Origin of the sequence: Pseudoalteromonas phenolica, from assembly GCF_005876835.1 — a bacterium.
GTDB lineage: Bacteria > Pseudomonadota > Gammaproteobacteria > Enterobacterales > Alteromonadaceae > Pseudoalteromonas > Pseudoalteromonas phenolica_B.
In genome coordinates, this window is record NZ_PPSW01000014.1 from 1 (window position 1) to 57,671 (window position 57,671).

Here is a 57,671-nt window from a genome sequence, read left to right on the forward strand (position 1 = left end):
TTTAGCTTTGCCGCCACATTTACCTTCGCCGCACTTGCCTTCTTTTTTAGCTTTGCCGCCACATTTACCTTCGCCGCACTTGCCTTCTTTTTTAGCTTTTCCGCCACATTTACCTTCGCCGCATTTGCCTTCTTTTTCAGCTTTACCACCACATTTACCTTCGCCGCACTTACCTTCTGCAGCATCTAATTGATAACCAGAAGACATAGTAGTAAATGCAAATGGGTTAGCGTTTACTTCTGCGGAAGCAGTTAAACTCGCAGTACCAACAACGACAGCACCTAACGTAGCAGCGATTGATTTAGTTTTTAAATTTTTCATACTCGACCCTTTGGGATATTTCGTTCAATTCACTTAGTAGACCCTACTACAAAAAAGAATATTTCATTAAATCTAAAAAAATTCAATTTTAACTTAGCAACACCCTTCCTCTCGTTTAAAATAAGCGCCCTTTAAGTAGTATAGAGCAAGTTATGAAATTGATTTTGGCACCAATGGAAGGCGTTGTAGATTTTAAAATGCGCCAACTTTTAACAAACCTTGGTGGCTTTGATTTATGTGTAACAGAGTTTATTCGCGTTGTCGATCTCACTTTTCCACGAAGAGTGTTTATCAAAACTTGCCCTGAACTATTAAATAATGGCTATACCGAGTCTGGTACTCCTGTTCGCATTCAGCTTCTGGGTCAAGTTCCTCATGCGCTTGCTGCAAATGCACGTAAAGCCGTCATGCTTGGCTCACATGGTATCGACCTTAACTTTGGCTGCCCGGCTAAAACGGTTAATAAAAGTAAAGGTGGAGCAGTTCTGTTAAAAGAACCTGAGCTCATGTACCAAATTATAAAAGCAGTAAGAGAAGCTGTTCCAGCCGAACATGAAGTCAGCGCTAAGATACGCTTAGGCTTTGATGATGACAGTAATACTGCTGAAATTGTCGATGCAGTTCAAAGTGCAGGGGCTTCGAGCTTAGCTATTCATGCAAGAACAAAGCGAGATGGCTATAAACCGCCTGCATACTGGGAAAAAATAAAACCTCTTCTTGATAGAGTTACCATGCCAATTGTCGCAAACGGCGAGATTTGGCAAATTGAAGATGCGTATCGCTGTCAAGAGCGCAGTGGTTGCTCAGATCTAATGCTTGGACGTGGTGCATTGGCAACACCAGACTTAGCTGCGAAAATTAAAGCTCACAGAAATAGTGACTCTTACACACCTTTATCTTGGGAAAATGTTATTTACCATATTTTGCATTCATCTATGCATCAAGATCCTTCTTTAAGTGAAAAATATTTTTCATCAAGAACCAAACAATGGCTCGGCTATCTCAAACTGCAGTATCCACAAGCCAATGATCTTTTTGACGAAATTAGAAAGCTTAAAAATAAAGACGAGGTTGTCTCTGTGTTAGAGAAATATGCAAAGTGTCCTAGCATTGATTCAAATCATAACGGATTCGCTTAGAAGTACCATAATGATTGCTCATAGGAGAGCGATCATGAATGCAAATCAAACTAAAGACTTTCAAAGCAAGCTAAAAATTGAATTAGACTCTGTTCGATGTGAGTTTTTAAATGAGCTTAAAGACGCACAACATGAGTTTACTGGCGAATTGGCTTCAATGTTAGAAAACTCAACACCAGGAGAGTGGATTGACTTAGCGGTCACTAAAATTAACCCAAACCAGTTTCCCCGTTTTCAGCGGCTTATGGAACTAGAAGCTGCTTTATGCCAAATAGATATTGGCCAATTTGGTTACTGCTGTGATTGTGAGACAAAACTTGAACTTCTGGAGCTTTCAAAAGATCCGGCTAAACAACGTTGCCCGGTTTGTGAAGAGAAAAAGCGAAAAAAAGCACATAACTGATTGAAAAGGCCTTAGTAAGAAAAGGCCTTTTTATTATCTATCACTTACAGCTGCACTCTAAAAATAAACCCTAGCTAAGGATAAAACAGCCGCGGGTTTCATGATGATATAATCTAAGAAATCCATTGCTTGCTCTGGCTGCAGCGATAATTTTTGATTTAATACCACCATGGCTTGTTCTTCTGACCAAGCCTGAAAGTGAATACCCAAGTCTATCTCAGCCAATACTAATATTACCTGTTTATAGGCTACTAGCTTCTGTTTTTCACACTGTTCGAAAGTCTCATGTAAGTTAACAAACTCATGTTCCCAGTTTAAACCTCCGATGATAGAACAATGCTTTTTTGCAATCTTAACTAAGCTTAGTGCTTCTAAATCGTTTTCTTGATTATCATACTCATTTGTTAAAGCTTGAAGATTGGCCAAAACAACCTGAGGATTTTCTACATTGCCTAAATAGTGATTCACTTTGCTTTGATACCACTCTTTACCATTAGGTAGCTGGTAAATGCCTAAACGGCTTCTTGGCTTATATGTTTTAAAATAGTCAGTTAGATCAGTTAATGATTCAGATTCAGAATACGTTTTTAACCGTTTCAATTCATATCTGTTATAAAGTATTTTGCTTTGCTTAGCATCTTCTAACCTAGCCTTAACTAGACTCTGCCACGCCGGTTTCTGTCCTTCACTAAGATTTGATGCAACATTTATCGCTGCTGGCCAGGGTAAATATCTTTCAGGGTAACGTTCTTGAATTATCAAATATTGTAACTCATTAACTTGATGCTCAGTGAATGACTGAAGATCAGCAGAGTTTAAAACAATGTGCCTTTGCTTTAAATAAGCCTCACTGAAAGGTAATTCTTCTGACAGTTCATGCTTGCTCTTGGTCAACAAAACAGCATTGATATTTTTTAACTGTGCTTGCACTTCTTTAAAAGAACTAAGTTTCTGCTGTTCAGTACATGCGGATAACAAAAGCAGAATGGGGAGTATTATTAAAAGAAATTTATTATTCACCTTCACTTCCAACTATAAAAAAAGCCCCTTTCGGGGCTTTTTATTTATAAGCTTATGCCTTTACGTTGTGCTTTGTCCTTAATGAACGTTGCCCAACCTCTAGCAAACTTACGAGTACGTGGATCTTCTTGTGCTTTGACAATCGCTCTATAGGCTTGCTTATATTTCTCTTGGTATAAGTAAGCTTCAGCTAAGTCAGAGTAAGTCGACCCCTTCTTGTCAGTACCTAATTCAAGCGCTTTATTTAAACGCTCAACTGCAGCACTGTACTTTTGCTCAGTAAGTAATAAGTTACCTGCTTTTCTAAAAAGATCTGCGTCGTCATCAAACTTAGCGGCTTCTTCATAGTATTTCGCGGCAGTTACAAGGTGCTTCGATTGGTGGAAGTAACTTGCAACAGCAGTAACGTTTTGCTTAGTACGCTTAACTTTGTCTTCCTTCAAAGCCTTTTCCATAACAATGGCGGCTTTGTAAGGAATATCATTTAGCGAGTAATAGCTGCTTAATATTTTGTAGTGGTTCTCTTTCTCGAAATAGCCTTTTCTATAAGCTATTTCCATAACTGTCTGACCTTTTTTAAACTCTTCGGTAGACATATAGAAAGAACCTAGACGAGTCCAGTTTTGTTTATCATCAGGGAACAACTTAACTAGAGTCTCACCAACTTCTACAACTTTATTAAACTGCTTAAGTTCAAAGTATGAACCGACCTTCAACATAAAGTAATTTTTATTTGGCTCTTTTGCCAATTTAATTGCTTTGTCTGCTGGTTCGATAACTTTACTAAATTGCTTTAACTCAAAGTAACCTTGCGCCATTTTGGCATATACTTTGTCGTCTTCGTCACCAGTAAAGTCCATCCAAGCATTATACGCTTTAATACCCTCAACATACATTTGCTGACCAAAATAAAGGTCTGCAACAAATTTAAGGGTATCTGCTTGGTCTTTGAAGTTTAAAACATCAGGTTCCACAGCGCGCTTAACGAAATCAAGTGCCTTAGTGTAATCTTCTTTCTGAGCATAGAAGTTACCTAGGTATCTATCTACAGTCGCTTTGTCGAAATCATTAGACGGGTCTAACTCTTCCATCAAAGCAATAGCTTCGTCAAGCTGGTCGTTGTTGTAAAGTTCAAATGCTTTAACAACTTTCTTACCAGTACGCTCACCCATGATCTTTGTCTTAGCTTTTTTACGCGCTTCGATTTTAGCTGGGTCAGGTGCAGCAACAGCGTTGCTGCATACACCTGTAAGCGTCATAAGTAGCGCAAGAGCTGTTGCTTTATGTAATTGCTTCATTTCTTCGCTCCTTATTAATCTTGGTTAAGTTTAAAGTCTAACTGTACAGTAAGACCAGGTTGCTTTTGTGGCTTGCCATCGATGATTTTCGGGCGGTATTTCCATTTACGTAAGGCTCTTATTGCTTCACGGTTGAAAATACGCCTAGGTTCAGCATCGATAACTTTTACATCTTCAACACCACCAAGCTCGTTAATAGTGAATGAAAGTTGTACCCAACCTTCTTTACCGTCACGTGCCGCTTGAGTCGGATACTTCGGCTCAATACGTACGATAGGTGTTGCATCACCATCACGGCCAAATTCACCAGGCCCACTTAGGCCACCTGCAGTGCCACCAATGTCGATGCTAGGCATGTTAAAGCCAATAGCACCCGCGTTAGGGTTAGCATTGTCAGGCTGCGGCGGCTGCGGTTTAGGCGGCTGCTGCGGCGGCGGCGGAGGTGGAGGCGGAACACGTCTGCGCTCTTGAACCTCAGATTCAGGTGGATTCGTCAAAATTTCGACTACAATTTCTTCTTTTTCATTTTCAGCTCTATCTGCTCCGCCAGAGATCAGAAATGCCATAAAATAAAATAAGCCGAAAGTAACTGCCCCACCTGTTACAAGTGAAAACAGAAAACGAATCATTACTTAGCTCCAGCGATTGAGATTTTTAATTGATCGTCAGTCGCCTTGATTTGGTCCATAACTTTAACAACCACACCGTGCTTCGCGCCTTTATCAGCTTGAATGATTACGGTTTCAGTAGGTTGCTCAGCTAGGATGCTTTCAAGGTTTGCACTAACACGCTCAACATCAACTGCGCGCTTATCCATCCAGATTTCACCGTTTTCACGGATCGCGATGAATACGTTCGCATTTTTCTTAGTTTGAGCTTGTGCAGCCTTTGGCTTTTGTACTTCAATACCAGCTTCTTTCACGAAAGAAGTTGTTACGATGAAGAAGATAAGCATGATGAATACGATGTCTAGCATCGGTGTCATGTCTACTGCTGCTTCTTCTTCCTCACGAAAACGTTGTTTACGTGCCATATTAATATCTCTCTTTAGTGATGAGGCAAACTATCTACTAGCTTTTCTTTAGCCATTTTCGCTCTAGCTTCTAGGCGAGTGCTGAAGAATACACCAGATAGTGCCGCAACCATTCCTGCCATTGTTGGTATCGTTGCCATTGAAATACCCGATGCCATTAGACGAGCGTTACCAGTACCTTGAGTAGCCATCGTTTCGAAAACGCTGATCATACCCGTTACAGTACCTAGTAGGCCGATTAATGGACACATGGCTACCAATGTTTTGATAATCAACATGCGCGCTTCTAATTTTTCAGACGCTTCAGAAATCCATGCATCGCGGATTCTGTGTGCGTACCAAGACGTAGTGTCTTGGCGGGCGTCCCACTTCGCTACGATATCCGCTTTCATTTTCGGATACTCGGCGAGTAGGAACCAATAGCGCTCAATCATTAATACCCACATTAGAAAGAGTGCTATCGCGACCACGTATAATACCTGGCCGCCTGTGCCAACAAAATCCCTGATAGATTCCCAAATCTCCATCAGGACTAGCATTAGGCTTTCTCCTTCTCCGCATGCGCAGCAACAATACCTGCACTCTGCTCGTCTAGGATATGTAGAACTGCTTTACTACGACCTGAAACGATTGCGTGTAATAGGATTAGTGGTAGAGCAGCAATCAGACCTAGAGCTGTTGTTACAAGCGCTAGAGAGATGTTACCTGCCATGATCTTCGGATCACCAGTACCGAATAATGTGATTGATTCGAACGTTAAGATCATACCAACAACTGTACCAAGTAGACCTAGTAGCGGTGCGATAGCAGCTAAGATCTTGATGATGTTGATACCAGCTTCGATACGAGGCGTTTCACGTAGAATTGCTTCGTCTAACTTAAGCTCAAGGTTTTCAACGTCTTGGTTTTTGTTGTCATGGTAAACTTTAAGAATACGACCAAGTGGGTTGTTTTCGTTAGGCGTGTTGATGTTCTTAACCTGTGCTTTGATTTTAGCACTAACCATAAGTAGGTCTAGGAAACGAACTAACGCTAGTAACGCACCAATTGCAAGTAATGCAGTGATGATGTAACCAACTGTGTCACCCTGGTGCCAACGTTCTTCAACAGTTGCACGCTGAGTGTTTAGACGTAAGATACCGCCACGCGCAGGGTCAACATAGAACTTAGTGTATGAACCAGCTTGTGTATTTAGAAGGTCAGCAACAGTGTTGAAGATGTGACCATCTGGCTGCTTACCTAGTGGAACGATAGCTTTGTTAGCTGCATCGTATACTACGTAGCCGTCTTTTGTGATTAGGTTGAAGTTACCAACACGAGTAACCTGCTTAGTATTGATTTCACCACTTAGCTCAGCAACTTGCGCTTCGAAAGTAGATACTTTTGCAGATTCAGTCATTTCAGTTTGGAAAGCAATCCAAAGCTCTTCTAGTTCGCGAGTAGTTGGTAGTTCTTTAGCTGCTGCTAATGAACGAAGAACTTCTGCACGTCCTGGCTTTTCAGCACTTACTAGTGATGCTTCGATTGAACCGATCGCTTCAGAAGCTGAACGACGAACAACACCGAACATCTCACCTAAAGTACCAGTTGCGTTTTGAAGCTCAACTTCTTTTTCAGCAAGTGTGATTTCGTTTTGTTTAAACTGGTTGTTTAAACGCTCACCACGAGCCTTCTCGTTTGCTAAATCACGCTTAGCTTTATTAAGAAGTGCTTGCTTGTCAGCTCGAGCAGAAAGGAATTCTTGCTCACGTTGCTTGTTGATTTTACCTTCAGAAATACGGTTTTGTTTAACTTCTTGAAGGATTTTGTCTAGAGTTTCAGTGTTTGCGTGCGCGTTTAGAGCTGCACCAGCTGAAACAGATAGAGCAGCCGCTACTGCAAAACCTTTAAATAATTTCTTCATTATTTATTACTCCGCGCCAAAGATTGGAAGTGCTAGTAGTTCAGGTGCAGCCTGACCACGTGCGATACGGATGAAAGTTTTAACTGGCTTGATGTACTCTTCGCCTAGCTCATCCCACTGTTTTGCGCTGTTGTTCCAAACCCAAGCGTGCTTAAGGTCGAATGATTGAGCAACAAATGCAACACGGCCAATACGTGCGAAGTCAACGTTGATGTTTTTACCGTTGATTTCTAGTGAGCCTTGAGATGCAACCATTGTTGAGCTGTAATCAGTCTCAATTGTGTATGCTTCAAGAACCTGACGGAACTTCTCTGAAGTCGTTACTTTAGAGTTAGAAAGAAGATCACGTAATTTTTCAACACGACCTAAACGAGTTTCAGTGTCAAACGGAACGTCCGCTTTGATGAATTGCTCAAGCGTATCGATCATGCGATACATCAGAGGCACAACGTCCTGTTTAGTTTTCTCAATCGTACCAATCTGACGATTAAGTGACTCGATGCTAGCATTTTGGTCAGCTACCAAACGTGCTACGTGGTCGTTATAAACTTTTAATAATTCTGTTTCATCAACAACACTGCGGTACTCACCGATCATCTCTTGAGTTTGACCATAAATGTTATCAATTTTTTCTTGTGATTTTTTTGCAGCCGTTTGAGTTTGCTGACCTACTTTTTGTATGTCATTCAAAGGATCTGCAATCACGTTGCTGCTTGCGAAAGCTGTTGCACCTAGAAGTGCTGTAGCTACAAGACTCTTTCTGATTTTAACAGACATAGTTCCCAACCAATTAAGTAATGTTACTTTTATAATTTTTTGCTCTTTATAGTAGAGCTACCCTGATATCTTTCTACAGATATCAACTTTCCAATAATGCTAAATGCAAGGCCATGTGTCAACTTCATAGGCAAAACTAATTTTTTGAAAATGGATTAATATTTTTTATATAAAACATAATATTAACATCACAAATCATTCACCAAAGCATTCTGCCTATGAAAAACGGACAAAGCACACATTGTTTTTACATTTTGTTACAGGGTAAAAACATCCTGTAACTGAAGTTTTAAAATACCGAAATTTAATTTTAAGAAGTTGTTTTAAAAGCACTTTTATTGAGCCTTGTTTTTTTGTGTTTTTTTTACTTGTGATAGCAAAACTACACTTAAATGGCTCAGTTTTATGTACAAATTTCTGCGACGACTTGATTAAAAGCATCGATGAACTGCGATATATGTAATCCATCCATTAATGCATGATGTACTTCAATTGAGACGGGTATTATTCCTTGCTCTTTTTGATATTGTCCAAATACAATTTTCGGAATGCCCGAAGCAACAGGCGTATGCTCAGCGTGTTTAAAACCTGAGAATTTAAACCATGGCAAGATTGAAATATACATTTGTGTAATTTTATCGGCACCTTCAATAAAAGAAGGATTTAACAATGGTTTATCTAAAAAAGTATGTTTTTGCTGTGTGTAATGTTCACAAAATGCTAATAATGAATTTTGTGTTTCTAATGGAACGAATCTAAAACTCTCATCTGAGCGCAAAAATACAGTACTCAAGGTAATATCTGTTACTTCAACTGGTTCATTGTCAACTATTCGATACCTTATTGGTGCATAACGCGCTACCGCTTCTTGCAAGCAATATAAGTAGCAAGCTGTGAAACTCAATTGCTGTGATTTTGCAAACTTAAACAGCGCTTTCATTTCAAGGTCAATAACTACATTAAAGTAGGGTTGTGAGAAAGGTAAGAAGAACTTGAAGTGCTCGGCTCTCGGCCAAGTGTCGAGATCAATTTTTTTCATAAAAAAAGGGATGTTTGATTACATCCCTCTATTAGAACAATTACATTATTTAAAGCAAAGGAATTATAGACCGTTCGCGATAATTTCTTGTGCTAGTTCATCAGCAATTATATGTGTCGACTTTTGTTCTTCTTCTGAACGCTTGAAGATTTCAGCTAGTGTGTCATAAATGCCTTCCACATGCTTAGTGGCATCTGCTTCATTATAACCAGCCGGCTTAGTTTCGTAGTAAACGTTAATAATACCACCAGCATTAATCACATAATCTGGTGCGTATAAAACGCCTTTTTCTCGTAAAATTTCACCATGGCGAGACTCTGCTAGCTGATTATTCGCACAACCAGCAATGATTTGTGCTTTCAAACGAGGAATTGTTTCGTCATTTACCGTTGCACCAAGTGCACACGGCGCATATACATCAACGTCTAGGTCGTAAATCTCGTCGATATTCACTGCTGTAGCGCCAAAATCGTTTACCACTCTTTCAACAGATTCTTGATTAATATCAGTAACGAATAACTGTGCGCCCGCTTCATGTAAATATTTACATAATGTATAAGCTACAGCTCCTAAACCTTGAACTGATACTTTAACGCCATTTAAATCTTCATGTCCGTGCTTATGTTTAAATGCAGCTTTAATACCTAGGAAAGTACCAAGCGCTGTAAACGGAGAAGGGTTACCACTTTTACCTTCTAAGCCCATTACGTAATTAGTTTCTTTGTGCATCGTCATTACATCACCTGTTGTGATGTTCACGTCTTCTGCTGAATAATAAGTGCCACCTAAACGCTCAAGTTGCTTACCAAATGCTCTGAATAAAGCTTCTGATTTAATTGTTTTCGCATCACCAATGATCACAGACTTGCCACCACCAAATGGTAAACGAGCAACCGCATTTTTATAAGTCATACCTTTAGATAGGCGCAATACGTCATAAACAGCATCTTCGTCTTTTGCATAATCCCACATACGACAGCCACCCACTGCAGGACCTAATTTTGTGCTATGAACAGCAATAATTGCTTTTAAGCCAGACTCTTTATCAGAGCAAAAAACCACTTGTTCATGGTTATCAAATTCAACTTGGTTAAATACAGCCACTTTATAGTTCTCCGAAATTTTTACCCAATAATCGGGCATAGCGCTGAAACTGCATCGACTCTATCACTATATTTTTAAATTCTCTATAAATTGAGACAATCCTCCCCTACAATTCTCTTAATTGACAATTTTAATTCAACAAATACAAATTTAACGAAAATTATAGTCAAATTAAAACCTGTAAATATTTTCTTAAGTTAAAAATAGTTACTCAAGCGGCATAAAGAGCTTACGTTAACGTAAAGGTTATGTTGAGTGTAAAATTTTTAATACAAAAAACCGCCATTTGGCGGTTTTTAATTTGATAGTGCTATATTTTGATAAAGGCTCAGATTTATAAAACAGGCCCTTCATCACGAAGGATATGTAAAAAGTGCATATGTTTTTGATATTGATTTATCACATCATTGATCACTGCAGTTTCTGACCAGCCCATAATGTCATAATCTTGCCCGCCTTCAAGTAAATGGACCTCCGCACGATAATAACTTTCATAGCCTTCTTCTTGGTCATGACTAAAGCTTGGTTGCACGTGTTCTTTTTTATATACACCATAAATAAAGTCATGTTCGTCACCGTGATTTACAATAAACGAAATACTCTTCTCTGAGGATTGAATTTCTGCTTCAATATCATTCAGCTCAAACTGCGCTTTTAATGCTTTAAATGCTCGCTTCACTTCTTTATTTAAAAACTGATTGATGTCTTTTTTATCAGGCGTTGACACTATGTTATTCAGCTTTTCTTTCCAGTCGGAGGTTTCTTCACTGCTCATATTTATCACAGCATGATGCTGTAAACTTTCGCGTTTAGCACTTTCAACTTCTAATGCTTTCACTAACCCAAAACATGAAAACAGTAGCACGAGTGAGAAAGGTAAAGCACTAGCAATCGTCATGGTTTGTAAGGCTTCTAAACCGCCAACTAGACTAAGTACAGCTGCAACCACGCCAACACTAATCGCCCAGAATAAACGCTGCCAAACTGGGGTGTCATTCTCACCATTTGAACACAGCATATCAATTACCATAGCGCCCGAATCGCATGATGTGACAAAGAAAATAACAATCATAGCAACAGATAATACAGTCAATATTGTTGACCAAGGGAACTGCTCTAAAAACACAAATAAAGCCACAGAAGAGTTTTCGCTCACCATATTAGCTACTTGCTGAGCGCCCTGCTCAACTACCATGTAAATCGCACTATTTCCGAAAACAGTCATCCAAAGCAATGTAAATGCAGTAGGCACCACCATGACACCTAATACGAACTCTCGAATAGTTCTACCTTTTGATATACGTGCAATGAATAAACCAACAAATGGTGCCCATGCTAACCACCAGCCCCAATAAAAAATGGTCCAGCCGCCAATCCAACTTTTCTTCTCATAAGCAAATAAGTTGAATGTATTCGAGACAATTTCTGAGAGATACGCGCCAACGTTTTGCACATAGGCTTGCAGTAAAAAGACACTGGGCCCTAGAATGAAAATACATACAAGTAAAGCGATTGCAAGCAACATGTTGGTTTCTGACAGTATTTTAATTCCCTTATCTAACCCTGTTGCAACCGACACTGAAGCGAGTGCTGTGATGACCACCATGATAATGACTTGATTTGTTTGGTTTACATCTAATTCAAATAAATAGTTTAACCCGGCATTTACTTGGCTTGCCCCTAAACCTAAAGAAGTCGCGACACCAAAAACCGTACTCACAACCGCAAAAATGTCGACTAAGTGCCCTTGCCAGCCATATATTTTATCGCCAATGATCGGATGTAAAGCTGAACGAAGTGTTAAGGGGAGCTTATGTCGATAGCAAAAATAAGCCAATACCAAAGCGACAATGGCGTAAATTGCCCATGCATGAAACCCCCAATGAAAAAAGGTAATTTTCATGGCTTCTTTAATCGCTTCTAGTGAACCCGGCTCAGCCGTTGGCGGTGACAAATAGTGCATAATGGGTTCTGCAACGCCAAAAAACATCAAACCTATTCCCATGCCTGCTGCAAAGAGCATGGAGATCCAAGTACCTAAAGAATAATCTGGGGTTGCATGATCAGGCCCGAGCTTAACAGAACCAAATCTCGACAAGCTCAAATATAAAACAAAACCTAAAATAATGGCGACGGTAAGGACATAAAACCAACTGCCGTTTACCGTGATTGCACTTTGAATATATGCAAACAATGACTTTGCCATATTTGGCGCAGTCACAGTGATGATCATCAATAGGAGGATCACTAAAGAGGCTGGGAAAAATACCGCCTTGTTAAATTTTGCTTGTTGTCCGAGCATGGAACACCTTTTTTTCGCTAAGAAAAGCTTTTATCTATAAATAAAAATATCAATCTAATTCACTTGAACTTGATTGAAAAAATAAAGAAATAGATAAAAGCACCATGAATATTTAATTTCACATCTAACTAATTATATGAAGTTTTCTTACAAAAGTAATCTTGGCGTTTCATTAAAGCTCAATTGAGCTGAGCTCAGTTACATAAATCATCTGGCATAAAAAAGCACTTAACTAAGTAAGTGCTTTCTAGAGTGATGTGATTTCAGGTTGAGCGCCTATTCAGGCTCATAACCAAGATTTGGTGACAACCATCGCTCTGCCTCTTCAAGGCTCATGTTGGTTCGTTTGGCGTAGTCTTCAACCTGATCTTTTTGGATTTGTGCTACCGCATAATATTTAGAATCAGGATGAGAGAAATACCAACCCGATACAGCAGCTCCTGGCCACATTGCATATGAGCTAGTAAGCTGCATACCGATACGAACTTCAGTTTGCAGTAACGACCAGATCTTTTTCTTCTCAGTATGTTCAGGACAGGCAGGATAACCAGGCGCAGGACGAATACCTTGATAGTTTTCGCGAATAAGCTCCTCATTACTGAGGTTTTCATCGGCTGCATAACCCCAGTATTCTTTACGAACTTGCTCATGAAGATACTCAGCAAACGCTTCAGCTAAACGGTCAGCAACCGCTTTAACCATGATCTTGTTGTAGTCATCTTGCTGAGCGTCGAATGCTTCAGCTAAATCGTCTTCTTCAAGACCGCCAGTTACAGCAAATGCACCAAAGTAGTCAGGTGTGCCTTTCGGCGCGACATAATCTGCTAAACAGTAATTCGGGAAATCGGTTTTCTCTGTTTGCTGACGTAAGTGACAGCTTAACTCTAATACTTCAGAACGAGTTTCATTTGTGTAGATCTCAATGTCATCACCTACACGGTTCGCTGGGAATAAACCTATCACACCAAGTGGTTTCAGCGCTTGTGTTTTTTCAAACTCATCAAGCATGGCATTGGCATCGTGATAAAGCTTCTTCGCCTCTTCACCGACAATTTCGTCGTCGAGAATACGAGGGAATTTACCCGCCAATGACCAAGTCATGAAGTAAGGTGTCCAGTCAATGTATTGACGTAATGTTTTGATGCTAACATCTCTAAACTCTGTAACACCCAGCTTTTTCGGCACAGGTGGCGTGTAGCTATCCCAATCAAGTTTTGCGGCATTATCACGGGCACGCTGGATAGTAACCGGTTTACTACGTGGCTTTTTACGTGCCTGTTGTTCGCGCACTTTTACATACTCAGCGGTAGTCTTAGCTAAAAACTCTGGCTTTTGTGTTTTGCTTAATAGGCTAGATACCACACCTACCGCACGGCTAGCATTGTTCACATACACTACGCCTTTGTCGTACTGAGGCTCAATTTTAACCGCAGTGTGTGCTTTAGAAGTGGTTGCACCACCAATTAATAATGGAATATCAAAACCACGACGGGTCATTTCTTTCGCAACATGTACCATTTCATCGAGCGATGGCGTAATAAGGCCCGATAAACCAATGGCATCGGCTTTTTCGTCTATGGCGGTTTGCAAAATTTTCTCAGCAGGCACCATTACGCCTAAATCAACCACTTCATAGTTGTTACATTGCAGTACTACGCCCACAATGTTTTTACCTATGTCATGTACGTCACCTTTAACCGTTGCCATGATGATTTTACCGTTGGTTGCACCCTCTTCTTTTTCCGCTTCGATATACGGGTCTAGGTAAGCAACAGCACGTTTCATTACACGGGCTGATTTTACAACCTGAGGTAAAAACATTTTACCAGCACCGAATAAATCACCCACCACGTTCATGCCGTCCATCAATGGACCTTCAATCACTTGAATTGGTTTATCCATCGAAGCGCGACACTCTTCGGTATCTTCTTCAATATATTCGGTAATGCCTTTAACAAGTGCATGCTCTAAACGTTTTTCGACTGACCAAGTACGCCATTCTAAATCTTCCACTTTTTCTGCTTGCGCCAAACCTGAATACTTAGGTGCCAACTCAACCAGACGCTCACCTGCGCCAGGATCAGTATTTAATACAACATCTTCAACGGCTTTTCTCAGCTCAAGGGGAATATCATCATAAACTGCAAGCTGACCGGCGTTTACAATGCCCATATCCATACCCGCTTGAATAGCGTGGTATAAGAACACTGAGTGAATGGCTTCACGTACTGGGTTATTGCCACGGAACGAGAATGACACGTTAGATACACCACCCGACACTTTACAGTGTGGCAGGTTTTGCTTAATGCGACGTGTGCCTTCGATAAAGTCAACCGCGTAGTTATCGTGCTCTTCAATACCTGTTGCTACCGCAAAGATATTCGGGTCAAAGATGATGTCTTCTGGTGGGAAGCCTAGTTGGTCGACCAAGATACGGTAAGAGCGCTCACAAATTTCAAATTTTCGGTCGGCTGTTTCGGCTTGCCCTGTTTCATCAAACGCCATGACAACGGCTGCAGCGCCGAATCGTTTAATGATTTTAGCCTGACGGATAAACGGCTCTTCACCCTCTTTCAGTGAAATCGAGTTAACAATCGCCTTACCCTGAATGCACTTTAGGCCCGCTTCAATGACTTCCCATTTAGACGAGTCAACCATGATAGGCACTCGCGAGATGTCTGGCTCAGAAGCAATCAGGTTTAAGAATTTTGTCATCGCCGCTTTCGAATCTAACATGGCTTCATCCATGTTGATATCGATAACTTGTGCGCCGTTTTCTACTTGCTCACGAGCTACATCGAGGGCAGTTTCGTAATCTTCTTCTAAAATTAGGCGCTTAAACTTTGCAGAACCGGTAACATTGGTACGCTCACCAACATTGGTAAAAATTGCGGTATTTTGTTGCGTCATCAGATACTTCCTAATTCAAGTTACACGCTTCAAGGCCCGCTAAGCGCATACGCACATCTAGCTCAGGCAGAGATCTTGGTTTAATTTGCGCAAGGCCATTAGCGAACGCCTTAATATGTTCAGGTGTTGTACCACAACAACCACCGACAATATTAATGAAGCCTTCTTTGCCCCAATCGATGATTTCTAATGACATTTCATTAGCTTCTAGGTCGTACTCACCAAATTCATTCGGTAAACCTGCGTTAGGGTGAACAGAAGTGAAGGTTTCACACACGCGCGACAGCTCTTCAACATAAGGACGTAATAAGTCTGGACCTAAAGCACAGTTCAAACCAATTGAAATAGGTTTAATATGGCGAATTGAATTATAGAATGCTTCTGTTGTTTGGCCTGACAGTGTTCGACCAGAGGCATCGGTAATAGTGCCTGAAATCATAACAGGCAGCGTAATACCTGCTTGTTCAAACGCTTCTTCTACAGCAAATGACGCAGCTTTCGCATTTAAAGTGTCAAAAATAGTCTCAATCAGAATTAAATCTGCACCACCTTCAATCAAGGCAAGTGTAGACTCGATATAGGCCTCAACCAGCGCATCAAAGGTAATATTACGATAACCTGGGTCGTTTACATCTGGTGAGATTGAACACGTTTTAGATGTTGGACCTAGTACACCCGCTACATAGCGCGGTTTGTGTGGCTCTTTTTCAGTGAACTCATCACAAATTTTACGTGCTAATTTAGCTGACTCAAGGTTGATTTCACGACTCAAACTGCCCATTTCGTAGTCTTCCATCGAAATAGTGGTCGCGTTAAAGGTGTTTGTTTCAATAATGTCAGCACCTGCAGCTAGATATTTACGATGAATATCAGCAATGACATCAGGTTGAGTTAGGCTTAGTAAATCGTTATTGCCTTTTACTAACACATGCCAATCTTTAAAGCGCTCGCCGCGATAATCTTCTTCTTCGAATTTATATTCTTGGATCATGGTACCCATGGCACCATCTAAAATAAGAATACGTTGTTTTAAAGCCTCTTTTAAGGCTGCACTTTTATTCGGCATAATTGTTAGTCCTTACATCTTGGCTAACTAGGTTAATATCGTATGGGGTTGTTTGGTAAACGTAATAATTCAGCCAGTTTGAGAATAACAAAAAGGCATGACTTTGCCATGTTTTACTCGGCTTTTGCTCAGCATCGTTATTCGGAAAATACCCTTCTGGCTTTGGCGCATCAGGACTTTTGGCTAGGTCGCGTAAATATTCTTTTTGTAAAGTATCAGCATCATACTCTGGGTGACCGGTTAAAAAGACCTGACTGCCTGACTGGTTTTTAATTAAATACGCACCCACTTTTTCTGAGCCTGCCAACACCGCAAGTTCAGGCGTATTTTGTATTTTAGCAAGTTCAATGTGACCATAACGAGAATGTGGCACTAAGAATTCGTCGTCAAAACCACGAGTTAGCGCACCATGCTCAAACAAACAACGGTGCTTAAATACGCCACATAATTTATCATCACGAAGTTCACGCTTTAAACCATAATGATGGTACAAACCAGCATGAGCAGCCCAACAAGAGAATAACGTTGAGGTCACATGGTTTTCAGCCCAATCAAATAACTCTTTGAGTTCTTGCCAGTAAAGAACATCGTCATATTCTAGATGAGCCAACGGCGCGCCTGTGATGATCATTGCATCGTAGTTTTCGTCTTTTACATCAGAAAAGTAGCGATAAAACATATCTAAGTGTTGCTCAGAGTTTTCTGAAGTGCGGTGCGTGTCTAAACGTAATAAATCAACGTTAACCTGAAGCGGCGTATTCGCAAGTAAACGAATAAACTGCACTTCGGTTTCAACTTTGTTGGGCATGAGATTAAGAATCGCCAAGCGCATCGGACGGATCTCCTGCGTTCTTGCACGTGATTTAGGCATCACGAAGACATTTTCATGTCTGAGTGTAGCAATTGCAGGTAGCTCATCTTTTACGGTGATCGGCATATAGTTCTCCCCAACTTAATTTATGGCTGTCATTATGAACGTAAAGTCGAAAATTTCAACCTCTAGATGTTTAGATGTCCAAAAACTCAACTCATTTATTTGCAACTAGAAAAAGAACCTTAATAATCCACTCGCCTGAAAAGAATAGATTGAGAGAAGAAAATGGGGATCGGTGAATTTGCCGCGATCAGCGCAGCCATAGTCTGGGCATCATCAACAATTTTATACAAACGCTTTAGCCATCATTTATCCCCCCTGCAATTAAATGTCAGTAAAGGCATAATTGCTTGTGCACTGATGCTATTAATTTTACTGATTATGCCTGCAAGTCCTTTACCTCAGCTAGCCAGCTCTTGGGCTTGGCTTATTGTCAGCGGCATTTTGGGTATTGCCATCGGCGATAGCGCCTATTTTGCAGCCCTTAGAAATATTGGCCCTGCACGAACTCTGGTTATTGAGTCACTCGCGCCAGCCATTGCAGGTGTACTAAATATTGTATTGCTAGGCGTATGGCTCAGTGGTCTTGCATGGCTTGGTATTGTGATCACTACTTTAGGTGTTCTACTAGCGATTAAACCTAAAAATCCATTACCTCAAGTTGAGCACAGCATTTATATAAAAGGAGTAGGTTTTGCGTTGCTTGCAGCCACTTGCCAAGCGGCAGGTATGGTGATGTCAAAAGGTGCTATGAACGCTGAACAAATTGGTAGTTTGTGGGCCGCCTTTATTCGTTTATTTTCAGGCACACTGGCTGTCGCTTGTGTTGTCGCATGTCTAAAAGAACAAAATCTCAAACAAGCCATTACTTTAGATGGCATAAGTCAAAAGCAATGGCTTTTTGTCGCGGTGTTTTTTGGTACCTTCATTGGCCTTTGGTTGCAGCTTATTTCAGTCAAACATACCGATCCTGCTATCGCACAAACTATTTTCGCAACAGCGCCACTTCTGGTGATGAGCATTGGCGCACTACGCAAAGAACCCATGACAAAAAATATGATATTGGGCGGGTTAATTGCTTTTTCTGGTGTAGCGCTATTGGTTTTGAGCTAATTTAATGAGTAAAAAAAGAGATAACCTGCTGTTTGATTGACGAAATCGCTAGGTAAACTCTACAATATGCAAGTTAATTTTGAACATGAAAGGTTTCATCTATGGCATTGCCAGATAAGTTTATTTATTCAATGCACCGCGTTAGCAAAGTGGTGCCACCTAAGCGTACGATTTTAAAAGATATTTCATTATCTTTCTTCCCTGGTGCGAAAATTGGTGTACTTGGTCTGAACGGCGCAGGTAAATCGACTCTTTTACGCATCATGGCTGGTGTTGATAAAGAGTTTGAAGGTGAGGCGAATGCACTTGCTGGTACTAAAATCGGCTATCTTCCTCAGGAACCTCAATTAGACGAAAACAAAACAGTTCGTGAAACCGTTGAAGAAGCGGTAAGCGAAGTGAAAAACGCCCTTGCTCGTCTTGATGAAGTTTATGCAGAATATGCAATGGATGGCGCTGATTTTGATGCGCTTGCAAAAGAGCAAGGTCAATTAGAAGCCATTATTCAAGCACATGATGGTCATAACCTAGATAACGCTTTAGAGCGCGCCGCTGATGCACTTCGCCTTCCTGAGTGGGATGCAAAAATTGAGCACCTATCAGGTGGTGAGCGTCGTCGAGTTGCTATTTGTCGTCTTCTTCTAGAAAAGCCAGATATGCTTTTACTGGACGAACCAACCAACCACTTAGATGCTGAGTCTGTTGCATGGTTAGAGCGTTTCTTACACGACTACGAAGGTACTGTTGTGGCTATTACGCACGACCGTTACTTCTTAGATAACGTTGCTGGTTGGATCTTAGAGCTTGACCGTGGCCATGGTATTCCTTGGGAAGGTAACTACTCTTCTTGGCTTGAGCAAAAAGATGCACGTCTAAAGCAAGAAGAAAAATCTGAAAAAGCACGTCAAAAATCAATTGCTCAAGAACTTGAATGGGTGCGTTCAAATCCGAAAGGTCGCCAAGCTAAATCTAAAGCGCGTATGGCACAGTTCTCTGAATTACAGCAAAGTGATTACCAAAAACGTAATGAAACTAATGAGCTATTCATTCCACCTGGTCCTCGCCTAGGTGATAAAGTAATTGAAGTAAATGGCCTAACTAAAGGCTATGGCGATCGTGTACTTATCGATAACCTAAGCTTCAGTGTACCTAAAGGTGCAATCGTCGGTATTATCGGTGCTAACGGTGCAGGTAAATCAACGTTATTCAAAATGATCTCAGGTCAAGAACAAGCAGATGCTGGTACTGTTGATGTTGGTGAAACTGTAGAACTCGCTGCGGTTGATCAGTTCCGTGACAACATGGACGACAGCAACACTGTTTTCCAAGAAATCTCTAACGGTCAAGACGTACTTAAAATTGGCAACTTTGAGATCCCAAGCCGCGCCTATGTTGGCCGCTTTAACTTCAAAGGCAACGACCAACAAAAGTTTGTAAAAGAGCTTTCTGGTGGTGAGCGCAACCGTCTACACCTAGCTAAGCTTTTAAAAGCTGGCGGTAACGTTTTACTACTGGATGAGCCAACCAACGACTTAGACGTTGAAACGCTTCGTGCCCTTGAGAATGCGATTTTAGAATTCCCAGGCTGTGTAATGTGTATCTCGCACGACCGTTGGTTCTTAGACCGTATCGCTACACACATTCTTGATTACCGCGACGAAGGCCAAGTGAACTTCTTCGATGGTAACTATACTGAATATGAAGCTTGGTTGAAGAAGACCTATGGCGCACAAGCTGCCGAGCCTAAGCGAATTAAGTATAAAAAAATTGGCTAAATAATTCACGCATTAGCTAATTTTTGCAAATCATTGATATTAAAAGCCCTGTTTATGCAGGGCTTTTTTTACACTGGAGCCTAAGTGTATTACTATCTAATCTTAGATTATCTAGAATATTGAGAGAATGATGATGGAAGAACGCAGACGTTTTACGCGTATTTTGTTTTCAAACCTGGCGACCTTAATGACTGCCAGCGGTGATTACAATTGCCAAGTACTCGACCTTTCATTAAAAGGCGCGTTGATCACCTTACCTGTAGGCTATGTACCCCTTCAAGGTGAAGCCGCTAACCTAAAGTTTCATTTACCAGACAGTGATGTACTGATTTCAATGGAAGTTGAAGTTCGACACGTCGAAACTGAGTATTTAGGGCTTCACTGTAATCAAATCGACCTTGAGAGTGTGACACACCTAAAACGCTTGATTGAACTAAATGTAGGTGACGATGCAGTTCTACATAGAGAAATCGAACAGCTTGCCTTTAAAAACGCTTAGAAAAATTAAAAACTAACTTTCAGATATAAGAAGAGATAAAAAATGATTTTGGAATCTTTACAAGGATTTTTGCCTTTTATTAGCTATTTTGTAGTAGGTTATATAATTACACTGTGCTTTTTATTTGTGTATACGTACATTACGCCACACTGTGAATGGCGTTTGATGAAAGAAAACAACCCTGCTGCTGCTGTCGCGTTTTGCGGTACATTAATTGGTTTTATTTTACCTATCGCTAGTGCAGCAGTGAATGCTGTATCACTTATAGATTTTGCTGTTTGGGGTGTGATTGCGGGCATTATGCAGCTAGTTACATTTTTTACTGTTCGCTTATATATGCCGAAGCTGTCTGAAAAAATTGAAGCACAACATTTGAGTGCTGGTTTATTTCTAGGTGCAGCCTCACTGGCTACGGGAGTTTTAAACGCCGCCTGTATGACTTACTAGGAGGCATGATGAAACGTAGCAAACACATTAAACTGACTTTACTCATGGGCGCTACTGGCTCATTAGCTGGCTGTGGTGATAGTGAAGAGTCCGCTTTGTTATTCCAAGATACGATGGAATGTAACTCTTTTGGTATTGAGTTTGAAACATGCCAAGCGGAGTATCAACAAGCACTTGAACAACACTTAAATGAAGCCCCGCGTTACGCCACCGAGCAATTGTGTGAAGGTGATTTTGGCTTCGATAGATGTGAGTCAAATGGCGGTATTTGGCAGCCTCTTATGGCAGGCTTCATGATAGGCTTAGTCGCAGAAGCTGTCGACGAAGGGCTCGATGCTCTGAAGAAAAAACGCAAACATAAGCGTGCAATGTTGGGCGGCAAATACTATTCAGGTGCCAAACCTTTATACCGTAGTCGTGACGATTTCTTTAGCTACCGAAACTCTAACAATGACTTTGTGGCCAGTGCCAGCAGTAGCGGTTCTACACTCGTCAAATCAAGTAAAGTGAACTACAAAGCAAAACGAAAACCCGTTACTCGTAAACGTGGTGGTTTTGGCCGTAGTGCATCAAGAAGTAGCTGGGGAGGTTAAGCGAAAGCTTAACCTCTAGTTTCAAATTATGTTCAGAAGCTCATCCCAACCTCGCCCACACTGGCAACAACTCGCCAAAGAAACTGGCTTTAACTTTCATACCATGCATGGTGAAACTTATTGGGATGAAAGTGTTTATTACCAATTTACTCTGCAGCAAATAGAGCAAGATATAGAAGACCCGAGTGTCGAGCTTAATCAAATGCTACTAGAGTTAGTTTCTAAGGTCTGTGACGACGATGAACTCATGCAGTTATTTGCCATCCCAGAACAGCAGTGGGATTTAATTCGTCGCTCTTGGTTTAGACGGGATCCGCATTTATACGGCCGCTTTGATTTTAGTTACAACGGCAATGGCCCTGCCAAATTACTCGAAGCAAATTTTGATACGCCCACATCACTATTTGAAGCTGGCTATTTTCAATGGCGTTGGCTCGAAGATATGGTCGATGCTGGACAACTGCCTAGGCAAAGCGACCAGTTTAATGCCTTACAAGAAGCACTGATAAAACACTTTCGACAGCTACATCGGTTTCATCGCGCTCAACGTTTATATTTCTCGTGCTGTAAAGACACAGAAGAAGACCTGGGCACAGTCGAATACATGCGTAGCTGTGCCATGGAGGCGGGTTTAAAAACGGGCTTTTGTTTTGTAGAAGACATTGGGCTCAATGACGCCAACCAATTAACCGACCTGAACAATAACCCCATAAGTTGGATGTTTAAACTCTATCCTTGGGAGTTTATGTTTACCGATGAGTTTGCACCTGCTTTATCGAATTTAAAGATGCAATGGTTAGAGCCGGCTTGGAAAGCCATCATTTCAAATAAGGCGATTTTGCCTTTACTTTGGCAAATGTACGAAGGCCACCCAAACCTGTTACCAGCTTATTTTTCGAAAGATAAACACAAACTCGATACGGCCGCAGGCATTGTTAAGAAGCCGCTTTTTTCTCGTGAAGGGGCAAACATAGAAATTACCAAAGCAGGTAAAACGCTGGCAAGCTCTGGCGGCGACTATGGTGATGAAGGTTTTATTTATCAAGCTTTTCATGCTTTACCAAACTTTGATGGCAACTATCCTTTAATTGGGAGCTGGATGGTAAAAGATGAAGCTGTGGCTATGAGTATTCGAGAAGACAGCTCTTTGATCACACAAGATCTAAGCCGCTTCATACCACATATAATCTTGGGCTAATTTGCAGCTTTTAAGTTATAGCCATTTAAGCATATTCTCAAATGCGCTACCATTAACACAAATCATTTCATAGGGATGAATACTATGTCGCACACACGTGCTTTTCCTTTGAACCAACATCTCATTTCAGTATCAGGCCAAGATCAGCTTAACTATTTACATGGCCAACTGACACAAGATTTGAATTTAATCAACGAACAACAATTTCTATGGGCAGGTCATTGCTCACCTAAGGGCAAGCTTTGGGGTGCATTTAAGCTATTTAAGCATCAATCAAAGTTTTATTTATTAGGCAGCCCTGCTGAATGTGAAGCTTCAGCGAAAGAACTTAAGAAATATGGTGTTTTCGCTAAAGTTGAAATCGAGCTTCACGAAAGTCCAAAACTATTCGGGCTTTTAACCAACGACTTTGCTGCAACCTGTGCGCAATTTGAGATCTCATTCTCAGATGAACACAATAGTTGTGAGTTTGCAGGCGGTATTGCCCTGAAACTCGATGAAACGCGTCTAATTGTTTTATTAAACGATGACGCAGAATTACCTAATGGCATTACCCTTGAAAAAGATGCAACTGAATTTGAAGAAGCAGCTATTTTAGCCGGTGAGCCAGCTCTGAGCAGTGACTACATTGAAGAATTTGTACCACAAATGATCAACCTTCAAGCAATCGGTGGTATTAGCTTTAAAAAAGGCTGCTACACAGGTCAAGAAACCGTTGCTCGTATGCGTTATTTAGGTAAAAACAAACGCGCTATGTACATAGTACAAGGCGATGCTTCTCAAGCAGTTGAAGACTCAGATTTAGAAATTCAACTTGAAGACAATTGGCGTCGTGCGGGCAAAATCATTTGCCAAGTTTTCAATCGTAACTCAAACACCTACTCTGCACTGGCTGTATTACCAAATGATACTCAATCAGATGCTACACTTAGGTTAAAACAATCTCCAGAGCAGTTGGTTTCAATCCAACTTCTTCCTTATTCTCTTGAAGATCAATAATTGGATCATATTATGAAAATCACTAAAGACGCCGTTGTAAAAATGCACTTCTCTGTAATGGATGATGAGCAAAATACCATAGATAACACTTATGACGGTGAGCCACTTGAGATTATTTCAGGCCACGGTTACTTAGTACCTGGCTTAGAAGCAGCGATTGCAGATAAACAAGCTGGTGATACTTTTTCTGTAACAATTGAGCCAGAGCAAGGCTATGGTGAGCGCCACAATAACTTAACCCAAGTTGTTGAGAAGTCCATGTTCGAAGGAATGGACATTGATGTGGGTATGCAATTCAGAGCGACCACAGACGAAGGCGAGCACACGGTGATCATCATTGGTATTGAAGGTGATGAAGTGGTGATAGATGGCAATCACCCGCTATCTGGTTTAACGCTGACTTTTGACGTTGAAATTGTTGACGTGCGTGAAGCAACAGCTGAAGAACTTGAACACGGTCATGTTCACACAGAAGACGGTTCTGATCACGAGCACTAATGTAAGCTGTGAGTAAAAAATAGCGCCACTGTTATGTTCGGCGCTATTTTTTAATTAGACTAAACGAGCTAGCTTTGCTTAACTAAAATCAAATGGATCTTTACGCTTTTTAACTGGCTCATGCTCCTCGTCGTCTTCATCAATATCTGTTTGTTCAGGCGTATTAATTACTTCAGGAATATGCTTTAACACTTCAGGGAAACTTGTAAGTAAGGTTTCTTGGTCATTTGTACCAACACGATATTTAGTGCCATCCTTTAGCAGAATTTCGATGGCAGAGAAACCAGCAGCTGCATACACCCACCCATCATGACTAATGCGCATTCCGACACCATGACGTAACGAGTTACGAACCGCTCTTACAGACTCTATATCATCAAAATTTAGTGTTTTCTTACCAACACCTGGGCCAAACCAAAAACTGACTGAATGGCTGCTTTGATTCACTTCAACAGTCAGACCATAAAAAGCAATGGCAACCAAAACGAGTAATACAGCAAACCCAACGATGCCCGCATTAAACCCAATTAATTGTGCAGCAACGGCTAAAAAGCTACTGATCCACAATAAAATTGCCCATATCACCCATGCAAATTGTGTATGTTTGTACATAAACTCTCTTTAATTAATCTTCAATTTTAACTGGGGTTGGACGCTTGAAGTCTTGCAGTCCACCACTAAAGCTGTAAATCAATGTCGCGCTGATTTCAGTGTCTTTTTTAAGCTTATACTCTTCAGGCTGTGAGTTGTGTCTATAGGTATAAGCCACTTTAAAACCAATTCCACCTAAAACTTGAGTAACCAGTGCCGTTTCGCTCAAAACTCGGGTATTTAACCCTGATAGTGAACGCTCAATACTGATATCTTGGTTAAAGCGCGTTCTCTCCGACACTTTGCGTTCCCACTGTAATGCCAAACGTAATAGTTGGCCTTGCTGGACACGATCTGCACCCTCTAACACATCAATTTCGTCACTGGTTCGCGTTATTGATAAACCTGGACCTATATCTAAATCAACGGTGTTCTTTCTACCTTCAAATAAACGCGTGCCATACCCTAGCGCAAAAGTAGCAGTGTATTCTTTACCATTAAATTCGTCGTCTTCGTAGTCAGCGTATAAGAAAAATGACTCATTATCTTCGCCAATTTTATAGTTACCTTGCATTGAGACAAAGTAACGTTCCGCTGATACCGTTTCAGTCCCAGTCTCAGCATCAGTGTCTTCACGGTAAAGACCATCAAACTTAAAGTGATTTCGCCAGTGGGTGAAATCTTGATACAAATTGCCCTTCAACTTAAACGCAGTATTTTCAGCGTTACCTTTGTTAATAATCAAACCAAACTCAGTATCGCCATATAAAAACTCACCTTTGTGAAGTTCATGTATTTCTTCATCTGATAGCTCTCCGTATTCATGGAAGTCTTCAAATGGGTCTACCGCATAGGTAGGGTTGCTGAAAGTAGCAAAGCAGAGACCAGCTATGAGTGCCGGTATTGTTATTTTTTTTATTAACATACTTATCTATTGAATGTTTTATTCGGCTTCTTGCTTCCATAACACATGACAGAACGGCGCATCCAAGTCGCGACTGATAAGAATTTTAGCAAGCACTTCATCACCATCTTCGTATTCAATGCCCACTAAAACTTGTACAAAATCTTCAAGATCACTTTCTAGTGATACAAATTCTTGCCAACTGTCATCGGGTTCACTGTCTTCGATAAAACCAAACTCTTCATGATGTTGGTTAAATTCAGCAATATCTAACTCTGATAAATTTTGTGGTGCTAACTCTTGAAAAATTTCATAAGCTTGATGGGTTGCTTCTTCAATACTACAAAGACGTGCTGGCATAGAAAGTCTCACTAACAAATATTGTGGCTATCATACAAAACCGTCAATTACTTGGCTACGGTCTTGAGTCGAATTGATGAATTTACATGGCAAACAAAGCCATATAGAGTGTTAACTCTAAAACTATAATAAAAACAGGCTTCCAATGGTTTCACTTGAAATAATAAACAATGTTGCTTACGTCACACTGAACCGCCCTGATAAACAAAACGCATTAAGTGTTGAAATGTTTATTCAGCTTGATAAATGCATTAAAAAAATCAAAAAACAGCGTGAAATTCGCGCTGTTGTCATTCGCGGTGCGGGCCAGCATTTTTGCTCAGGGCTAGATGTGAAATCTGTTATGTCTAAACCGCTGAATATCATTAAGTTACTTTTTAAATGGCTACCAGGAAACGCTAACCTTGTGCAAAGAGTCGTACTTGGCTGGCATACTATCCCAGTACCTGTTATTGCCATAATGCAAGGTAATAGTTTTGGTGGGGGCCTTCATATTGCACTAGGTGCTGATATACGCATCGCCAAAAGCAGCACACAAGTTGCCATTATGGAATCACGCTGGGGCTTGTGCCCAGACATGGGCAGCGCACCTTTATTACTTGGCTTAACGCAATACGACAAAGCCTTATTGCTGAGTAGCCAAGGAGAACCAATTGATGCCAAGGAGGCCTTTAAACTTGGATTGATCACTGAAATAGTCGAAGACCCTGAAAAGCGTTGTAATGAGATCATAGAGCAACTCAAAACACGCTCTCCAGATGCACTCGCTGCGATTAAACGGGTGAATCAAGCAAGCTTTCATTTCAACCGTAGACGCATTCTCGCAAAAGAAACTTGGTCCCAAATCAAACTGTTATTAGGTAAAAATACCCGTATCGCCATGTATAATGCGACTAAGGACGAAGCCAAACCATATAATCAAAGAGGAAAATGGTAAGAAGGTCGCATCGACACTCCTTACTGACTCTTTATACTTGAGCTATGAATAATACTAAAACATATCTTTTAGCTTGGTTTAAATTCAGCGCCAGTTTGATGCTACTTATTGGCTTTTTGTTTATCTCAAAGCTAACTACCACATACTTTCAAATTGCTTTTCCTAGCGCGTTATTGGCTATGTTGATTGTGTTTGTATTATTAATAACGGATATAGTGAAAGAATCTTGGCTTGCACCTGCTTGCCAGCCTATCTTGAAGTATATGGCGTTGTTTTTTATACCTGCGGGTGTTGGGTTAGTTGAGCATGTAGATGTCTTTGCGACTCATTGGTCATTATTGTTACTGGTATTGCTTCTGGTGCCTTTGACAGGGCTAGCCTTGGTTTCATTCATTGCTAGTTTAAGAGGCAAGCATGCTAAGTGACTTGCTTATCACAATGTTTGTTTGTGTTCTCATTACTGGGCTATTTTTAGTTACAAGAAAACTGAATAGTCAATTTCCCTCTCCTCTACTTAACCCTCTGCTGCTTTGTATTGTGATGCTGAGTGCAGTACTGATTTTTGCAGATATTAATTATCAGGACTTTTCCAAAGCCAGTTATCCCATTCATTTCTTTCTAGAGGTGGCGGTTGTCGCACTCGCCTACCCACTCTATAAGCAAATGCATGAAATTAAGCGAAGTTTGGGCTTGCTATTACTAAGTGGTTTTATAGGTGTCACCAGTGCCTCTTTAATTGCCTTCATTCTATGCAAACTCTTTGCTGTACCTGATGAACTGTTAAACTCTTTAATGGCGCTCTCAGTGACCACTCCAATAACACTCATTATCACAGATGGATTAAACGGTATTCCTGCTATCGCCGCCTTTATGGTTATCTTGATCGGCATGTTTGGTGCTGTGTTTGGCTTGTCTTTGTTGCATCTATTCAAAGTTAAAGATCAAAGAGTAAAAGGCCTCACTCTTGGAGTAGTATGCCATGGTATCGGCACCGCAGCTGCGATTGAACACCACCCTCAGGCTGGTGCTTTTGCTTCGGCAGCCATGATAATCAGTGCATTGATCACCGCAATTTGGGTGCCCACGCTTTATGCTATATTGACACAGCTAACTGGTGGTTGATTTCTTAAAGAATAAAGCAACTCATAAGTATTATAAAACAATGGGTTATTTTATTTCTTATGCTAACCTCTGATTAACTCCATTATTTGTTTTAAATTTATTAGGTATTGACCGTGATCCAACAAGAAATAGAACAAGTTGAACGTTACTACACCATTATTAAAGACTATTTAGTCAACTACAGCATGCAAGTAGCTGCTGCAATCTTAATCCTCATAATAGGTCTGTGGGTTTCTAAGAAGCTCTCTAAAACGGTGGAACGTTTATTACTAAAGCATAATATTGATATTGCATTAACCAACTTTATTGCCAATGTGGTGAAAGTGCTGCTTATTGTGATTTTTGTGGTGATTGCCCTCGGAAAACTCGGGATCAGTATTACCCCGTTTGTTGCTGCCATAGGTGCAGCCTCACTAGGTGCGGGCTTGGCTTTGCAGGGAATGCTGTCGAATTACGGCTCTGGCCTTGCAATTATTGCAACTCGCCCATTTGTTGTTGGCGATACCATTTCAGTTAAAGGCGAGTCGGGTCAGGTAAAGATGATTGAATTAGGTCACACCATTTTAATCAACGAAGAAAACGTCGAGATCACCATTCCTAACAAACATATCGTTGGCGAAGTACTGCATAACTCATTTAACAACTCATTAGTTATGGGCGAAATAGGCATTGCTTATAGTGCAGACAGCGATAAAGCCATCAACGTTATTAGAAATATTATCTCTTCTCATGACAAAGTGGCCAACGAGCCGCATGCTAAAATTGGCATAGAGCGCTTTGATGATAGCGCGGTGATTATTAGCTACCGCTACTGGGCACCTACAACCGAGCTGATTGATACTAAATTAGACGTTAACCAACAAATCTATGCGCAGATTAAGGCCTCTGATATCGAAATACCGTTCCCACAACGGGTGGTGACGATTAAAAACGAGAATTAAAATATTTATATTATGATTGCTAAGCTTTTAGCCAGAGCATAAAAAAGCCGTTCGATTGAACGGCTTTTATATTTTGCTTTAGAACAACTTAAGTTATGGTTTAGGCGATTCTAGAGGAGCAGTTGGATCAATCACTAAACTCGAGTTTAATGATTCAGTATCAATGCTTTGTTGCTCTGATTTCTTCGGTAAACTAGGAGAGCTAGCACCACCACCTGTTAGACCTCCACCAACAATGTACTTTAAATTTTCTATTCCTAATTCCATTATAAATTCTCCAAAAATAAACTTATAAAATCTCTTGTGAATTCAATTCACTCTTTCTTTTAATTTTAAATACAAAGGAAAAACAGACTACATATGCTAATATCATCATTATCTTTTGAAGAGAATCTCTTACATATAATTTGTAATAGGCATTTTCTAACCAATCCATCCAATAGAAGTATACTTCTACAAATGTAATAAAATTACTCACAATACAAACGAAGCTAATAATAAGTAAAATAGCTTCTTGAGGGGTATAACGATGTTGTTCATAAGCTTCTTTAAAAAAACTTACTCTTTGAAATTTATATGCCCAATACCTTCGGCCAAAAACAAAAATTACGAATAAACCTGAAATACTCATCGACCAAAGATAAAATAATATCGGTTTAGTCAATGCCCATTGCAAAGTAAGTAAACCTACTATTGCAGATAAAAGGCAACAAGTTAACATATACCTTGCATTAATATCTTTCCAAGCAGCGATCAAGCTAATAAAGCATACAACAAAGCCTAACCAATCTAAAAAAGGAATAGTCATTCTTTCACCTCTTCAACATCTTTATTATTCTTATTTTCTTTGTCATTTTTCTTACCGAAAATATCAAAGTATGAGGCAGGATCGCGACCACTGATCAACAGTATGTCGATAAATTTGCTGAGTGGGATTTCGTTTTTACCGCTTTCCCAATTTGAGATGGTTGATTGGTCGCACTCAGATATCATACGCTTAGCAAGCTCAGCTTGGCTTAAGCCTAGTTCTTGCCTGATCTGACGAATAAATCGCTGTGCTTCAACCTTGAAGCTAAAAGTCTTCCTTTTGCGCTCGGTTGCTTTCATTATTTCCTTTCCAAGAAAAGCTATATCCTTAGCTTTCTCAATAAAACAGTTTTACTAAGTTAAGTCATGCACGACTAAAAATTTACAGTATAATAACAGAGCCGTTTCATAAGTGAAACACTCTTTTTGGTTCTTTATTAGGCAAGATTTGTGATGTTAAGAAAAAAGTCCGTTCGACTTAACTAATAGACAAGCATAAAAAAGGCCCGATAGTGCAATATCGAGCCTCAGTATTAATTTTTAACTTAAAGCTTATTTATGCTTTGCGCCAAGTTGTTTTACCTGCGCTGTCCTCAAGTACAACGCCCATCGCCGTTAACGCATCACGCGCTGCATCCGCAGCAGCCCAATCTTTATTCGCACGCGCTGTTAAACGCTGCTCAATTAACGCTTCAATCTTAGCGACTTCGTCGTCGTCTTGCTCGCCTTGTAAGAATTGCTCTGGTTGTTGCTGTGCAATACCTAGCACTTCAGCAAGCTTCACAAGAATAAACGCGTGCTCGCCCGCCGCTTTTGCATCCTTTTCTTTTAGCAAGTTAACTTCTTTTGCTAATTCAAAGATAACTGGCAGCGCTTCTGGTGTATTGAAGTCATCGTTCATCGCTGTTTCAAAACGCTTAGCAAACTCTGTTTGCTTGTAATCAACTTCAACTAGCTCAACACCACGTAACGCTGTGTAAATACGCTCAAGAGATGAACGTGCTTGATCTAGATTCTCTTGTGAGTAGTTAAGCTGGCTGCGATAGTGGCCGTTAATTAAAAAATAACGTACTGTTTCGCGGTCGTATTGCTTTAATACTTCACGCACTGTAAAGAAGTTACCTAACGATTTAGACATCTTCTCTTTATTTACTTGCACCATACCTGTATGGATCCAAGTATTTACATAGTTACCGTTATTCGCGCAGCATGACTGGGCTATTTCATTCTCATGGTGCGGGAACTGTAAGTCTGAACCACCACCGTGAATGTCAAAGTGCTCACCTAAATGTTTCTGGCTCATTGCACTACATTCGATGTGCCAGCCAGGACGACCTTCGCCCCAAGGTGAAGACCAAGAAGGTTCTCCTGCTTTGGCTTTTTTCCAAAGTACGAAATCTAGAGGATCATCTTTGCCTTCAGCCACTTCAACTCGCGCACCCGCTTGTAGCATATCTAAATCTTGCTGAGACAATTGACCGTATTGTTCAAATGTTGATACATCAAATAATACGTCGCCGTTTTGTGCAACGTAGGCGTGTTTCTTCTCAACAAGGCGTTCGATCATGTCGATGATCTCATTCATATGGCCGGTTACCGTTGGCTCAATATCAGCTGGCAACATGTTCAATGCTTCAAAGTCTTCGTGCATTGATTTAGTCATACGAACCGTTAAGTCGTTTATTTCTTCATTGTTTTCAGCAGCACGCTTGATAATTTTGTCGTCTACATCGGTGATGTTACGTACATATGTAACATCAAACCCTAAATAGCGAAGGTAGCGATTCATTACATCAAAAGAAACGTAAGTACGCGCGTGACCCACGTGGCAGAAATCATAAATGGTGATACCACACACATACATGTCGACTTTGCCTTCGACAAGAGGTTTAAACGGCGCTTTTTCACGAGTAAGTGTGTTGTATATCTGCAACATTGAGTCTGTTTCCTAATCCAATAATAGACATAAGCCGCAATCATAACACTTGAATACGCCCTGCTCTACACCCGATTGCAGCTATTTCCCGATAAATACGCCATTAACACAAAGCTTTAACCGATTTATATTCTGCTATAAAATACATTCCTTTAATAAACACATATCTAATAGGTAACCACAATGGTTGTACTTCAAACAAACTTTGGTGAAATCAAAGTAAACCTTTTTGCAGAAGAAGCGCCTGCAACAGTTGAAAACTTTTTAAACTATGCAAAGTCAGGTTTTTATGACGGCACTATCTTCCACCGCGTAATCGACGGTTTCATGGTTCAAGGTGGTGGTTTCGCTCAAGGTATGGAACAAAAGTCTGTTCAAGCACCAATTCAAAATGAAGCAAACAACGGTCTGAGCAACAAGACTGGTACACTTGCTATGGCACGTACACCAGATCCTCACTCTGCGACAGCTCAGTTCTTCATCAACGTGAACGACAATGACTTCTTAAACTTCTCTAGCGAAACTTCGCAGGGTTGGGGTTACTGTGTATTCGGTGAAGTTGTAGAAGGCATGGACGTAGTAAACAAGATCAAATCTGTTGCTACAGGTTCTTCTGGCTTCCACCAGGACGTACCACTTGAAGATGTGATCATCGAGAAGGTGACTGTTGCTTAATTCTGAGCGTTAAGCAATTAAGGCTAGGTATGTACCTAGCCTTGTCTTTTTCACACTCACTATTCATTTTCTTTCTAGGCTTTTTGAATGGCATCTCGCAAAACCTACTTTATCTCTGACTTACATTTAACCGAAGACCGTCCTGATATCACCAATGCATTCAAGCTTTTTCTTGAAATGCACATGACTGATGACGTCGATGCGTTATATATTCTCGGAGATTTTTTTGAAGTATGGATAGGTGATGATGGTCATACAGCGCTCACTGACGAAGTAGCTTCGCTGTTAAACTCTGTGTCAGACAGAGCTATTCAAGTATTTTTTACCCATGGTAATCGAGACTTTTTACTTGGGAAGAAATATGCCAAGCAAGCAGGCATGACTTTATTACCTGAACAACAAGTCATTGATTTATACGGTACACCTACTGTCATTCTGCACGGCGACGAAATGTGCACACAAGACATTGCCTATCAAAAGTTCCGCAAGAAAAGTCGAGGCTGGTGGTGGCCAAAACTAATGCTTGCTATGCCGCTCAGTTATAGAAGAAAAGTTGCCAAACAAGCGCGTCAAAAAAGTATCGAAAGCCAAAAAGGCAAACCATTAGATATTCTAGATGTGACTACTGACGCAGTTTTGGACATGTTTGCAAAGCATAATGTAAAACACATGATCCACGGTCACACACACAGACCAAATGTGCACACAATTGAAAAAGACGGAGACACGTTAACCAGAACAGTACTCGGTGATTGGTATTCGCAAAGCTCTTATTTAGTGGTCACTGAAGACGAACAAACGTTACACCAAGGAAAACCATTTACCGGATAATTTCCTAGTTTGAGATTGAATATAGCAAACGTGATTGGTTTCTTCTAAATGGCCTAATTTATTGAATTTTTGTTTCAATATCGGCCAACAGCATATCTATATTTTTAGCTTCTCTTTGTAACGCCTTTGCTTCATGTGCTAATAACTTTACTAGTTCATGCTCACAAACAGGCGTTGGCGCTTCGACACACTCAAGCAAAAGTTCAGGACAAAGACGATTAAAGATGTACTTTGCTCTTTTCATATGAAAACTCGAGGTGATCAGTACAACTTCAGAAATAGCTGCCTGTTTTAAGATAGGTTTTGCAAGCAAAGCATCTTCTAAAGTAAAACGGCTTTCGGCGATGGGGAAAAATTGAGTATCGGGAACACCCAACACTTTTAAATGAGCTATTACGTAGTCTGCATGAGCGTGTTCAGTCACATTAAAATGCGCACCAAACCCACCGGTACAAAGGATCTTTAACTCTGGATAATTTAAATGGTATTCGAAAGCTGTCTGACATCGTGATTTAACAATTTCAGACAACTCCCCTTGTGCATTATTTGGTCCACCCAGTAAAATAATCGCTTTTGACATTTAATCCCTTATATCTGTCTTTTAAACTTTTCTAAGCTAGCGTCGGCGCACCTGAATGGAATTTGAAGTCTTCATCTGGAGAGGCTATTAATTCAGCTTCTACCTCACCAAAAAATGCTACACGCTCAGATATGTCTTTACCTGCAATTTCTTCTGCCAGTGTCAGATAGTCCTGATAGTGACGCGCTTCAGAGCGCAGTAACGACACATAAAAATCACCGAGCTTTTTATCTACATGTGGAGCCAATTTTGCGAATCGCTCACAAGAGCGGGCTTCGATATAAGCGCCACAGATCAGTTTGTCGATGAGTTTTTCAGGCTCATAAGTGCGAACATGTTTAAGTAGTCCACTTGCGTAACGACTTGATGCACAATATTCGTATTCAACACCACAGTCATGCATGATTTCTAATACTTGATAAAAGTGATGCAACTCTTCTTTGATAAGCAAGACCATTTTATCAATTAAATCTTGGCCATAAGCGGTCTGTGCCTTAGGCACCATAGATTTATTCAACTTATTGCAATCTGCTAGCTCTTGCCAACTGCCTGTTTTACGATAGGTAAAATCTTCATACGGCTTCAACCACTCTAAAAGCGCCGTGCCACTGTCTTTATCTACTGCGTATTTACGGATCAAATACATAGCAGATTGTGCTGCTTTTAGCTCGCAGACCATATGGTCAATTAAAATGACAGGTAGGTTTTTAGGGTCTTTTGCTGCTTCAATCCAACTAGTAGGTGTTTCGCATTGTAAGAATTGATTTATTGGCTCTAAAAGCTTATCCAAGGCTGACTCTCAAAGTGGCTCTAATAAAAATTACCGCGAATTGTATCATAAAACTGACTCAGGCTAATGCATTGGATCAAAGGAAGATTATTGCGTTCAAAGAATTCAAAACTTTTCAATTAGACGAAAGTTTAACCATTTCTTGACAAAGAAATGCTTCTTACGCATAAATAACTATGAAAGATGTATAAAAAACACACACCCTTTGCCAAATTCTGATAAGGAGGCCTTATGATTTTAAATCATTTATGGGGCTTGTACGCTCACCCACTCGAAGAGTGGCAAACCATAGATAATCGTCATGAGAGCATGAAGTATAGTTTATCTCATATCGCGCTTATCGCATTAATCCCAAGTATTATGGGATACATTTCTTCTGTACACATTGGCTGGCGCATCGGCACATCAGACGTCGCATTTCTAACACATGAAAGTGCCCTATTGATTGGTGTCGCTATGTATTTTGCACTGATTATGGGGGTATTTGCTCTAGCCTATTTAGCACATTGGATGGCGGTTACATTCGGAGCTAAGCCAACGTATACACAAACTTTAGAGCTCGCGGCTTACACGGCCACACCTGTATTTATGTCGGCAGTATCTGCTGTTTTTCCTGAATTGTGGTTTGTAGTGACTGTAGGTATGGCCGCACTGGCTTATTCTGTTTACTTGCTTTATACCGGTGTTCCTATTTTAATGCACATCCCTGAGGAGCGAGGCTTTATCTATGCCAGCTCTGTGGTGACTTGTGGATTGGTCTTAATTGTAATTATTATGGCGGGTACAGCTATTTTATGGACTAATGGCATAATTAGCCCTACCTTTAGTTAGGGTGCTTTAAATAGCCCCTAAATTTTTGCTTTTATCCAAAAGTTAAAAGGAGCGAATAATCGCTCCTTTTTATTTAAGGTGTATTTATTAGTTATTCGCTAACTAATTTACTCACCTTCTGACTCTTCTTGGTTATGTAACTCAAGTGAAGCAGACATTGCTTGCTCACGTGTTGATTTTGCAGAGTCATTACGTAACGCATCAATACGATTTAGGTATTCTTGATCGATATCACCTGTGATGTACTGACCATCAAATACCGATGTTTCGAATTCTGTTACTTCAGGGTTTTCTTGACGAACTGCAGCGATAAGATCTTCAATAGATTGATAGATTAAGCCGTCTGAACCAATACTCTGGTTGATATCATCTACTTCACGGCCGTGTGCAATTAGCTCTGCAGCTGATGGCATGTCGATACCATATACGTTCGGGAAACGAACTTCTGGTGCAGCTGAAGCAAAGTATACGTTTTTCGCGCCTGCTTCACGAGCCATCTCAACGATCTGAGCTGAAGTTGTACCACGTACAATTGAGTCATCTACAAGTAATACGTTTTTACCTTCAAATTCTCTGTCGATCGCATTTAATTTACGACGTACAGATTTCTTACGCATTTCTTGACCCGGCATAATAAATGTACGGCCTATGTAACGGTTCTTTACAAAACCTTGACGGTAAGGCTTGTCTAAAACCGTTGCAATTTCTAGCGCAACATCACATGACGTTTCAGGGATTGGAATAACTACATCGATGTCTTTATCAGCCCATTCCCGAGCAATCTTCTCACCTAGCTTCGTACCCATATTTACACGTGTCGCGTAAACTGACATGTTATCGATTACAGAATCAGGACGTGCGAAGTATACAAACTCAAAAATACATGGTGCATGTTGTGTATTAACAGCACACATTTGAGAGAATAGTTGACCATCTTCAGTTACGTAAATTGCTTCACCTGGTGCTACGTCACGCACAAATTCAAAGCCGTCAGCTTTAAGTGCCACGCTTTCTGAAGCAAACATGTATTCAGTACCGCTTTCAGTTTCACGCTTACCATATACAAGTGGACGAATACCTTTCGGATCACGGAAAGCCACAATACCGTGACCAATGATCATCGCAATACTTGCGTAACCACCAACAACTAGCTCATTCACATTTGAAATTGCACTGAACATATCTTCAGCTTCAAGCTTTAACTTACCTGATTTGCAAAGTTGATGCGCTAAGATGTTTAAAAGAATTTCAGAATCTGAAGTGGTGTTTACATGACGGCGAGCTTGGCTGAATAATAACTCTTTAAGCGCTTCTGCGTTTGTTAGGTTACCATTGTGCGCTAAGGCAATACCAAATGGAGAGTTTACATAAAATGGCTGTGCTTCTGCAGAACTTGAAGAGCCTGCAGTTGGGTAACGCACATGGCCGATACCAATATTGCCTTGAAGGCGCTTCATATGGCGGGTATGAAACACATCTTTAACAAGGCCGTTTGCTTTTCTTAAGCTAAACGTATTGTTATCGATTGTGATGATGCCTGCTGCATCTTGCCCACGGTGTTGCAAAACAGTTAAGCCGTCATACAAAGCCTGATTAACAGGAGATGTTGCGACTATACCAACGATACCACACATTAAATTTTTCCTCGCCGATTAACGGTTTCCGATTAACGGTTCACTGAATTTAAAAAGCTAGAGTTGTCTTCTAAGTAAGAGAAAAACCACTCAATAACAAAACTAAATTCAGGGATCAAAGTTGATGCTGTCCACCAAGGTGCATCGGGTGCACCGGTAAACGCATCCAGAAAAAACAGTAAGGCGCTCACGACTAATACACCTCGAAGTGCACCAAACACAATACCTATAATACGGTCGGTGCCTGACAGACCTGTACGTTGTACAAGTTCTGACAGAATATAATTAACAAGCCCACCTAACAGTATGGTCGCAAAAAATAATATGGCAATTGCGGCCGCATTTCTTAAAAGGGGTTCTGAAATGGATGTAAGGAAGGTTGCTAGATATTGATAGAATAAACTAGAAATGAAGAATGCGCTGATCCAGACAACCAATGACATTGCTTCTTTTACAAAGCCTCGCATTAGTCCGAATAAGGTGGAAAGACCAACTATACCGAGAATCGCGTAATCAACCCAGTTCATAATAACCAACAAGTCGTTAATTTGGGGCGCATTCTATAAGAGCCAAGGGTCAATTACCAGATCATTTTGTTATATCGAATTGGGTTAGTCGGCCTTTTAGTTTTGTAAGCTTTTCTAACTCGGGCAATTTTTGCTCTAAACCTGCTTTATCTAACTGAGGACCAACGAATACTTTAGTTAATTCCCCATTGCGCGTTTTAATAGGTCGTGTAAATGCAGTAAAACCTGCATTTTTTAGTTTTTTCATTAATGCCTGAACATTAGCTTTATGAGAAAAACTACCTAACTGTATGACGTATGCCATGCTGGTTAAATTAGACGTTTCTGAACGCTTTAAAGGATCTACTTTTGCTTCTACAACTTGTTGTTGCGGTTTTATTACTTCAACCTCTGGTTTTGCCTCTTCTACAACTTGTATCTGTTGTGAGACTGCATCATTTTCCGCTGTGTTCACAGCTTCTTTTATTTCTGAGCTATCAACCTTTTCTGTAGACACAGGCTCAGCGTCAAGTGCAATCTCATCATGCAAAGCTTCAGGTTTAATCTCAGGGGCAAGCTCAGCTTTTGCGTCAATCTCTTGCTGAATTTCAATCGTAGTGAACTCAGGGCGTTCAGGAATGGCTTTAAAACCGTCTTTGAAGTGAACCTTTTCACCATCAAGAATATTCGGTATAAAAATGATTGCAGCGACCACCACAATACTAGTACCCACTAAACGGTTTAAAAATCCTGAGTTCACAGCTTATCTCTCTATTTTTGCCAATACTGAATTGCTTCTGCAACAGTAAAGAACGAACCAAATACAATCATTGCCGTCTGGTCATCAAGTTGCGATAACTGACTATCGAGTGCCATATGGACCGAATCGAACATGTTTGCGCTTTGCTGTTGTTCTTGCGATAGCAAAGGTAACAAGTTCGACGCTTGCTCTGCACGTGGGCCATCTAAAGACGCTAATGACCAAAAATCAATTAGTTCAGACACTTCATTGATTACACTGGCTTTATCTTTATCAGCAAGCATAGCGATTAATGCATGGATTTTAAACCCTTGCTGCTTTAACTCTACTAATTTTTGCTTTAGGTAGCGTGCCGATTCTGGGTTATGTGCAACATCAGTAAATACTTTTGGTGAGTCGCTTAGCTTTTGAAAGCGCCCTTCTACTTTTAAATCAGTTAAACATTTTTCGATAACTGATAGCTCAGGAAGTAACTCTAAACGAGCCAGTAATGTCAAAGCTGTGGCGACATTTTGTGCCGGAATACTTGGCTTTTCAAACTCAAACTCGCGCGATTTATAGCGCCAAACAAACGACGACTGTTTTGGTTCAAAGAAAAAGTCGCGCTTAGATAGAATGAGTTCAGCTGCAATCTCATCACCATACTCAGTGACCGTATGGGGAATATTTAAGTCTCCCACTATCGCTGGTTTATCAGTGCGGAAAATACCGGCTTTGTCATAACCAACTAATTCACGGGTATCGCCTAAGTACTCTTTATGGTCAAGGTCGATGGTTGTAATAACACTTGCAATAGGCTCAACAATATTGGTGGCATCAAAACGACCGCCCAAACCTACTTCTAGTAAAACATAATCGACTTCGCAGCGTTTAAAAATCGCCAGAGCACCTAGCGTACCAAATTCAAAATAAGTCAGTGGTGTTTCGCCCCGGCCTTTTTCTAACAAGTCAAAAGCATCGACATGATATTGATCGTCTAACTCTTTGCCATTTACACGAACACGTTCGTTATAACGAATTAAATGTGGTGAAGCATACGTACCCACTGAGTAACCCTGAGCGAGTAGCAGACTTTCTAAGCAACGTGCTGTGGTACCTTTACCGTTAGTGCCGGCAATCATGATGATTTTTGAAGAAGAATTGAGAAGATTAACCGAATCGGCAACTTGTTTGATGCGCTCCAAGCCCATTTCGATATTGGCAGGATGAACACGCTCTAAATAACAAAGCCAATCATCAAGGCTTGATGATTGGCAAGGTATATTTTGTGACATAAAAACAGCTTAAATTAAAAAATTTACGCTACTCTATGCTCTTGTTCAGTAGATGGCAAGTCCATAAACTTCGCTAAATTACGTGCTAGTGTGTCACGCATTTCACGACGATCAACAATCATGTCGATTGCACCATGTTCAAGTAGGAATTCTGAACGTTGGAAACCTTCAGGTAATGTTTCACGAACAGTCTGTTCGATAACACGAGGACCTGCGAAACCAATAAGTGCTTTAGGCTCTGCAACATTGATATCACCTAGCATTGCAAGTGAAGCAGATACACCACCCATTGTAGGGTCGGTCATTACTGAGATAAATGGTAAGCCTTTTTCGCTCATTTTAGCCAGTGCCGCACTTGTTTTTGCCATTTGCATCAGTGACATAAGTGCTTCTTGCATACGCGCACCGCCTGATGCAGAGAAACATACTAATGGCATGTTGTGCTCTAAACATTCGTTTACGGCATCTACAAATCTTGCACCTACCACTGATGCCATTGAACCGCCCATGAAAGAGAATTCAAAAGCAACAGCTGCAACCGGCATACCTTTAAGACGGCCCGTCATCGCAACAAGTGCATCTTTTTCGCCGCTTACTTTTTGAGCAGCTGTGATTCTGTCAGAGTATTTTTTAGAATCTTTGAATTTAAGCACATCTTGAGGCTCGTGCTCGATGCCAATTTCTTTACGATCAGCATCGTCTAAAAACATTTCAAGGCGCTGACGTGCACTAATACGCATGTGGTGATCACATTTAGGACATACGTTGTGTGACTTTTCTAATTCTGCTTTATACAAAATTGCATCACATGATGAACATTTTGCCCAAACACCTTCTGGGACTTCTTTTTTGTTATTACCTGATGATTTGGTGGTTCTAGGTAAGATTTTTTCTAACCAACTCATTTGCAATTCTCTTATGCTAATTCTGTGTTGTGGCGTCTGTATTCATTCAGACAAACTGAGCTCATTAAACCATGATTTATTAGACAAAGGTATAAAAAACTGGTCGTATAAGTCTTAAATAAGCCGCCATAATTCATTAACTAACCCAAGCTTTCGCTTTAAAATTACTCAATCTCAGTATCTGGTAAGAATAAAGGGCCAAGTGGTGTCGACGGTATTTGCCATTGCTCTGGGTAATCAACATCGACTAAATACAGTCCATTCGGCTTTGCTGTTGCGCTTGCTTGAGTTCTATCTTTAAGTGCCAGTAATTCAGCCATCCATTCAGGTGGATATTTACCCGTGCCAATATCAAGCAAAGTGCCTGTTATGTTTCTCACCATATGGTGTAAAAAGGCATTGGCTTTCACGTCGATGATGACAAAGTTACCTACACGCTCGACACTTAAGTGCAGCATTTTTCGAAATGGTGTGTTTGATTGGCAATGCACAGCACGAAATGAAGTAAAGTCTTGTTCACCTAACATAACAGGACAAGCCGCTTGCATCAGTTTTTCATCAAGCGGATGGTGGTAATGCGTCACACCGCTTCTTAAAATACCTGGTCGATAAGGATTATTGTAAATCACGTAACGGTAACGGCGTGCTGTCGCGCTAAAACGAGCATGAAATTCATCATCGACCACTTGCGCAAATTGGATCGCAATATCGTCAGGCAGTTGCGAGTTAGCACCTAAGGTAAATGCGCTCATATCTCGCTCTGAGTGCGTATCAAAATGCACCACCTGACCAGTAGCATGAACACCTGCATCGGTTCGGCCTGCACACACCACTTCGACCTCATGGTTACAAATGCGAGACAGAACAGTTTCTAACTCTTGTTGAATACTGTTTACATGAGACTGTCTTTGCCAACCACTGTATTGAGCGCCGTTATATTCGATACCAAGTGCTACACGCATGAATTTATTACCTCTGTCTAGACTAGCGCAGCATTCTAAGCCATCGCGACTTTGAATTAAAGAGAGAACTGAGCGCTAGAAAAAATAAAGGAGGCTAACGCCTCCTCTATTACTGGTTGTTTTAAATGACCAAAACTAAGCATATACATTAAGACTGTATTTTTTCTCTTAGTGAACTTGCTTCAGCTTGGACTGATTCAGGACCTGCATTTATCACTTCTTCGATAATGGCGAGTGCACTCTCACTGTCATCAATTTCAATATATGCTCTGGCTAAATCTAATTTTGCAGAAAAACCGTCCGCTTCTAAATCAACATCAGGGGCATTCTCGCCTGCAAGCAAATCATCAAAATCACCCAAACCAACATCCATATTCGCTTCTTGATAAGGCTCTTCTTCTGTTTCAAAGTCGTCACTTTCTGCGAGTAAGTCGTCAATTTCTAGATATTCTTCAACGTCTGGCTGAGAAACCTCATCGCTTTCAATTGCAACATCTAATGTGCCAAGATCTTTATTTAACTCTTCACTTAATAGCGCATCTAAATTGAGCTCAACGTCATCTAATGATTCTGTATCGATTGGTTCTGGCTCAGCTAAATCATTGAGCAAAGCGTCAAAGTCAGTATCAGAAATCTCTGACATAAACTGATCTTCAATCGCCGCTTCATCAATAGCTAGCTCAACAGGTGGTTCAACTTCTTCGTTGTTAGCAAGATCATCAAGCTCGTTTAAAAACGCCTCTGGTGATATTGCTTCAAGATCCGTTAAAGCTTGCTCAGTTTGAACATCACCTTCAAGCTCTTCATCGAAGCCATCAGCAATTAACGAATTGTCACTAGATAGCTCAGAACCTTCCGCTTGAACGGCTTCTTCTTGGGCTAGTATATCTTGAATTTCTAGAGCTTGCTCTTCTGTTGCGGCTTCTACCGCAGCATCTTCGTCAAATTCAGGGTAGCCTTCAATTTCCAACTCATCTTCAGAAGGCGACTCAACTTCTTCTTGAAGTGCCTCTTCTTGAGCTGGTGTATCTTGAATTTCTAAAGCTTGTTCTTCGGTTGCAGCTGCTAGCGCGGCGTCTTCGTCAAACTCTGGGAAATCTTCGATTTCAAGCTCATCTTCGATGCTGTCAGCAGGTAACTCATTCTCAGAAGGCAACTCAATTTCTTCTTGAAGTGCCTCTTCTTGAGCTGGTGTATCATGAATTTCAAGTGCTTGTTCTTCCGTTGCAGCCTCTAACGCGGCGTCTTCGTCAAACTCTGGGAAGTCTTCGATTTCAAACACATCTTCGGTGCCGTCAGCAAGTAACTCTTCTTCAGAAGACAACTCAATTTCTTCTTGAAGTGCCTCTTCTTGAGCTGGTGTATCTTGAGTTTCTAACGCTTGTTCTTCTGTTGCAACTTCTAGCGCAGCATCTTCGTCAAACTCAGGGAAGTCTTCGATTTCCAGCTCATCTTCGATACTCTCAGCTAGTAAGTCATCCTCAATAGATGGTGTATCTTGAACTTCTAAAGCTTGTTCTTCTGTTGCAGCCTCTAGCGCAGCATCTTCGTCAAACTCAGGGAAGTCTTCAATTTCCGGCTCATCTTCGATGCTGTCTGCTTGTAACTCATCCTCAGAAGGCAACTCAACTTCTTCTTGAAGTTCTTCTTCTTGAGCTGGTGTGTCTTGAATCTCTAGCGCTTGTTCTTCTGCTGCAGCTTCTAGTGCCGCATCTTCGTCAAACTCAGGGAAGTCTTCGATTTCTAAATCATCGTCGATGCTGTCTGCTTGTAACTCATCCTCAGAAGGCAACTCAACTTCTTCCTGAAGTGTTTCTTCTTGAGCTGGTGTATCTTGAATCTCTAGCGCTTGTTCTTCTGTTGCAGCTTCTAGTGCCACATCTTCGTCAAACTCCGGGAAGTCTTCGATTTCAAGCTCATCTTCAATTGGTAATGAAGTTTCTTCCTGAATTGTTTCTTCTACATCTGGTGTATCTTGATTTTCTAGCGCTTGTTCTTCTGTTGTAGCTTCTAGCGCGGCGTCTTCGTCAAACTCCGGGAAGTCTTCGATTTCAAGCACATCTTCGATGCTGTCAGCAGGTAACTCATTATCAGAAGGCAACTCAACTTCTTCCTGAAGTGCTTCTTCTTGAGCTGGCGTATCTTGAATTTCTAAAGCTTGTTCTTCTGTTGCAGCCTCTAGTGCGGCATCTTCGTCAAACTCCGGGAAGTCTTCGATTTCCAGCTCATCTTCGATGCTGTCAGCTAGTAACTCATTGTCAGAAGGCAATTCAACTTCTTCTTGAAGTGCCTCTTCTTGAGCTGGTGTATCTTGAATTTCTAAAGCTTGTTCTTCGGTTGCAGCTGCTAGCGCGGCGTCTTCGTCAAACTCTGGGAAATCTTCGATCTCAAGCTCATCTCCGATACTCTCAGCTAGTAAGTCATCCTCAGTAGATGATGTATCTTCTTCCTGAACTATTTCTTCTTGAGCTGGTGTATCTTGAGTTTCTAGCGCTTGTTCTTCTGCTGCAGCTTCTAGTGCCGTATCTTCGTCAAACTCCGGGAAGTCTTCGATTTCTAAATCATCGTCGATGCTGTCTGCTTGTAACTCATCCTCAGAAGGCAACTCAACTTCTTCCTGAAGTGTTTCTTCTTGAGCTGGTGTATCTTGAATCTCTAGCGCTTGTTCTTCTGTTGCAGCTTCTAGTGCCACATCTTCGTCAAACTCCGGGAAGTCTTCGATTTCAAGCTCATCTTCAATTGGTAATGAAGTTTCTTCCTGAATTGTTTCTTCTATATCTGGTGTATCTTGATTTTCTAGCGCTTGCTCTTCTGTTGCAGCTTCTAGCGCGGCGTCTTCATCAAAATCAGGAAAGTCTTCGACTTCTTGCTCATTATCAGTGTCAGATAAATCACCTAATTCTGGCTCGTTATCATCTTCTAACAAATCATCAAAAGAAAGTTCATCATCAGTGAGTAAATCATCGTCAAGTGTAGTATTTGATGTAACACCTGCTTCCAATGCTTGCGATAATTCCTGCTCAGTTTCGCTGATATTTAGAACATCCTCATCCAGTTCTTCATCTAAATCTAATTCCGGATAACTCTCTAATTCAGCACTTGGTGTAACCGTATCAATTTCAGGCAACTCTTCTTCAGATGATAAATCAATATCATCTGACAGCGGGTCATCACCAAGCTCCACTTCTGCGTCATACTCATCATCATTTTGCCACTCATCTTCCGACTCGAGCTGCTCTAGCATCTCATCAACACTTTTCAAAGGTGCTTGCTGTGTTTGAGCTTCAGGTTCTGTCGGTATGTCATCATCAATATCCGTTGAAGTATGTTGATTCATGGCATTTAACTCATCAACAATACTCTGCTCAACAGATTTAGGCTCTAATATTTCATTTTCAGACGTTGCAGATTCTTCGGCTTGGTTCTCTTCAATTGACTCTTGAGCTTCATCAACTGGTTCATCGATTAAATCACCTTCAAAGGAACCATCTAACTTATCAAGAGCAATGTCATCTTCTAAACTTTTAACTTCTTCGATCGGTTCAGGTTCACTGAATTCTTGAACTTCATCAACGCTCTCTTCACTTAATTCTTCTTCAAAGTCTGGCTCGTCGATTAATTCGTCTAGTGCTGCATCAAGCTCATTATCATCTGTTGATGTGGGTTCTGTTAATAAATCATCTTCAAGGAGCTCATCTAAATCATCGAGCGCGATGTCATCTTCTGGAGTGACAACTTCCTCTATTGTTTCAGGTGTAGCTGTCTTTTGAGATTCATCAATGTTGCCTTCATTTAATTCTTCTTCAAAGTCTGGCTCATCGATTAAATCATCAAGTGTAATATCATCATCTGAAGTTATAACTTCTTCAGTTTCTTCAGGCGTAGCTGTCTCTTGAGCCTCAACAATATTCTCTTCACTTAATTCGTCTTCAAAGTCTGATTCGTCAATTAATTCGTCTAGCGCTGCATCAAGCTCGCTTTCATCTGTAGATGTGGGTTCTGTTAATAAATCATCTTCAAGAAGGTCATCTAACTCATCAAGCGCGATGTCATCTTCTGAAGTTACAACTTCCTCTGTTGTTTCAGGTATGGCTGTCTCTTGAACTTCATCAACGCTCTCTTCACTTAATTCTTCTTCAAAGTCTGACTCATCGATTAAATCATCAAGCGCTGCATCAAGCTCGTTTTCATCTGTTGAAGTAGGCTCGGTTAATAAATCATCTTCAAGAAGGTCATCTAAATCATTAAGTCCGATGTCATCTTCTGAATTTACAACTTCCTCAGTTGTTTCAGATGTGGGTCTCTCTTGAACTTCATCAACGGTTTCTTCACTTAATTCTTCTTCAAAGTCTGGTTCGTCGATTAAGTCATCAAGGTCTGAATCAAGCTCGCTTTGATCTGTTGATGACGGTTCTGTTAATGAATCATCTTCAAGGAGATCATCTAAATCATCTAGTGCGATGTCATCTTCTGGGGTGACAACTTCCTCTATTGTTTCAGGTGTAGCTGTTTTTTGAGCTTCATCAATGTTCTCTTCACTTGCTTCTTCTTCAAAGTCTGGCTCGTCGATTAATTCGTCTAGTGCTGCATCAAACTCATTATCATCTGTTGATGTGGGTTCTGTTAATAAATCATCTTCAAGGAGCTCATCTAAATCATCGAGCGCGATGTCATCTTCTGGAGTGACAACTTCCTCTATTGTTTCAGGTGTAGCTGTCTTTTGAGATTCATCAATGTTGCCTTCATTTAATTCTTCTTCAAAATCTGGCTCATCGATTAAATCATCAAGTGTAATATCATCATCTGAAGTTATAACTTCTTCAGTTTCTTCAGGCGTCGCTGTCTCTTGAGCCTCAACAATATTCTCTTCACTTAATTCGTCTTCAAAGTCTGATTCGTCAATTAATTCGTCTAGCGCTGCATCAAGCTCGTTGTCATCTGTTGATGTGGATTCGGTTAATAAATCATCTTCAAGGAGGTCATCTAAGTCTTCAAGTGCGATGTCATCTTCTGAAGTTAAAACTTCCTCAGTTGTTTCAGATGTGGATGTCTCCTGAGCTTCATCAATGTTCTCTTCACTTGTTTCTTCTTCAAAGTCTGGCTCGTCGATTAATTCGTCTAGCGCTGCATCAAGATCGTTTTCATCTGTTGATGTGGGTTCTGTTAATAAATCATCTTCAAGGAGGTCATCTAAGTCTTCAAGTGCGATGTCATCTTCTGAAGTTACAACTTCCTCTGTTGTTTCAGGTGTTGCAGTCTCTTGAACTTCAGCAACGGTTTCTTCACTTAATTCTTCTTCAAAGCCTGGCTCGTCGATTAATTCATCTATATCGAGATCCAAGTCATCAGCTTCTAGCGGATCTTCATTAATCGATAAATCATCTTGGTTTGATTCTGCTATTAAAGAATCAATGTCATCTAAATCAACATCGGCTTCTTCTGCTTGCTTCCTCTCCGGTTCTTCTTGCCCTTGAGTTTCATCTAGTAGCGCGTCTATGTCATCGGTATCTAGGTCTTCTGAAGCGACATCATCAAGTAAGCTATCAATGTCGTCAGCATCTACCTGTTGCGATTCATCGCCTGTCGTATCTGTAACCTCTTCAGCTGTACCGCCTACTTCGTCTAAAAGATCATCTATATTATCAATATCAAAATCGTCTTCATCGTTGATCTCAACAGCAGGCTCATCAGTTTGTGCAACTTCATCTAGTAGGTTATCGATATCATCCAGATCAAAGTCTTCATCTGCTCCTTCAGAACTTTCATCCTTTGGGGGCTGTTCTGCAACCTCATCAATTAAGCTGTCAATATCATCTAAATCAAAGTCGTCGTCAGTACTTTCAGGCTCTTCTGTCGCAGCCTCATCTAAAATTGAATCTATATCTACGTCTTCTTGCTGTTCAGTAGCAAGTTCTTCACTAAGCGCAGCCAAAGCATCATCACTAACGTCTAATTCATCATCAGATGAGTCGTCGGTTTCATTAAACAGATCATCAAGGTCATCAGAGCTTAAAATATCGTCGCTGTTTGAACTACCACTATCCAAGTCAACCATATCATCGAGCGAATCGTCAGCATCGAAGTTCTGCTGTAAGAAGTCATCTAGATCATCACCTTCAGAGCCATCATCGAAAGCAACATCATCTCCTAACAAGCTATCTAGCTCATCTTGATCAAGCGTATCATTACCTGCTTCAAAGCTATCATCTTCTAAAGAATCAAACATCATGTCATCATCTTCAGGCAAAATATCATCGTCTAGCTGTACACTATCTTCAACAGGTACGCTGCTATCTAACGGCGGTACATCTAAATCGAGTGGATCGGCTGCAGCTGCGGCTGCGGCGGCTCCTGCTGCAGCTGGTGCCTGGGGTAGGAAATCATCTTCATCATCCGTGCTATTAGCATTCTTACGTTTACGTAAGAACATCACTAAACCACCAATGACTAATAAGGCTGGTAAAGTTGCAAGCACCCCAATCATCACGGGGTTTGAAAGTAGATCAGCACTTTGTTCTTCTTGTTGCTGAGCTCTTTGACGCTCTATCAAGGCGTTTTGAAGTTCGATGACAGACTGAAGCTGTTGCTGAATTTCAGAATCTTGCCCAAGTTGATTGCGAACATTTTGCAGCTCTTCAGAAATGTTTGTTAGCTGGCCTTTTAGCTTGTTGTTTTCTTCTAGTATTTCTTCGACACTGCGAACCGAGTTCTTAAATTGTGATTGTAGCTCTTGTAACTTAGCATCTTGCTCCATTTGTAATGACTTAAGCTGCGAAGTGAGTTGCTGTTGTGCATTATCAACATCGATTTTTCGCGCTTGAGTAACTTTTTTTTGCGCTTCTTCAATGGTTTGGTTGTCGAGCATGCCGCTCTTTTTTAGCTCCCACAAGTCATCGTCTTGATCAGAGCGCTGTTTTGCTATCGCAGGGTTTTCGCGACGCATTTCTGCAATGGTCGGTATTTTAAGATATGCGCCATCGCGCATGTGATTTAGGTTTTGATCTAAAAAAGCATTGGGGTTTTTACGGTAAAGGGCACTCATGACCTGATAAACAGTAACAGAGCCGTCATCAGGCCTTATTTTTTGCGCAATACGCCACAAAGTATCCGAGGGCTTAATTGGGCCAATAGAGCGACCCATTTGACCATAATCGGCATTCTTAGGGCCCTTTAAAATGGTACCGTCTTGTGTGTAGGCTGGTATGGTTATCAATGCAAATGCAAAGAAACAAATAAACACTAAACCGCGCATGTTGATCCTTTAGATATCATGTCCAACATCGTGCTAAACATTAAAATATTGCTAATGGTGGCTTTTGCAAGCTCTATTCCAACTGCAAACTATAAACCAGTTACATTGGAATATCTATGGCAAAGCTTTGATAAATAGTGCTTAGAGCGTACTAAAGTATGAGAAGATGTGAACAAAGAATATTGTTTATAGTCAACATATTGGCTAGTTTTTAAACGGACAACTGTAAAAAGCGGCAAAACCCTGCCGAAGCAGGGTTTTGTCATTGCAAATTATAAATAGTTATTTATTAACTCTTCAGCAATTTGCACGCTGTTAGTCGCTGCACCCTTGCGAGTGTTATCAGAAACCACCCATAGGTTTAAACCATGAGGGTGAGATATATCAGCGCGTAAACGACCAACATACACAGTATCATTACCACTAGCGTCTGACACTGGCGTCGGGTAATCGTTTTCGTCTTCAATGAGTTCAACACCAGGGGCATCGTTAAGTAACTGCTTAACCTGCTCTAGGTCATATGGCATACGCGTTTCTAAATGAATGGCTTCAGCATGACCAAAGAACACTGGCACACGCACTGCTGTTGGGTTCACCATTACCGAGCTGTCACCTAAGATCTTTTGCGTCTCCCACACCATTTTCATTTCTTCTTTGGTATAGCCATTTTCTTGGAAAGCATCGATTTGTGGGATCACGTTAAACGCGATTTGCTTAGGGAAAATGTCGTTTTCCATCGGGCGTGCATTCATTAGGTTAGCTGTTTGCTTTGCCAGCTCATCAACCGCTTCTTTACCTGCACCAGAAACCGCTTGGTAAGTTGAAACATTAATACGGTCGATTCCATAAGCATCGTAAATAGGCTTAAGGGCCACCAGCATTTGAATCGTAGAACAGTTTGGATTAGCAATAATGTTACGATTTCTGAAGTCTGCCAAGTTATGTGCGTTAACTTCAGGCACAATCAGAGGAACGTCATAGTCATATCTGAAATGTGAGGTATTGTCGATCACAACACAACCCGCTTCTGCGGCAATGGGTGCATATTTTTCTGATACACTGCCACCTGCAGAAAATAAACCAATGTGTGCGTTCGAAAAATCAAACTCTTCGACATCCAAGACTGTTACTTTTTCGCCATTAAAGTCAATTTCTTCACCCGCACTTCTACTGCTTGCAAGCGGGAAAAGCTGATCAACTGGAAACTTACGTTCTGCTAATGTTTCAATGATTTGACGACCAACAAGGCCTGTTGCGCCAAGCACGGCGACATTAAATTTCTGAGACATTTGACCTCATCCTATTCTTAAACTGTAAAGCCAAGTGTTGCGAGTTGTTCCGCAAACTGACTACCATTATTTTTTACTGTCACTGTGCTGAATTCTCGTCTTACTGGATAAGACTTACGAAGGTGATCAAAACCCTTCTCTGACAGTGACTTTCTTAAAATGCCATCATCTCGTCTAAGATCGTAAACCAGATGAACAAGTCGACCTAAATCGCCTTGGGTAAAATTATCTTGTAATGTGACTTCTGTGATCACAGGTTTTGGTAAAAAGTCACTTAACTGTTTCTCTGCTGGGATGCCTAATAACTCGCATACCTTTTGATAAAGCATTTGCGTACCACGAGCTTTGCCTTCAAGGGTGTGTCCTGCGATGTGCACACTGCTATAACGTACAAAAGGTAATAAGTCAGTTAAGATATTTGGTTCGTTTTCCCATACATCTAACACCAGTTCTAACTGCTTTCCAGCTTGCAAAGCTTCAAGTAATGCTTGGTTGTTGATGACTTCGCCACGGCATGCATTGATCACCAACATATTTTCTTTTAATTTTGCAATACGCGCTGCATCAATTAAATGCAGGGTTTTATGCTTACCTGTTCTAACTAATGGCACGTGAAATGACACTATGTCAGATTGCGCTAATAGGTCGTCTAACTCAATATGCTCTTCAAGCTCACCATTTTCAAACTTGATTGGATCACACAACAATAAGTTGATACCACTGCCTTGCAGTTTTTCACGTAAACACTGACCAATGTTGCCTACCCCGACAATACCTAACGTTTTACCTTGCAAGCTTGTTGATGTTTCTTGTGCATAGGCATAAAGTGCACTTATCACATACTCTGCAACAGCAATGGCATTACAGCCAGGTGCGCTACTAAATGCTATTTCTTTGTCGTTAAGTAATTCAGTATCAATATGATCGATACCTATGGTTGCAGTACCCACAAATTTTAGCTTTTTAGCATACTGTAATAGCTCTGCGTTAACTTTTGTTACCGAGCGAGTCAGTAAGATATCAACGTCTTCGATTTGTTCAGGCTTGGCATTGCGCCCATCAAATCGCATTACACTGCCTAAATCAGCAAAATACTCCTCAACTAAAGGCATATTTTGATCTGCCAAAATTTTCATCTATTTTTTCCGTGGTAACTGCAAAAGCGCATTGTAACCGCGGTATCAATAAATTGCGACTCAGTGACTTTGATTAGGCAGTTTTATTGGCCAGATAACTGGACAAAACCATTAAACCGTGCAAATTTCAAACTCATCAGATGACTTGCAATCATTAGCAGTTAGAGCTAGTCTAAAGCTTAGTGGTCAGACCACCATAACAAGGAAAACAATATGACTCTGATTTTTGTATTAATTTTAATCGCGCTACTCAGTGTCGCTAGCTATCACAGAGCTAGTTGGCATAGCTGCGTAGCGGTAGCTGGGGCAACCTTGCTAGTCGGCACTATTGCTGGTGCATTTGGTGCTTTATCTTGGCTTATTTTCTTAGCCATCGTATTGCCTTTGTCACTAAGCAACATTCGTCAACAGTATATCAGTGGCCCGCTTTTCAAAGCATTTAAAAAGGTCACTCCAACTATGTCAGAAACCGAGAAGTCTGCAATCGATGCGGGTACTACTTGGTGGGAAGCAGATTTATTCTGCGGTAACCCAGACTGGCGTAAGCTTCACCAATACCCTAAGCCGCGTTTAACACCTGAAGAACAAGCTTTCTTAGACGGTCCGGTAGAAGAAGTATGTGCCATGCTTGACGATTGGAAAGCAACGCACGAATTAACAGATCTACCAGAAGACGTTTGGCAATATTTAAAAGACAACAAATTCTTCGCGATGATTATCAAGAAGCAATATGGCGGTCTTGAATTTTCAGCTTATGCGCAATCTTGTGTGCTACAAAAGCTAACCAGTAAATCGACTCTTCTATCTTCAATTGTTGGTGTACCAAACTCGTTAGGTCCGGGTGAGTTACTACAGCATTATGGTACGCAAGAGCAAAAAGACCATTACCTTCCTCGCCTTGCCAAAGGTGATGAAATTCCATGCTTCGCATTAACTTCTCCTGAGGCGGGTTCTGATGCCTCTTCAATTCCTGATTTCGGTGTGGTTTGTAAAGGCGAATGGAACGGCGAAGAAACGTTAGGTATTCGTTTAACTTGGAATAAGCGCTATATCACGCTTGCCCCTGTCGCGACTGTATTAGGTCTAGCATTTAAACTACGTGACCCTGATGGTTTATTAGGTGATGACAAAGAACCAGGTATTACCTGTGCGCTAATTCCAACTAACACACCAGGTGTTAAAATTGGTCGACGCCATTTCCCACTTAACGTGCCATTCCAGAATGGTCCAACGCAAGGTGAAGATATCTTCGTGCCTATCGATTACATCATTGGTGGCGCAAAAATGGCTGGTCAAGGTTGGCGCATGCTGGTTGAGTGTTTATCTGTGGGTCGTGTTATCACACTGCCTTCAAACTCTACAGGTGGCATCAAGTCGTTGGCGCTTGCAAGTGGTGCATACAGCCGTATTCGTCGCCAGTTCAAATTACCAATCGGTAAAATGGAAGGTATCGAAGAAGCATTGGCTAAATTAGGTGGTTATGCTTATAGCACTGATGCAGCAGTGACAATGTCGACAGGTGCTGTCGACTTAGGTGAAAAGCCATCTGTTGTTTCAGCTATTCTTAAATACCATTTAACTGAGCAGATGCGCGACTCTACCAAGCATGCGATGGACATCCATGGTGGTAAAGGTATCTGTTTAGGCCCTAACAACTATTTAGGCCGTGGCTACCAAGGCGCCCCAATTGCGATTACCGTTGAAGGTGCAAATATTCTTACTCGTAATATGATCATTTATGGTCAAGGTGCTATTCGCTGTCACCCATTCGTACTTGCTGAGCTAAATGCGGTATCAATGGAAGACAAACGCGAAGCGCTTAACAGCTTTGATAAGTCGCTAATGGGCCATATTGGTTTCACTATTTCGAACCTTGTGCGAACTAAGTGGCTTGCATTAACTGGTGCTCGTTTTACGAAAGTACCTTTCAATGACGAAACAGCTGATTACTACCGTAACGCAGCACGCTTCAGTGCAGCTTTAGCCTTTATGTCTGATATCTGTATGGCAGTATTTGGTGGCTCATTAAAACGTAAAGAGCGTATCTCTGCTCGTTTAGGTGACTTACTAAGTTATTTATACCTAGTATCTGCAACACTAAAACGCTACAACGATGAAGGCCGTCAAATCGAAGACCTTCCGTTTGTACAGTGGAGCTGTCAAGAACACCTATACCTATGTCAACGTGCATTAGCAGATCTGATCAACAATATGCCATTTGCACCACTGCGTTTTGCGCTTAAACTAATGCTATTCCCATTCGGTCGCCCTGTTCGCAAGCCTACCGATAAGCTAGAGCAAAAAGTAGCGCGTTTACTGCAAACGCCGAATAACGCACGTAGCCGTTTAGCTGCTCACATCTACACAACTGATGAGCCGCTAAATCTACTTGGTAAACAAGAGCAAACGCTTAAGGATATCTTAGATATTGAGCCGTTGTTCGATAAGATTTGCCGTGCAAAAGGTCAGAAAATCCCATTCATGCAGTTAGATAAAGTGGCTGCAGATGCACTAGACGCCGGCATAATCTCTAAAGGTGAAGCTGACAAGCTTGCTGCTGTTGAAGCGAAACGTCTTGACGTTATTAACGTTGATGACTTTGACCCTACTGATTTACTTGCAGGCAAAGCTCGCGTAACTGAAACGAACTCAAGCGCAGCATAAGTTTGATACTCAAATGAAAACGCCAGCTAATGCTGGCGTTTTTTATGTAATTCTTAGCTCGCTAGAGTAGCTAGTTATTTAATAAAACTAGTATTAATGACACTTACCAGTTTGGCACGCATTAAAGTTTTTATAATGACTAAAAGCGACTATTAAGCTGCCAAAAATAGTTAACAACTTCTCGCCTTCTGCCGGCATTAAATCGTGTGCAAAAAAAGCAGCAAATAGAAGTACAGCAATACCAAAAGAGCCGTAACCAAATAACTGCCACTGCTTATGCTTTTTACACCCTAAAGTCAGCCCGCCTAAGCTAGTCAGTAAAACCCCCACTAGTAACCATCTATGAAATGACTCATCACTGAAAAACATTGCGCCAACAGCTGGTAAAAGTGCCGTAATTAGAGGTAATAGTAAGCAATGCAGCACACACAGAGCTGAAAAGCTGATCGCAAACTTGTCTAACTTACTGGTTAAGTCTCTCATTTTTATAATGCCTTATTCTATTTTCTAAAAACGATACCTAGCGACTGAGTTTGCACTGGGTATCGCCGTCGATAGTCTGCTTAAAAGACGCCTCTAATACCAAGCGCGATACTTCTGCCAGGTCGAGGGGCTAACTCTTTCAAGAACGAGCTATGTACTCTCGCTTCTGTGTCTGTCAGATTGTGACCTTTTGCGTAGAAAGTAACTTCGTGATCGCCAACTAGTAAATGATAGGCAATAGACGCATCAACCATAGTGTAACCATCTGTTGCTGTTTCAAGGTAGGCAATCTTGTCTTGCTTTTGATAGCGAATAACGTCCAGATTTGCACTGAATTGGCCGGTCTGATAGTTAAATTTGGTACCAAAACGCAGTGGAGGGATCATAGGTAAATCACCGCCTTTGTCTAAACTCGCATTCACATAATCAGTAAAGAACTCTGTCTTTACTTCGCTCGTTACTTGCCAAGCAAACTGTGCTTCGAAGCCATATAGGGTGACATCATCTGTTTTAAACACATACACAGGTAATTCATCAGAATGCTCATCATGACCTTCATGATCGCCGTGGTCGTGGCTATCATGGTCGTGTTCACCATGATCATGATGCTCATGACCACTTGGCGCAAACACTTCTGTTGGTGTCTGGTAATAATAGTTATCAACTTGGTTATAAAACATATTGACTACAACACCAAAATCTCCTTCAAGCTTTCTAAAAGTAAGATCAATGTTGTTCGCCGTTTCTAGTTCCACATCCTGCTTAGTATCAAAATCAAAGTGCACATTTTCTGTTTCGTGCAAATCAAACATTGCACCCACTTCAAAGGTGCGTGTGCCAATGTGAGGCCCAAATGAGAACAGCTCAGCGGCTGAAGGGGCACGTTGAGAGCGAGAAACAGACACGCCTAAGTTATAGCCCGGTGTAAAGTCCCACACTAAGCCAGCTGAAAGGCTAACTGGGTTGAACTCTTGGTCGACTGCGAATACGCGACCTTCCGCGCCGTGGTCATGGTCATGGTCGTGGTCGTGGTCGTGGTCATCATGCACATGAAGCTCAACTTCAGGCAACATGACTTTTGGTGCATCAATAGTTACACGCTCAACTCGTGCACCTAACTGTAATAAAACATCGTCAAAGTGACGCTCTTCCATCCAAGCAAATGCCAAAGTTTCAGTTTCTGATGGCGGTGTAAATGCTTCAGCACCCTGTGCTGAGAAATCACTGCGTTTATAATGAAGACTAAAACCACCTCGCCAGCCATTCATGTCACGATGGAGTGCATCAAACTTTGCTTCAAGAGTTTCGTTTGCGAAAATAGTCCCCACTACTCCATGCTCTATCTCAGCATGCTCATAATCAGTGTAAGCAACACGTGTGTGTAAGCTATCAATAAGACTATCAGTGAATCGCAGCTCACTTAATAACTGAATGCGGTCTTGCTCAAGTTCAGCAAAAACAGGCACTTCTTCATCACCATGGCTGTGACCTGGAATGCCATATTCACGTTCTAATTTACCTACAGATACGCCCACATAGCCATTACCTAAGATATAACTTGCACCTGCTGTTGCGCCCTTAGATTCTTCACCGCTGTTGGCAATCTTATCACTACCATGATCATCTGTTACTGGTACTTTGTAGTCATCAGATTCTCTATAAAAACCATCAAAGTGCACTGCGATATTATCGCTGCCAGTATTAATATTTACTGATGCCAATTTCTGGTTATCTACTGAGTCATGCTCTATTAGCCATTCTCCAGATTGCTCGATTTCTCTTGGGACGCGCTTATCAACAACGTTAACAACTCCACCAATTGCGCCACTACCGTAAAACAAGGTTGCAGGACCTCGAAGTACTTCAATTTGCTCAGCCGTTGATGCTTCTGATGACACTGAGTGATCAGGCCCAACACGAGAAGCATCACTTACATCTAAGCCATTTTGGGTAATCAAAACGCGAGGACCACTTAAACCGCGTATAATTGGAGTACTTGCCACGCCAGCATGAAAATTAGTATGTACACCCACCTCTTTAGCTAAACTGTCACCTAAAGTTGCTGACTGTTGATTACGCAGCGCATCGCCTGATAGAACACTCACAGGTGTTGCTGATTCCATATTTGACGCATGAAATGGACTTGCAACCACATCAATAACTTCAATGGCTGAAGGCGTTAAAGATACTTTTACATCTTTTAAGCCTGACTCAGTTAAATCGTAGCTCGAGTTAAAATGTGCAAAACCAGAAGCAGCTGCATGTAACTCGACTTTTCCAGGCTTAATGCCTGATATAACAAACTCGCCTTTTGAATTGGTTTCAACAGTTTGCAGGCTGCCCATAATAGAGACTTTAGCATTAGCAACTGGTTTATTATTTTTATCTAAAACAGTGCCTGAAACTTGGTTTGCAATTGCAGAAAAAGGAAGTGCTGCTGAGAGTAGCAACATTACGGGAGATAACTTAAACATCAGTGCCTCAAGTAAGAATAGATTTAAATTGATATAATATAACATATCTAAAATACACTATTTCTTACGCTGCTAAAACCCGTTTTAAGAATTATTATTATTTAAAAACAATAAAGGCCCTTTCGGGCCTTCAGTTCAATTGTATTAATTCATACTAAAAAATGACCATTAGCATGATGAAACTTATTGCCAATGAAGCCCAGACCACAGCCATAAATTGCGGTCTATTCTTACAAAAAACCAGCACAAGCGGCGTGATCAATAAGCTCACCCACATACTCACATGCGATGAAAAAAGGCAAAGCATTGGCAAATTAAAGATGCTCGATAACGCAATCAAATACACATACTGAGATCGTTTTATTTGCGAGAACTGATTTAAACTTCTCCAAAATAGCTGATGTTTTCGAACATGCTGGTTCGTTTCTATAAATAAACTTGACCACCATAGCTGGTTTATTAATGCACCACCTAATGCATACCAATGCACAAGATCAGAACGCTCGGTCACTATTATTAAGACCGCCCAAAACACTAGGCCGCTCATAGTAAAGCGCCAAGTAAGTGACCAAATGTTGTCTTTAAAATAGCTCAGCCAAAATGTCCAAGGCGTAATCGTTATCTGATAAGAACAATTAAGCCGTTTTGGTAAATAAAGCGAGAAGAATAGCAATGCATTAAGTGCTAAAAAAAACATCAAGGTTGATTCAAAAAAG

General features: G+C 40.9%; 53 protein-coding genes (1 of these 53 running past the window's edge). 18 read left to right on the forward strand and 35 right to left on the reverse strand.

Translation table 11 applies throughout. The features are described from left to right. Positions 1 to 321, reverse strand: a 321-nt coding sequence (locus tag C1E24_RS09460) for an HvfA family oxazolone/thioamide-modified RiPP metallophore (protein WP_431188321.1), incomplete at its 3' end; no start/stop codon positions are given. 152 nt (positions 322 to 473) lie between these two features. On the opposite strand from C1E24_RS09460, the gene C1E24_RS09465 reads away from it, so the two are divergent. Together C1E24_RS09465 and C1E24_RS09470 are read left to right on the forward strand one after the other, a co-directional pair. Continuing rightward, on the forward strand, positions 474 to 1,460 hold the full coding sequence (locus C1E24_RS09465; RefSeq protein WP_138480854.1) for a tRNA-dihydrouridine synthase: 987 nt from the start codon (positions 474 to 476) through the stop codon (positions 1,458 to 1,460). Between the two features lie 34 nt (positions 1,461 to 1,494). Further along, positions 1,495 to 1,863, forward strand: coding sequence for a conjugal transfer protein TraR (locus C1E24_RS09470; RefSeq protein ID WP_138480856.1), 369 nt, complete (start codon positions 1,495 to 1,497; stop codon positions 1,861 to 1,863). Positions 1,864 to 1,920: 57 nt separating this feature from the next. Here the strand turns inward: C1E24_RS09470 and C1E24_RS09475 are convergent, their stop codons facing one another. The 13 genes from C1E24_RS09475 to C1E24_RS09535 all read right to left on the reverse strand — a co-directional run bounded on the left by C1E24_RS09475 (position 1,921) and on the right by C1E24_RS09535 (position 17,252). Next, entirely contained in the window at positions 1,921 to 2,883 is a 963-nt protein-coding gene (locus C1E24_RS09475; RefSeq protein ID WP_138480858.1) for a hypothetical protein, read from the reverse strand. A 44-nt stretch (positions 2,884 to 2,927) separates the two neighbouring features. Beyond that, the gene (locus tag C1E24_RS09480) at positions 2,928 to 4,181 is read right to left on the reverse strand and encodes a hypothetical protein (protein ID WP_138480860.1); all 1,254 of its coding nucleotides are present in this window, start codon (positions 4,179 to 4,181) and stop codon (positions 2,928 to 2,930) included. 14 nt (positions 4,182 to 4,195) lie between these two features. Next, the gene (locus C1E24_RS09485; RefSeq protein WP_138480862.1) at positions 4,196 to 4,810 is read right to left on the reverse strand and encodes an energy transducer TonB; all 615 of its coding nucleotides are present in this window, start codon (positions 4,808 to 4,810) and stop codon (positions 4,196 to 4,198) included. Continuing rightward, positions 4,810 to 5,214 (reverse strand): ExbD/TolR family protein, encoded by a 405-nt coding sequence (locus C1E24_RS09490; protein WP_138480864.1) that lies wholly within the window; start codon positions 5,212 to 5,214, stop codon positions 4,810 to 4,812. The genes C1E24_RS09485 and C1E24_RS09490 overlap by 1 nt, the downstream gene beginning before the upstream one ends. Positions 5,215 to 5,228: 14 nt before the next feature. Beyond that, positions 5,229 to 5,753, reverse strand: coding sequence for a MotA/TolQ/ExbB proton channel family protein (locus tag C1E24_RS09495; protein WP_058030193.1), 525 nt, complete (start codon positions 5,751 to 5,753; stop codon positions 5,229 to 5,231). Further along, on the reverse strand, positions 5,753 to 7,117 hold the full coding sequence (locus tag C1E24_RS09500) for a MotA/TolQ/ExbB proton channel family protein (protein ID WP_138480866.1): 1,365 nt from the start codon (positions 7,115 to 7,117) through the stop codon (positions 5,753 to 5,755). Before C1E24_RS09500 ends, C1E24_RS09495 begins: the two co-directional genes overlap by 1 nt. A gap of 6 nt (positions 7,118 to 7,123) precedes the next feature. After that, complete coding sequence (locus C1E24_RS09505; RefSeq protein WP_058030195.1) at positions 7,124 to 7,894, reverse strand: DUF3450 domain-containing protein; 771 nt, start codon at positions 7,892 to 7,894, stop codon at positions 7,124 to 7,126. Positions 7,895 to 8,297: 403 nt separating this feature from the next. Beyond that, positions 8,298 to 8,933, reverse strand: a complete 636-nt coding sequence (locus tag C1E24_RS09510) for a CatA-like O-acetyltransferase (RefSeq protein WP_138480868.1) — start codon at positions 8,931 to 8,933, stop codon at positions 8,298 to 8,300. A 63-nt stretch (positions 8,934 to 8,996) separates the two neighbouring features. Continuing rightward, entirely contained in the window at positions 8,997 to 10,037 is a 1,041-nt protein-coding gene (locus C1E24_RS09515; protein ID WP_138480870.1) for a Leu/Phe/Val dehydrogenase, read from the reverse strand. Positions 10,038 to 10,371: 334 nt separating this feature from the next. Further along, the gene (locus C1E24_RS09520; RefSeq protein ID WP_138480872.1) at positions 10,372 to 12,339 is read right to left on the reverse strand and encodes a BCCT family transporter; all 1,968 of its coding nucleotides are present in this window, start codon (positions 12,337 to 12,339) and stop codon (positions 10,372 to 10,374) included. A 276-nt stretch (positions 12,340 to 12,615) separates the two neighbouring features. Then, a complete protein-coding gene (metH, locus tag C1E24_RS09525) occupies positions 12,616 to 15,249 on the reverse strand; it encodes a methionine synthase (RefSeq protein ID WP_138480874.1) in 2,634 nt (877 codons plus the stop codon). A 10-nt stretch (positions 15,250 to 15,259) separates the two neighbouring features. Then, positions 15,260 to 16,315, reverse strand: coding sequence for a homocysteine S-methyltransferase family protein (locus tag C1E24_RS09530; RefSeq protein WP_138480876.1), 1,056 nt, complete (start codon positions 16,313 to 16,315; stop codon positions 15,260 to 15,262). Further along, complete coding sequence (locus C1E24_RS09535; RefSeq protein ID WP_138480877.1) at positions 16,305 to 17,252, reverse strand: homoserine O-succinyltransferase; 948 nt, start codon at positions 17,250 to 17,252, stop codon at positions 16,305 to 16,307. The genes C1E24_RS09530 and C1E24_RS09535 overlap by 11 nt, the downstream gene beginning before the upstream one ends. A 162-nt stretch (positions 17,253 to 17,414) precedes the next feature. Here C1E24_RS09535 and C1E24_RS09540 point away from each other — a divergent pair, with 162 nt between their 5' ends. The 8 genes from C1E24_RS09540 to C1E24_RS09575 all read left to right on the forward strand — a co-directional run bounded on the left by C1E24_RS09540 (position 17,415) and on the right by C1E24_RS09575 (position 24,311). Beyond that, positions 17,415 to 18,302: a DMT family transporter gene (locus tag C1E24_RS09540; RefSeq protein ID WP_138480879.1), complete on the forward strand. Its 888-nt coding sequence runs from the start codon at positions 17,415 to 17,417 to the stop codon at positions 18,300 to 18,302. A gap of 101 nt (positions 18,303 to 18,403) precedes the next feature. Continuing rightward, positions 18,404 to 20,077, forward strand: a complete 1,674-nt coding sequence (ettA, locus tag C1E24_RS09545; protein ID WP_138480881.1) for an energy-dependent translational throttle protein EttA — start codon at positions 18,404 to 18,406, stop codon at positions 20,075 to 20,077. 127 nt (positions 20,078 to 20,204) lie between these two features. Next, the gene (locus C1E24_RS09550) at positions 20,205 to 20,576 is read left to right on the forward strand and encodes a PilZ domain-containing protein (RefSeq protein WP_240721979.1); all 372 of its coding nucleotides are present in this window, start codon (positions 20,205 to 20,207) and stop codon (positions 20,574 to 20,576) included. Positions 20,577 to 20,618: 42 nt separating this feature from the next. Further along, positions 20,619 to 21,023 carry a DUF350 domain-containing protein gene (locus C1E24_RS09555; protein WP_138480883.1) on the forward strand — a complete coding sequence of 135 codons (405 nt, stop codon included), beginning with the start codon at positions 20,619 to 20,621 and terminating at the stop codon, positions 21,021 to 21,023. A gap of 5 nt (positions 21,024 to 21,028) precedes the next feature. Then, complete coding sequence (locus tag C1E24_RS09560; RefSeq protein ID WP_240721980.1) at positions 21,029 to 21,616, forward strand: DUF1190 domain-containing protein; 588 nt, start codon at positions 21,029 to 21,031, stop codon at positions 21,614 to 21,616. Between the two features lie 28 nt (positions 21,617 to 21,644). Continuing rightward, positions 21,645 to 22,814 carry a glutathionylspermidine synthase family protein gene (locus C1E24_RS09565; RefSeq protein WP_138480885.1) on the forward strand — a complete coding sequence of 390 codons (1,170 nt, stop codon included), beginning with the start codon at positions 21,645 to 21,647 and terminating at the stop codon, positions 22,812 to 22,814. An 84-nt stretch (positions 22,815 to 22,898) separates the two neighbouring features. Further along, on the forward strand, positions 22,899 to 23,813 hold the full coding sequence (locus tag C1E24_RS09570; RefSeq protein ID WP_138480887.1) for a YgfZ/GcvT domain-containing protein: 915 nt from the start codon (positions 22,899 to 22,901) through the stop codon (positions 23,811 to 23,813). A 12-nt stretch (positions 23,814 to 23,825) separates the two neighbouring features. After that, a complete protein-coding gene (locus C1E24_RS09575) occupies positions 23,826 to 24,311 on the forward strand; it encodes an FKBP-type peptidyl-prolyl cis-trans isomerase (protein ID WP_138480889.1) in 486 nt (161 codons plus the stop codon). Between the two features lie 78 nt (positions 24,312 to 24,389). Here the strand turns inward: C1E24_RS09575 and C1E24_RS09580 are convergent, their stop codons facing one another. The 3 genes from C1E24_RS09580 to C1E24_RS09590 are packed head-to-tail and all read right to left on the reverse strand — an operon-like array spanning position 24,390 to position 26,166. Next, the gene (locus C1E24_RS09580; protein ID WP_138480891.1) at positions 24,390 to 24,923 is read right to left on the reverse strand and encodes a hypothetical protein; all 534 of its coding nucleotides are present in this window, start codon (positions 24,921 to 24,923) and stop codon (positions 24,390 to 24,392) included. Positions 24,924 to 24,936: 13 nt separating this feature from the next. Continuing rightward, positions 24,937 to 25,827 (reverse strand): DUF481 domain-containing protein, encoded by an 891-nt coding sequence (locus tag C1E24_RS09585; protein ID WP_138480893.1) that lies wholly within the window; start codon positions 25,825 to 25,827, stop codon positions 24,937 to 24,939. A gap of 18 nt (positions 25,828 to 25,845) precedes the next feature. Then, complete coding sequence (locus tag C1E24_RS09590; protein WP_138480895.1) at positions 25,846 to 26,166, reverse strand: DUF440 family protein; 321 nt, start codon at positions 26,164 to 26,166, stop codon at positions 25,846 to 25,848. Between the two features lie 145 nt (positions 26,167 to 26,311). Between C1E24_RS09590 and C1E24_RS09595 the strand changes: the two genes are divergently transcribed. The 4 genes from C1E24_RS09595 to C1E24_RS09610 all read left to right on the forward strand — a co-directional run bounded on the left by C1E24_RS09595 (position 26,312) and on the right by C1E24_RS09610 (position 29,166). After that, a complete protein-coding gene (locus tag C1E24_RS09595) occupies positions 26,312 to 27,103 on the forward strand; it encodes a crotonase/enoyl-CoA hydratase family protein (protein ID WP_138480897.1) in 792 nt (263 codons plus the stop codon). Between the two features lie 44 nt (positions 27,104 to 27,147). Then, a complete protein-coding gene (locus C1E24_RS09600) occupies positions 27,148 to 27,528 on the forward strand; it encodes a CidA/LrgA family protein (protein WP_138480899.1) in 381 nt (126 codons plus the stop codon). Next, positions 27,518 to 28,225 (forward strand): LrgB family protein, encoded by a 708-nt coding sequence (locus tag C1E24_RS09605; RefSeq protein WP_240721981.1) that lies wholly within the window; start codon positions 27,518 to 27,520, stop codon positions 28,223 to 28,225. Before C1E24_RS09600 ends, C1E24_RS09605 begins: the two co-directional genes overlap by 11 nt. A gap of 113 nt (positions 28,226 to 28,338) precedes the next feature. Continuing rightward, positions 28,339 to 29,166, forward strand: coding sequence for a mechanosensitive ion channel family protein (locus C1E24_RS09610; protein WP_138480901.1), 828 nt, complete (start codon positions 28,339 to 28,341; stop codon positions 29,164 to 29,166). 93 nt (positions 29,167 to 29,259) lie between these two features. On the opposite strand, the gene C1E24_RS20940 is transcribed toward C1E24_RS09610, so the two are convergent. The 4 genes from C1E24_RS20940 to cysS form a co-directional block, all read right to left on the reverse strand. After that, a complete protein-coding gene (locus C1E24_RS20940; protein ID WP_171040853.1) occupies positions 29,260 to 29,433 on the reverse strand; it encodes a hypothetical protein in 174 nt (57 codons plus the stop codon). A gap of 22 nt (positions 29,434 to 29,455) precedes the next feature. Next, positions 29,456 to 29,974 carry a hypothetical protein gene (locus C1E24_RS09615; protein ID WP_138480903.1) on the reverse strand — a complete coding sequence of 173 codons (519 nt, stop codon included), beginning with the start codon at positions 29,972 to 29,974 and terminating at the stop codon, positions 29,456 to 29,458. Continuing rightward, positions 29,971 to 30,273 carry a helix-turn-helix domain-containing protein gene (locus tag C1E24_RS09620; protein ID WP_138480905.1) on the reverse strand — a complete coding sequence of 101 codons (303 nt, stop codon included), beginning with the start codon at positions 30,271 to 30,273 and terminating at the stop codon, positions 29,971 to 29,973. The genes C1E24_RS09615 and C1E24_RS09620 overlap by 4 nt, the downstream gene beginning before the upstream one ends. Before the next feature lie 256 nt (positions 30,274 to 30,529). Beyond that, complete coding sequence (gene cysS / locus C1E24_RS09625; protein ID WP_138480906.1) at positions 30,530 to 31,909, reverse strand: cysteine--tRNA ligase; 1,380 nt, start codon at positions 31,907 to 31,909, stop codon at positions 30,530 to 30,532. Positions 31,910 to 32,092: 183 nt separating this feature from the next. Here cysS and C1E24_RS09630 point away from each other — a divergent pair, with 183 nt between their 5' ends. Both C1E24_RS09630 and C1E24_RS09635 read left to right on the forward strand, forming a co-directional pair. Beyond that, positions 32,093 to 32,584: a peptidylprolyl isomerase gene (locus C1E24_RS09630; protein WP_138480908.1), complete on the forward strand. Its 492-nt coding sequence runs from the start codon at positions 32,093 to 32,095 to the stop codon at positions 32,582 to 32,584. A gap of 87 nt (positions 32,585 to 32,671) precedes the next feature. Next, positions 32,672 to 33,415, forward strand: coding sequence for a UDP-2,3-diacylglucosamine diphosphatase (locus tag C1E24_RS09635; protein WP_138480910.1), 744 nt, complete (start codon positions 32,672 to 32,674; stop codon positions 33,413 to 33,415). Positions 33,416 to 33,473: 58 nt separating this feature from the next. Here the strand turns inward: C1E24_RS09635 and C1E24_RS09640 are convergent, their stop codons facing one another. Both C1E24_RS09640 and miaE read right to left on the reverse strand, forming a co-directional pair. Further along, the gene (locus C1E24_RS09640; protein WP_138480912.1) at positions 33,474 to 33,995 is read right to left on the reverse strand and encodes a YdcF family protein; all 522 of its coding nucleotides are present in this window, start codon (positions 33,993 to 33,995) and stop codon (positions 33,474 to 33,476) included. Positions 33,996 to 34,026: 31 nt separating this feature from the next. Continuing rightward, a complete protein-coding gene (gene miaE / locus C1E24_RS09645; protein WP_138480914.1) occupies positions 34,027 to 34,785 on the reverse strand; it encodes a tRNA isopentenyl-2-thiomethyl-A-37 hydroxylase MiaE in 759 nt (252 codons plus the stop codon). 231 nt (positions 34,786 to 35,016) lie between these two features. Between miaE and C1E24_RS09650 the strand changes: the two genes are divergently transcribed. Then, entirely contained in the window at positions 35,017 to 35,616 is a 600-nt protein-coding gene (locus tag C1E24_RS09650) for a Yip1 family protein (RefSeq protein WP_138480916.1), read from the forward strand. Between the two features lie 107 nt (positions 35,617 to 35,723). Here C1E24_RS09650 and purF read toward each other — a convergent pair whose 3' ends face one another. From purF to C1E24_RS09695, 9 genes are all read right to left on the reverse strand, one after another. Beyond that, positions 35,724 to 37,250 carry an amidophosphoribosyltransferase gene (gene purF / locus C1E24_RS09655; RefSeq protein ID WP_058030235.1) on the reverse strand — a complete coding sequence of 509 codons (1,527 nt, stop codon included), beginning with the start codon at positions 37,248 to 37,250 and terminating at the stop codon, positions 35,724 to 35,726. Positions 37,251 to 37,282: 32 nt separating this feature from the next. After that, the gene (locus C1E24_RS09660; protein ID WP_058030237.1) at positions 37,283 to 37,777 is read right to left on the reverse strand and encodes a CvpA family protein; all 495 of its coding nucleotides are present in this window, start codon (positions 37,775 to 37,777) and stop codon (positions 37,283 to 37,285) included. Between the two features lie 61 nt (positions 37,778 to 37,838). Next, the gene (locus C1E24_RS09665) at positions 37,839 to 38,516 is read right to left on the reverse strand and encodes an SPOR domain-containing protein (protein ID WP_138480918.1); all 678 of its coding nucleotides are present in this window, start codon (positions 38,514 to 38,516) and stop codon (positions 37,839 to 37,841) included. Between the two features lie 11 nt (positions 38,517 to 38,527). Further along, on the reverse strand, positions 38,528 to 39,790 hold the full coding sequence (gene folC, locus C1E24_RS09670) for a bifunctional tetrahydrofolate synthase/dihydrofolate synthase (protein WP_138480920.1): 1,263 nt from the start codon (positions 39,788 to 39,790) through the stop codon (positions 38,528 to 38,530). 23 nt (positions 39,791 to 39,813) lie between these two features. Further along, positions 39,814 to 40,695, reverse strand: a complete 882-nt coding sequence (accD, locus tag C1E24_RS09675) for an acetyl-CoA carboxylase, carboxyltransferase subunit beta (RefSeq protein WP_138480922.1) — start codon at positions 40,693 to 40,695, stop codon at positions 39,814 to 39,816. Between the two features lie 164 nt (positions 40,696 to 40,859). Beyond that, entirely contained in the window at positions 40,860 to 41,657 is a 798-nt protein-coding gene (truA, locus tag C1E24_RS09680) for a tRNA pseudouridine(38-40) synthase TruA (protein WP_138480924.1), read from the reverse strand. Positions 41,658 to 41,805: 148 nt separating this feature from the next. Further along, complete coding sequence (locus C1E24_RS09685) at positions 41,806 to 48,909, reverse strand: FimV/HubP family polar landmark protein (RefSeq protein ID WP_138480926.1); 7,104 nt, start codon at positions 48,907 to 48,909, stop codon at positions 41,806 to 41,808. Between the two features lie 272 nt (positions 48,910 to 49,181). After that, positions 49,182 to 50,198 (reverse strand): aspartate-semialdehyde dehydrogenase, encoded by a 1,017-nt coding sequence (locus C1E24_RS09690; protein WP_138480928.1) that lies wholly within the window; start codon positions 50,196 to 50,198, stop codon positions 49,182 to 49,184. A gap of 17 nt (positions 50,199 to 50,215) precedes the next feature. Continuing rightward, on the reverse strand, positions 50,216 to 51,334 hold the full coding sequence (locus tag C1E24_RS09695; protein ID WP_138480930.1) for a 4-phosphoerythronate dehydrogenase: 1,119 nt from the start codon (positions 51,332 to 51,334) through the stop codon (positions 50,216 to 50,218). A 213-nt stretch (positions 51,335 to 51,547) separates the two neighbouring features. Between C1E24_RS09695 and fadE the strand changes: the two genes are divergently transcribed. Beyond that, the gene (fadE, locus tag C1E24_RS09700; protein ID WP_138480932.1) at positions 51,548 to 53,998 is read left to right on the forward strand and encodes an acyl-CoA dehydrogenase FadE; all 2,451 of its coding nucleotides are present in this window, start codon (positions 51,548 to 51,550) and stop codon (positions 53,996 to 53,998) included. A 93-nt stretch (positions 53,999 to 54,091) separates the two neighbouring features. On the opposite strand, the gene C1E24_RS09705 is transcribed toward fadE, so the two are convergent. The 3 genes from C1E24_RS09705 to C1E24_RS09715 form a co-directional block, all read right to left on the reverse strand. After that, positions 54,092 to 54,481, reverse strand: a complete 390-nt coding sequence (locus tag C1E24_RS09705; protein ID WP_138480934.1) for a MerC domain-containing protein — start codon at positions 54,479 to 54,481, stop codon at positions 54,092 to 54,094. An 80-nt stretch (positions 54,482 to 54,561) separates the two neighbouring features. After that, complete coding sequence (locus tag C1E24_RS09710; RefSeq protein WP_138480935.1) at positions 54,562 to 56,955, reverse strand: TonB-dependent receptor; 2,394 nt, start codon at positions 56,953 to 56,955, stop codon at positions 54,562 to 54,564. Positions 56,956 to 57,109: 154 nt separating this feature from the next. Then, on the reverse strand, positions 57,110 to 57,671 hold the 3' portion of the coding sequence (locus tag C1E24_RS09715) for a DUF6136 family protein (protein WP_138480937.1). 512 nt of this gene lie beyond the right edge of the window; the window shows 562 of its 1,074 coding nt (coding positions 513–1,074); the start codon falls outside the window, past its right edge — the gene reads right to left on this strand; it ends in the stop codon at positions 57,110 to 57,112.

What these genes read in the sequence shown, in the direction of transcription:
- C1E24_RS09635 (WP_138480910.1), top strand. Translation starts at nt 32,672, where the DNA reads ATGGCATCTCGCAAAACCTACTTTATCTCTGACTTACATTTAACCGAA.
- C1E24_RS09565 (WP_138480885.1), top strand. Translation starts at nt 21,645, where the DNA reads ATGTTCAGAAGCTCATCCCAACCTCGCCCACACTGGCAACAACTCGCC.
- C1E24_RS09470 (WP_138480856.1), top strand. Translation starts at nt 1,495, where the DNA reads ATGAATGCAAATCAAACTAAAGACTTTCAAAGCAAGCTAAAAATTGAA.
- truA (WP_138480924.1), bottom strand. Translation starts at nt 41,657, where the DNA reads ATGCGTGTAGCACTTGGTATCGAATATAACGGCGCTCAATACAGTGGT.
- C1E24_RS09615 (WP_138480903.1), bottom strand. Translation starts at nt 29,974, where the DNA reads ATGACTATTCCTTTTTTAGATTGGTTAGGCTTTGTTGTATGCTTTATT.
- C1E24_RS09570 (WP_138480887.1), top strand. Translation starts at nt 22,899, where the DNA reads ATGTCGCACACACGTGCTTTTCCTTTGAACCAACATCTCATTTCAGTA.
- C1E24_RS09590 (WP_138480895.1), bottom strand. Translation starts at nt 26,166, where the DNA reads ATGCCAGCACGTCTTTGTAGTATTGAAGAAGCAACCCATCAAGCTTAT.
- C1E24_RS09555 (WP_138480883.1), top strand. Translation starts at nt 20,619, where the DNA reads ATGATTTTGGAATCTTTACAAGGATTTTTGCCTTTTATTAGCTATTTT.
- C1E24_RS09530 (WP_138480876.1), bottom strand. Translation starts at nt 16,315, where the DNA reads ATGCCGAATAAAAGTGCAGCCTTAAAAGAGGCTTTAAAACAACGTATT.
- C1E24_RS09490 (WP_138480864.1), bottom strand. Translation starts at nt 5,214, where the DNA reads ATGGCACGTAAACAACGTTTTCGTGAGGAAGAAGAAGCAGCAGTAGAC.
- C1E24_RS09510 (WP_138480868.1), bottom strand. Translation starts at nt 8,933, where the DNA reads ATGAAAAAAATTGATCTCGACACTTGGCCGAGAGCCGAGCACTTCAAG.
- C1E24_RS09550 (WP_240721979.1), top strand. Translation starts at nt 20,205, where the DNA reads ATGATGATGGAAGAACGCAGACGTTTTACGCGTATTTTGTTTTCAAAC.
- metH (WP_138480874.1), bottom strand. Translation starts at nt 15,249, where the DNA reads ATGACGCAACAAAATACCGCAATTTTTACCAATGTTGGTGAGCGTACC.
- folC (WP_138480920.1), bottom strand. Translation starts at nt 39,790, where the DNA reads ATGTCACAAAATATACCTTGCCAATCATCAAGCCTTGATGATTGGCTT.
- C1E24_RS09505 (WP_058030195.1), bottom strand. Translation starts at nt 7,894, where the DNA reads ATGTCTGTTAAAATCAGAAAGAGTCTTGTAGCTACAGCACTTCTAGGT.
- C1E24_RS09480 (WP_138480860.1), bottom strand. Translation starts at nt 4,181, where the DNA reads ATGAAGCAATTACATAAAGCAACAGCTCTTGCGCTACTTATGACGCTT.
- C1E24_RS09605 (WP_240721981.1), top strand. Translation starts at nt 27,518, where the DNA reads ATGCTAAGTGACTTGCTTATCACAATGTTTGTTTGTGTTCTCATTACT.
- C1E24_RS09620 (WP_138480905.1), bottom strand. Translation starts at nt 30,273, where the DNA reads ATGAAAGCAACCGAGCGCAAAAGGAAGACTTTTAGCTTCAAGGTTGAA.
- C1E24_RS09585 (WP_138480893.1), bottom strand. Translation starts at nt 25,827, where the DNA reads ATGTTAATAAAAAAAATAACAATACCGGCACTCATAGCTGGTCTCTGC.
- ettA (WP_138480881.1), top strand. Translation starts at nt 18,404, where the DNA reads ATGGCATTGCCAGATAAGTTTATTTATTCAATGCACCGCGTTAGCAAA.
- C1E24_RS09575 (WP_138480889.1), top strand. Translation starts at nt 23,826, where the DNA reads ATGAAAATCACTAAAGACGCCGTTGTAAAAATGCACTTCTCTGTAATG.
- C1E24_RS09540 (WP_138480879.1), top strand. Translation starts at nt 17,415, where the DNA reads ATGGGGATCGGTGAATTTGCCGCGATCAGCGCAGCCATAGTCTGGGCA.
- C1E24_RS09710 (WP_138480935.1), bottom strand. Translation starts at nt 56,955, where the DNA reads ATGTTTAAGTTATCTCCCGTAATGTTGCTACTCTCAGCAGCACTTCCT.
- C1E24_RS09660 (WP_058030237.1), bottom strand. Translation starts at nt 37,777, where the DNA reads ATGAACTGGGTTGATTACGCGATTCTCGGTATAGTTGGTCTTTCCACC.
- C1E24_RS09500 (WP_138480866.1), bottom strand. Translation starts at nt 7,117, where the DNA reads ATGAAGAAATTATTTAAAGGTTTTGCAGTAGCGGCTGCTCTATCTGTT.
- C1E24_RS09630 (WP_138480908.1), top strand. Translation starts at nt 32,093, where the DNA reads ATGGTTGTACTTCAAACAAACTTTGGTGAAATCAAAGTAAACCTTTTT.
- C1E24_RS09520 (WP_138480872.1), bottom strand. Translation starts at nt 12,339, where the DNA reads ATGCTCGGACAACAAGCAAAATTTAACAAGGCGGTATTTTTCCCAGCC.
- C1E24_RS09640 (WP_138480912.1), bottom strand. Translation starts at nt 33,995, where the DNA reads ATGTCAAAAGCGATTATTTTACTGGGTGGACCAAATAATGCACAAGGG.
- C1E24_RS09465 (WP_138480854.1), top strand. Translation starts at nt 474, where the DNA reads ATGAAATTGATTTTGGCACCAATGGAAGGCGTTGTAGATTTTAAAATG.
- C1E24_RS20940 (WP_171040853.1), bottom strand. Translation starts at nt 29,433, where the DNA reads ATGGAATTAGGAATAGAAAATTTAAAGTACATTGTTGGTGGAGGTCTA.
- C1E24_RS09485 (WP_138480862.1), bottom strand. Translation starts at nt 4,810, where the DNA reads ATGATTCGTTTTCTGTTTTCACTTGTAACAGGTGGGGCAGTTACTTTC.
- C1E24_RS09560 (WP_240721980.1), top strand. Translation starts at nt 21,029, where the DNA reads ATGATGAAACGTAGCAAACACATTAAACTGACTTTACTCATGGGCGCT.
- C1E24_RS09580 (WP_138480891.1), bottom strand. Translation starts at nt 24,923, where the DNA reads ATGTACAAACATACACAATTTGCATGGGTGATATGGGCAATTTTATTG.
- C1E24_RS09600 (WP_138480899.1), top strand. Translation starts at nt 27,148, where the DNA reads ATGAATAATACTAAAACATATCTTTTAGCTTGGTTTAAATTCAGCGCC.
- cysS (WP_138480906.1), bottom strand. Translation starts at nt 31,909, where the DNA reads ATGTTGCAGATATACAACACACTTACTCGTGAAAAAGCGCCGTTTAAA.
- accD (WP_138480922.1), bottom strand. Translation starts at nt 40,695, where the DNA reads ATGAGTTGGTTAGAAAAAATCTTACCTAGAACCACCAAATCATCAGGT.
- C1E24_RS09685 (WP_138480926.1), bottom strand. Translation starts at nt 48,909, where the DNA reads ATGCGCGGTTTAGTGTTTATTTGTTTCTTTGCATTTGCATTGATAACC.
- C1E24_RS09695 (WP_138480930.1), bottom strand. Translation starts at nt 51,334, where the DNA reads ATGAAAATTTTGGCAGATCAAAATATGCCTTTAGTTGAGGAGTATTTT.
- C1E24_RS09650 (WP_138480916.1), top strand. Translation starts at nt 35,017, where the DNA reads ATGATTTTAAATCATTTATGGGGCTTGTACGCTCACCCACTCGAAGAG.
- purF (WP_058030235.1), bottom strand. Translation starts at nt 37,250, where the DNA reads ATGTGTGGTATCGTTGGTATAGTCGCAACATCTCCTGTTAATCAGGCT.
- C1E24_RS09495 (WP_058030193.1), bottom strand. Translation starts at nt 5,753, where the DNA reads ATGCTAGTCCTGATGGAGATTTGGGAATCTATCAGGGATTTTGTTGGC.
- C1E24_RS09595 (WP_138480897.1), top strand. Translation starts at nt 26,312, where the DNA reads ATGGTTTCACTTGAAATAATAAACAATGTTGCTTACGTCACACTGAAC.
- fadE (WP_138480932.1), top strand. Translation starts at nt 51,548, where the DNA reads ATGACTCTGATTTTTGTATTAATTTTAATCGCGCTACTCAGTGTCGCT.
- C1E24_RS09705 (WP_138480934.1), bottom strand. Translation starts at nt 54,481, where the DNA reads ATGAGAGACTTAACCAGTAAGTTAGACAAGTTTGCGATCAGCTTTTCA.
- C1E24_RS09690 (WP_138480928.1), bottom strand. Translation starts at nt 50,198, where the DNA reads ATGTCTCAGAAATTTAATGTCGCCGTGCTTGGCGCAACAGGCCTTGTT.
- C1E24_RS09535 (WP_138480877.1), bottom strand. Translation starts at nt 17,252, where the DNA reads ATGCCGATCACCGTAAAAGATGAGCTACCTGCAATTGCTACACTCAGA.